We start from the raw sequence: 55,485 nt of genomic DNA on the forward strand, positions 1-55,485 counted from the left end.
GTAGCGCCACCGGGCGGATTCTCAAAGCCAGTTACGACGCTTAAAGTAGAGATACGGCGCCAGCCCGGCGAGGATCATGAAGATAATCGCCCCCGGGTAACCAAAGCTCCACTTCAGCTCCGGCATAAACTCAAAGTTCATCCCGTAGCTGGACGCCACCAGCGTCGGCGGCAGGAACACCACGGACACCACCGAGAAGATCTTAATGATGCGGTTCTGCTCGATGTTGATAAAGCCCATCGCCGCCTGCATCAGGAAGTTGACCTTCTGGAACAGGGATTCGTTGTGCGGCAGCAGGGATTCGATATCGCGCAGGATCTCACGCGCCTGCTCCAGCTGACCGCCCGGCAGACGCGCCTTGCGCACCAGGAAGTTCAGCGCGCGCTGGGTATCCATCAGACACAAGCGCACCTTCCAGCCGATATCTTCCAGCTCCGCCAGCGTCGAAAGCGCTTCGTCGTACTCATCGCCCTGATGGCCTTCCATGATCACGCGGCTCAGCTTTTCCAGATCGCTGTAGATGTTTTCAATTTCATCCGCCAGCTGTTCAATTTTGGTCTCGAACAGATCGAGCAGCAGCTCATAGGCGTTGCCGTCCACCATCGCCTGGCTGCGGGCGCGCATGCGGTAGAGGCGGAATGCCGGTAGCTCACGCTCGCGCAGGGTAAACAGGCGGCCGTCGCGAATGGTAAATGCCACGGTGGAGTTGCCCGCGTGGTCTTCGGCATCTTCGAAGAAGAAGAAGGAGTGAATGTGCAGGCCGTCTTCGTCTTCAAAAAAACGGGCGGATGCTTCGATGTCTTCCAGTTCCGGGCGCGTTGCCAGGCTTTGCCCCAGCTCAGATTGTACGCGAAGGCGCTCATCGTCGTCCGGCTCGACCAGATCCACCCATACGGCATCAATGAGGGGCTGTGACTCTTCGGCTTCAAGCCGAGTCAGTCGGTTATTTTCGAGTTGAAATGCGCTCAACATGACCGGGACTCCCAATGCAAAAAATATCGGACAGTTCGGTGGGCACACAGAAACAAATTGGGTTTCAGACCATTAAACAGCCTGACTCAGCGCGACGGGAATAATGCAGTCGCTGACAACCACTAAGGCCATCAGCAAGAGGAGATAGCCTTAGGAGTTGTTCCTGGATGACAGGGAATTGAGCCAGTATCTACTGGGTGTGTCCAAGGCGAATGTCCTCTTAGCGTAATCGTGCGCGCATGTTACGCCAGCTATAACTGTGGCGTCAACACGCAACGAAACGCTGAAGGGCATTAATTGACCTTCAACGTATAAGGCTAGCAGATTATTACAAAATAATGATATTTTTCTGAAAGTTAGACTGTTTCCAGCTTCGCGTAGGCGGCCACCAGCCATTTGATCCCCTGCCCCTGGAACGCCACCTGCAGGCGGCTGTGCTCGCCGCTGCCTTCCAGATTCACAATGGTGCCTTCGCCAAACTTCGAATGGCGCACGCGCTGGCCCAGCTTGTAGCCGGTGTCGGTTTCCGCCATCGGCGAGCCCATGCGCTGATGGCTGACCGGACGGCTGATGCTCGCCCGCAGACGTACCTCTTCGACACACTCTTCCGGCAGTTCACCGATAAAGCGCGACGGACGGTGGTAGACCTCTTTACCATAGAGACGTCGGGTTTCAGCGTAGGTCAGCGTCAGCTTCTGCATCGCTCGCGTCACGCCCACGTAGGCTAGACGACGCTCCTCTTCCAGACGTCCGCCTTCATCCAGCGACATCTGGCTCGGGAACATCCCCTCTTCCATCCCGACGATAAACACCTGCGGGAACTCCAGACCTTTGGCGGAGTGCAGGGTCATAAGCTGAACCGCATCCTGCCAGGTGTCCGCCTGCCCTTCACCCGCTTCCAGCGCGGCGTGGGAGAGGAATGCCTGCAGCGGCATCAGGTCCTCGTCTTCTTCGTTGTAGCTGAACTGGCGCGTTGCCGTGACCAGTTCCTCTAAGTTCTCAATACGGGTCTGGCCCTTCTCGCCTTTTTCCTGCTCGTACATGGTGCGCAGGCCGGAGTCTTTAATCACCCGGTCGGTCTGCACGTGCAGCGGCATGTCGGCGGTTTCCTGCGCCAGGGCGTCAATCAGTTCAAGGAAGCGCTGCAGGGCGCTGGCCGCGCGTCCGGCAAGCGCTTTTTCCTGCAGCAGCTCGCGGCACGCCTGCCACAGCGTCAGCTGACGGTCGCGCGAGGCCTGACGCACCACGTCCAGCGTGCGGTCGCCAATCCCGCGGGTCGGCGTGTTAACCACGCGTTCAAACGCCGCGTCGTCGTTACGGTTGGCAATCAGACGCAGATACGAGAGCGCATCTTTGATTTCCTGACGTTCGAAGAAGCGCATACCGCCGTAAATGCGGTACGGCATCCCCACCTGCAGCAGCGCCTCTTCCAGCACGCGCGACTGGGCGTTGCTGCGATAGAGAATGGCGCACTGCTCCAGCGCGCCGCCGTTGTCCTGCCAGGTTTTGATGCGGTTGACCACGAAGCGCGCTTCGTCGAGCTCGTTGAAGGCGCAGTAAATCGAAATCGGTTCGCCGTCGACGCCGTCGGTCCACAGCTTTTTACCCAGACGCCCGTTGTTGTTCTCAATCAGGGCGTTAGCCGCGCTCAGGATATTGCTGGTAGAGCGGTAGTTCTGCTCCAGACGGATGGTTTGCGCGCCGGGGAAATCGTTGAGGAAGCGCTGAATGTTCTCCACCTGCGCCCCGCGCCAGCCGTAGATCGACTGATCGTCATCGCCCACGATCATCACCTTGCCGGTATCGCCGGCCAGCAGGCGGATCCATGCGTACTGGATGTTGTTGGTATCCTGGAATTCGTCCACCAGAATGTTGGTGAAGCGTTCGCGGTAGTGCTGCAGGATGTGCGGCTTGTTGAGCCACAGCTCGTGAGCGCGCAGCAGCAGCTCGGCGAAATCCACCAGGCCGGCGCGATCGCACGCTTCCTGATAGGCCTTGTAGACGTTCTGCCAGGTCTGCTCGATCGGGTTGCCGAAGCTCTGAATGTGGTGCGGGCGCAGCCCCTCGTCTTTCTGACCGTTGATGTACCACATCGCCTGACGCGGCGGCCACTGCTTCTCGTCGAGGTTCATCGCCTTGATCAGGCGCTTCAGCAAACGGAGCTGATCTTCGCTGTCGAGGATCTGGAAATCCTGCGGCAGGTTGGCGTCCATGTGGTGCGCACGCAGCAGGCGGTGCGCCAGACCGTGGAAGGTGCCGACCCACATCCCGCCCTGGCTGGTGCCCATCAGCTGGGCGATGCGGTGGCGCATCTCCGCCGCCGCCTTGTTGGTGAACGTGACCGCCATGATGGAGTACGGCGAGCAGTTTTCCACGCTCTGCAGCCAGGCGATACGGTGAACCAGCACGCGCGTCTTACCACTGCCCGCTCCAGCCAGCACCAGCAGGTTGGTGCGCGAGGCGGCAACCGCGTCACGCTGTTTGTCATTAAGGCTGTCGAGCAGGTAAGAAACGTCCATTGGCACCGTCACATAGTATTCAGGAACAGAGCAAAACGCCCGGTGGCGCTTCGCTTACCGGGCCTACAACAGCAAAACCCTGGTAATTTATACAATATTACTGGTGATTATATCAGCGTCGTGAGGGATGCCAACCGCGAAATTTCCACGTGCGGCAGAAGACGGCTATCGGAGGCGATCATCAGGTCAGCATTTTCCGGCTTGATCCAGCAGGCCTGCATGCCGCAGCGGATGGCGCCCGCCACGTCTGTGGTCAGGTCATCCCCCACGTGCAGGATCTTACCCAGCGGCAGGTTAAGCTTATCCGCCGCCAGATGGTACATGTCGCTGAACGGCTTCGCGCGCCCGTGAGGACCCGCACGCAGCACGAATTCAAAGTAATCGCTGAGGCCGAACAGCTCCGGCTGGGCATTGCCGTTGGTGATGGCCACCAGCGGCCACTTTTCGGCAAGCGTCGCCAGCGTGTCGTGGGTTTCCTGCGGCACGTCGATACGGCTGCGCCATTTGGCGAAGTTTTCCATGGCCGCTTCCGCCCCAATCGCGGCATCCTGCGCACTCAGGCCTACATTCAGCATCGCCTGCTCAACCGCGCGACGACGCCATTCGGTCACGTCGTGGTAAATGTCCGGCTCGGTCTCCCGCAGGGACTGACGCAGCTTCTGGAAGTCCTTGTTCTGCATCGTCTTCAGCGCGGGATGATAGTTCTGCACAAACGCCAGCGACTCCTGCTCGGTACGCAGGATCACCTCGCGGTTGTCATAAAGAGTGTCATCAAGGTCAAACGTCAGGGCTGAGATCTGACCGAGTGGGCGGTAAAAACGCATTATTTCCCCCGTTTGGCGCGTGGATGCGCCGCGTCATACACCGAGGCGAGGTGTTGGAAGTCTAAGTGGGTATAAATTTGAGTGGTCGACAGATTTGCGTGGCCAAGCAGTTCCTGCACGCCGCGCAGATCGCCGCTCGACTCAAGCATGTGTGTTGCAAAGGAGTGGCGCAGCTTGTGCGGATGCACGTGGCTGTTTAGCCCCTGCTTAATGCCCCACTCCGCAAAGCGCTTCTGCACGTTACGCGCCGAGATCCGCTTGCCGAGTTTCGACAGGAACAGCGCATCTTCGTCGGTGCCAAACAGCCCGCGCAGGTCAAGCCAGTGCTCAATCCAGGAGACCGCATTGCGGCCAATCGGCAGGCGGCGCTCTTTGCTGCCCTTCCCCATTACCCACACTTCGCCAGATTCCAGGTCGAGATGCTTCAGGTCGAGGTTGACGAGTTCAGACAGACGCAGCCCGGCACCGTACATCACCTCCAGCATCGCGCGGTCGCGGACGGCCAGCGGATCGTTCAGATCGATATCCAGCAGGCGGTTTACGTCGTCAACGTCGATATTTTTAGGCAGATGGCGCGGCGCTTTCGGCGTGGCGATCCCTTTTGCCGGGTTGGCTTTTATGCCGCCCTGGCTGACCAGCCAGTCGAAGAAGCTGCGCAGCGCAGAGAGCCTGAGCGCCAGGCTTGCCGGGCTGAGGTTTTTTTTGCGGCTACGCACGACGAACGCGCGTACCGTCGCAGCATCACATTGTTGCCAGCTTTTCAGGCCGATCTCGTCGGCAATCTGCATGATGGCATCAAGCTGACGCTGATAGTTAAGCAGCGTAATGGGGCTAAGCTGGCGTTCCACGCCGAGATAGCGCAGAAAGCGTGAGACGTCAGTGGCGAGCAGTCCGTCCGTCATACGCGCTCAATCCAGCGCTCCAGCAGCTCAGGCAGCATCAGGGCGATCTCCTGCAGCAGGTGCGTGGCTTGCCCCTGCTCATAGTGATGCGCGTCGCGGCTGGTAAATAAGATGACGCCCAGATCGCCATCGCGCCCCATCAGCGACATCGCCACCGAGCCAATCGCTTTGGCCTCCGGTAACACCACCAGCAGCTCAGGTCCGTTAAGCGGCCCCAGATAGTGGTGCTCATGGCCCAGACGCTGAATGCGCAGCGGTTCAAACGCCTGACGGCTCAGTGCCAGATGGGTAAATCCCGACGGTGCGCCGATGCGCCAGCGGTCAGGGAAAAGACGAATCGTTGCACCCGCCAGCCCCAGCTCGCGGGCCCAGCGGTGGAAGCGGCTGAGGAACTCGTCAAGACTGTGCGCCGACGCCAGACGCGCCTGCAGATGCAGCAGACGATAGAACAGGCTTTCATTGGTGCTGGCCTGCTCCATCAGCAGCGTCATGTTCTCTTCAAGCTGGCTGATGTGGTTGCGCGCGCGCGCCATGTGCCATTCCACCAGCGACACGGTTCCGCGAACCGGATGCGGCACGCGCATCTCTTCGACGACGCGTGCATTGCGAATAAAAAACTCAGGATTGCGCAGCAGATAATCAACAACAGCTCTGTCGTCCAGTTCCGTCACTGTTTCCTGCAGTTCTTCCCCTGGTTGTTTCATAGATGGATAAACCCGTCATAGACATGTGCCGCCGGGCCCGTCATATACAGTGGATGACCCGGTCCTTTCCAGGCGATATCAAGCCGACCGCCCGGTAATTCCACGCGAACCTCTTCAGCCAGTAACCCCTGGGAGATGCCCACGGCCACTGCCGCACAGGCTCCGCTTCCGCAGGCCTGCGTCTCGCCCGCACCGCGCTCGTAAACCCGCAGACGAATGTGCTCGCGCTTCACCACCTGCATAAAACCGATGTTCGCGCGCTCCGGGAAACGTTCGTGGCTTTCCAGCACCGGGCCGAGCGTTTCGACCGCCGCGGTTTCCACATCATCAACCTGAATCACGCAGTGTGGGTTACCCATAGAGACGACGCCGCACAATACTGTCTGCTCGGCCGCCCGCATAATATAGGTCTTTTCCGCTTTGTTTGCGCGAAACGGCACGACGGAGGGCTCGAAGTTAGGCTCGCCCATGTTCACGCGCACCAGCTCATCATCGGTGACGCTGAGCACCATGCGACCATTGGCTGTACTGACGCGAATATCACGCTTGTTAGTCAGCCCTTTCAGGCGGGCAAAGCGGGCGAAACAGCGCGCGCCGTTGCCGCACTGGTTCACTTCGCTGCCGTCCGCGTTAAAAATACGGTAGTGGAAATCGAGGTCGGGATCGTACGGCGGCTCAACCACCAGCAGCTGATCGAACCCCACGCCCAGATGCCGATCCGCCAGACGACGGATCAGTTCCGGTGAGAAAAACACATTCTGCGTTACCGCGTCGACGACCATAAAATCGTTGCCAAGGCCATGCATTTTAGAGAACTGCATCATTTGCTCCATTGCGCGGGTACAGAACGTTGTCGTCAGAGATTAACCTGAGTCGGGCCGCCGTTGTCGCCACGGTCGTTAGTATCTGGCGTGGAAGACTCAATGCCGCTGTTAACCGGTTTCGTCGGCGGCGGTGCGGTTTTATCCGCAGGCGGAAAGTACAGGGGTCCCTTCAGTCCGCAGCCAGTCAGGCTAAACAGCGTGATGAGAACGGCAAGCGTTCGGAAAGCGTTTTTCATTATAAAGTTGCCCGTAAGTTCAAATCTGTTTCTATCATCGCAGGAGAAGACACAAAAGCAAGAGTTTGCCGCTTTCCTGCAACGGGAATTATTTAGGGTTATACTGCCGGCATCACGAAAAACAGGAACAAAACCATGAACGACAGTGAATTCCATCGCCTTGCCGACAACCTGTGGATGACCATCGAAGAGCGTCTTGACGACTGGGACGGCGACAGCGATATCGATTGTGAAATCAACGGCGGTATTCTGACCCTGAGCTTCGAAAATGGCAGCAAAATTATTATTAACCGTCAGGAGCCGCTTCACCAGGTGTGGCTGGCGGCCAAACAGGGCGGCTATCACTTCGATCTGAAGGGTGATGAGTGGGTGTGCGACCGTAGCGGCGTACCGTTCTGGGATCTGCTGGAACAGGCCGCGACCGCGCAGGCGGGTGAGGAAGTGCGTTTCAGGTAGTTTTGTTGCCCGGTGGCGGCTGCGCCTTACCGGGCCTACAACGGCTCGAACCGTAGGCCGGGTAAGCATTAGCCACCCGGCGAAAAGGCTCAGGAGAGATACTGCTGCAACAGCGGCGCGGTGTCCTGATTGGCAGGCGCGGCAGGCGTGACGGCCTGAGTGCGGAACGGGATCACCTGCGCACGGCCATCGACGTTCACAATCTGGTAGAACTGCGGCAGGTTAAAGTTGATAAAGCTTGAGCCGTAGGTAAAGCGGTCATGCGAAGAGGAGTAGAAGCGGCTGACGTCGCGCACCAGCTCCTCTTTACTGCCTTCACAATGGTGATACACCTCGGCGCGGTTGGTCTCATCCAGAATGTAGATGTTGAACCCGGCATCGTCGCCCGACTCTTCAAAGAAGAACTGAATAATCCCTTCACTGGCAAAGCCGTCCACCACCTGCGGGAGCTTAACGTGGTTGGTTTCCACCTGCACCGACAGGCCATGCAGCTTGTTATGCGAAATCGCGCCGTAGAATTCAATGGCGTTTTCCAGCTTCTGTACCGACACGTTGAGACGTTCAAAGAACAGGCCCCAGGTCTGGCCGGAGACGCGCAACGCTTTAAAGCGCCCGGTTTCCTGACGGGTACTGGAGAGACGCAGCTCGATACACTCGGAGACCAGCTGCTGCACGCGGGTACGAATCAACCCGCGCAGGTGCTGGCTGTAGCAGAACACTTCCACGCTGTCCGGCGGCGCGGCATCCTGGTGCATCTTGCCAAGAATGGTTTTCAGCGCTTCGATCATCGCCTGCTCGCCGTTGAAGTGCAGGGTACGCACTTCGTTCCACGAGTTGCGGTACAGCAGGTCCACGCTGCCCACCAGGCAGTTTTGCTGCTCGCCAAAGCTAAAGACGTCCAGCTTGCGGAAGTCAAAATGGACCACCTGATTGCGGAAGGCCGCCGTCGGGTCGTATTCCAGGTTGACGATGATCGCCAGATGGCGAATCTCACACGGGCTGTAGAGCGCTTTTGGCGTCGGCGCAGGCAGACGCAGCGGGAAGTGGTGCGACACATCCGCGACCATCTCCTGCAGCTTAGCGAGATCGACCACCTCGTTGCCTTTGATAAACAGGCGCGTGCGCGAGGTCAGCAGGCCGTTAAACCAGGCCCAGGCCACCAGCTTGTTCAGATAGCGGTTATATTCCAGCGGCTGATGGCTGATGATGGAATCCATGCTTGGCGCACGGTTGTACAGATACCACCCGGTGCGGTTCGCGCGGCCCGGCGGCACGTAGATAAAGGTCAGGTTCGGTTCTGACAGGTCAGGCGAAATCTGCGGGTTAACCAGCGTGACTTTACCCGGCAGCGCTTCAAACGCGGCGTACAGCTTACGGGTCAATACCCCGATGTCCTGCGGGCTGGCGGAAACGCTGAGGTTGTTGCGGCGCGCAAAGCGGATCAGATTACGGTAGCTTTGCATCATCGCATCGAGCAGTTCGTTGTGCGCTTCACGCACCTGATCGATTTTCCAGTTGGCCCGGTTGTCGAGCATGGACAGACGCGCGTCGTCCCATCCCCACTCTTTCACTAACTGGCTGACCACTTCACGACGCCAGCCCACGCAGGCGCGTTCGCGGCTCAACTTCTCACAGACTTTGAGATAGAAACATCGACGTACCAGGTCCAGACGCGTGGTGTCATCAATGGCTTTCAGGTATTCGGTTACGCGCTCGAGCATCATGCAGTAAGCGTCCAGCCCGAAGGAGACGATCTCCCCGTCGTGCAGGCGCTGCTTGATGTCTTTTGCCAGCAGGCGCGGCGTCGGGTATTCCCAGGAGTAGGCTTCAAGCAGCAGCGTTTTCAGCACCGCTTTGTACGGTGAGTCGATACTCTTATAGAGCTGCCAGAGGCTTGCGCCGAAATACTCTTCCGCAGACAGTGAGCTGAGACCGCCGAGGTCCAGCCATTCGTTTGGCGTCAGTACGCCCTGCGCATAAAGCGACATGACGTAATCGTCGTAATGCTCTTCTTCTTCGCACGGGACCATATTCCACAGAATACGTTTCCCGGCCAGACGAACGGCAGTACGGTAGAATTCATCCAGCAATAAGATGTGCTGGGTCGAGCCGCAGTCCTCACCACCCAGACTGCCGCTTTCGTTATGGCGGAAACGGTTTTCATCAATCAGGAAGAAGCTCACTTCCACGCCGAGCGAGGCCGCCCAGCTCTCCAGCAGGCTGCATTTACGCTGCAGCAGCTGACGCTCTTCGTTATCGAGCCAGGACTGATGACAGACCCAGATGTCCAGGTCAGAAGAACAGCTTTGCCCTACCGATGAGGTGCTCCCCATAGAGTAAACGCCGGTAATCGGCAGTTCACCTTTCGGGGACTCCTGTGGCGGCATGCCCCGGTAGAGTTCCAGCTCGTTCAAATAATGCTGTTGGGTTTCATCAGGCGTGAAAAGGCAAATGCCCTGGGGAACGTTACCATCAAGGTAGCCAGGCATCAGAGGGTGGTGATAGTGCAATAATGTCGGCAGCAGACTGTATACCTGCTGGAAAGCAGGGCCCATAGCAGCAAGCGCGCGATCCACACGCAGTTGATTTATGGCATCCAGTCTCTGTTTCAGAGTCTCAATATAGAGGTACAAGACGTATCGCCTGATGTTTCCGGGTGTCGCAGCTATTCAAAACACGAGTAACAGCGGACCCGCAGTATTTCAAAAAGATAACCGTTACCCTTTTTCGCCCTTATCATTTTTGGTGGTACCGACGAAAAAATGGTCTAAAACGTGATCAATTTAACACCTTGCCGATTGACCGTAAAGAAAGATGCGCTACATACAAGTGTAGCACCGTTCTGTACGTGTAAATTCCTGAATACGGCTCTGGCTGACGAATACGCCGCCTTGTCCCTCTCACTCTTCATCAACCGTAAAACTGCCATCCCAGAGTCAACAATGTTAGGATGGTTAGCGATTGATAATGACGGTAACAAGCATGTTAGACAATGTTTTGAGAATTGCCACACGCCAAAGCCCTCTCGCGCTCTGGCAGGCACATTATGTGAAGCAGCGCCTGGAAGCCTGCCACAGTGGATTGCGCGTCGAGCTGGTGCCGATGGTCACGCGCGGTGACGTGATCCTCGATACGCCTCTGGCGAAAGTGGGCGGCAAAGGCCTGTTTGTCAAAGAACTGGAACTGGCATTGCTTGAGAACCGCGCCGATATCGCCGTACATTCGATGAAAGATGTGCCCGTCGAGTTCCCGGAAGGGCTGGGGCTAGTGACCATCTGCGAGCGTGAAGACCCGCGCGATGCGTTTGTCTCTAACCGCTATGACTCGCTCGACGCGCTGCCAGCGGGTAGCGTGGTTGGTACGTCGAGTTTACGCCGTCAGTGTCAGCTGGCGGAGCGTCGTCCTGACCTGATCATCCGCTCGCTGCGCGGTAACGTCGGCACGCGTCTGGGCAAGCTGGATAACGGCGATTACGATGCCATTATCCTCGCCGTTGCCGGCCTGAAGCGTCTGGGGCTGGAAGAACGTATTCGCGTAGCGCTGCCGCCAGAGCTCTCACTGCCCGCTGTTGGCCAGGGTGCCGTCGGCATCGAGTGCCGTCTGGACGATGTGCGTACCCGCGAGCTGCTTGCCCCACTGAATCATGACGAAACCGCTACGCGCGTAAAAGCGGAGCGGGCGATGAATACCCGCCTCGAAGGCGGGTGCCAGGTGCCAATTGGCAGCTATGCTGAATTGACGAATGGCGAACTGTGGCTGCGCGCGCTGGTAGGCGCCCCGGACGGTTCGCAGATGGTGCGCGGCGAACGTCGCGGTAACGCGCAAGATGCCGAGCAGCTTGGCGTGTCGCTGGCGGAAGAGTTACTGGATAACGGCGCCCGCGAGATCCTGGCTGACGTATATAATGGAGAGCCCCCTGCATGAGTATTCTCGTCACCCGCCCTTCTCCCGCAGGAGAGCAGTTAGTGAGCCGTCTGCGCGCACTGGGGCAGGTGGCCTGGAGTTTTCCGCTCATTGAATTCTCCCCCGGTCGCGAGCTCTCTGCGCTCGCCGACCAGATGAATACCCTTCAGGACGGTGACCTGCTGTTTGCGCTGTCGCAGCATGCCGTGGAATTTGCCCACGCACAGCTGCAGCAGCAGGACATGGCCTGGCCAACCGCCCCCGGCTATTTCGCGATTGGCCGCACAACGGCACTGGCGCTGCATACCGTAAGCGGCGCGGACGTTCGTTACCCGTTAGATCGGGAAATCACTGAAGTCTTGCTACAATTACCTGAATTACAAACTGTTGCCGGAAAGCGTGCGCTCATTTTGCGCGGCAATGGGGGGCGCGAGCTGCTGGGCGAAACGCTGCGTGAACGTGGTGCGAACGTGACGTTCGTTGAGTGCTATCAGCGCTGTGCAAAACACTACGATGGCGCGGAAGAGGCGATGCGCTGGCACGCGCGAGGCATCAATACGCTGGTGGTCACCAGCGGTGAAATGTTACAACAGCTTTGGGCGCTGATACCGCTTTGGTATCGCGAAAACTGGTTACTCCGCTGTCGGCTTCTGGTCGTCAGTGAGCGTCTGGCGAACCAGGCCCGGGAACTGGGCTGGCAGGATATTCGGATCGCTGATAACGCCGACAACGATGCGCTGCTGCGCGCATTACAATAACTCTCAAATGGGAAGCCATAATGACGGAACACGACAAATCCTCCGCCGTGGTTGAAGAGACCAGGGAGACTGTGGAGACGACGCCACAGCCAGAGACGACTGAGAAAACCGCTGAGAAGAAAAACGGCAGCAACAAAACAAGCCTCACGCTGAGCGCGATTGCCATCGCCATTGCGCTGGCAGCGGGGGCTGGCCTGTACGGGCTGGTGAAGCAACAGAGCGCTAACCAGACGTCCACCAGCGATGCGCTGGTGAATCAGCTCACTGCCCTGCAAAAAGAGCAGGAGACGCAGAAAACCGAGCTGGAAGCCGTGATTAAGCAGCAGGCCGCCGCGCTTGCCGAAGCGAACAGCAAACAGGAAGAGCTGACCAAACAGCTGGGTGAAGTTCAGCAGAAAGTCGCCACGATTTCCGGCACCGATGCCAAAACCTGGCTGCTCTCGCAGGCTGACTTCCTGGTGAAGCTCGCCGGACGTAAGCTCTGGAGCGATCAGGACGTCACCACGGCCGCCGCGCTGCTGAAAAGCGCCGATGCAAGCCTGGCAGACATGAACGACCCGAGCCTCATTACCGCCCGTCGCGCGATTACCGAAGACATCGCCAGCCTCTCTGCCGTTTCGCAGGTGGATTACGACGGCATTATCCTCAAAGTGAACCAGCTTTCGAATCAGATTGATAACCTGCAGCTGGCGGATAACAACGACGACGACTCCCCGATGGATTCCGACGGTACGGAGCTTTCCAGCTCGCTGAGCGAATGGCGCATAAACCTGCAGAAAAGCTGGCAGAACTTTATGGACAGCTTTATCACTATCCGCCGTCGCGACGAAACTGCCGTACCGCTGCTCGCGCCGAACCAGGACATCTATCTGCGCGAGAACATTCGTTCCCGTCTGCTGGTGGCGGCCCAGGCCGTGCCGCGTCATCAGGAAGAGACCTATAAACAGGCGCTGGATAACGTCTCAACGTGGGTACGCGCTTACTACAACACCGATGATGCGACGACCACCGCCTTACTCGAAGACATTGATAAGCTGAGTCAGCAGAACATCACCATGAACGTGCCGGACAAGCTGACCAGCCAGCCGATTCTGGAGAAACTGATGCAGACGCGCGTGCGTAACCTGCTGGCGCAGCCGGGCGTGCCGGCTGAGCAGACGAGCGGAGCGGCACCTGCTCCGGCTCCTGCGCCTGAAAGCGCACCGCAGGGAGAGTAACGATGCTAAAAGTCCTCTTACTCTTTATCCTGCTGATCGCCGGGATCGTCCTGGGGCCTATGCTTGCGGGTCATCAGGGTTATGTCCTGATCCAGACCGATAACTACAACATTGAAACCAGCGTAACGGGTCTGACGATCATTCTGATCCTTGGCGTGGTGGTGCTGTTTGCGATCGAGTGGATCCTGCGCCGTATTTTCCGTACCGGTGCCCATACCCGCGGCTGGTTCGTTGGCCGTAAGCGCCGTCGCGCCCGTAAACAGACCGAGCAGGCGCTGCTTAAGCTCGCAGAGGGTGACTATCAGCAGGTTGAAAAGCTGATGTCGAAAAACGCCGACCATGCCGAACAGCCGGTGGTGAACTATCTGCTGGCGGCCGAAGCGGCGCAGCAGCGCGGTGATGAAGCCCGCGCTAATCAGCATCTGGAGCGAGCGGCTGAGCTGGCTCACGGCGACCCGATTCCGGTGGAAATCACGCGCGTTCGTCTGCAGCTGGCACGCAATGAGAATCACGCGGCTCGCCACGGCATCGACCGTCTGCTGGAAGTCGCGCCGCGTCATCCGGAAGTGCTGCGCCTTGCCGAGCAGGCCTATATTCGTACCGGCGCCTGGGGCTCACTGCTGGACATCATTCCGTCGATGGCGAAGGCCGAGGTGGGCGACGATGAACATCGTGATGAGCTTCAGCGTCTGGCGTGGATTGGCCTGATGGATCAGGCGCGCGCAGACCTGGGCAGCGACGGTCTGAAAACGTGGTGGAAGAATCAGAGCCGTAAAACGCGTCAGCAGGTTCCTCTGCAGGTGGCGATGGCGGAACACCTCATCGAGTGTGACGATCACGACACGGCTCAGGAGATCCTCCTCGACGGTCTGAAGCGTCAGTACGACGATCGTCTGGTGATGGTGATCCCGCGCCTGAAAACCAACAATCCTGAGCAAATCGAAAAAGTGCTGCGTCAGCAGATTAAAACCGTCGGCGATCGACCGCTGCTGTGGAGCACGCTCGGCCAGTCGTTGATGAAGCACGGCGAATGGCAGGAGGCGAGCCTCGCCTTCCGTGCAGCGCTGAAGCAGCGTCCGGACGCCTTCGACTACGCCTGGCTTGCCGATACGCTGGACAAGCAGCATAAGCCGGAAGAGGCCGCCGCCATGCGCCGTGACGGGCTGTTGCTGACCCTGCAAAACAACGGTACCCAGCAATAATCAAAAAGGAGGCCAAACGGCCTCCTTTTTTTATCGCCTTTCTGCTGCTACATTCTTTACACCTGCATCCGCAAACGAGCCCGCCAATGTAACGATCTCTTTTCATTAACTTTTTCTCACACACGCGCACATTCTGCAGCGTGGATTAAATCGTTTTTGAAAGGAAATCGTCATGAACTCGCTTCTGTATGCGCTGATTGAAGCGCTGCGCTGCCACCGCTGGCTGCGCCTCCTTGCTTGTGCTTTTATCTTTTCTTCGCTGGGGAATGGCTTAACCCAGGTCGTGGTCTTCGGCTTGCTGTTAGCATGGTCAGCCCCGCCCGCACTGCTCACCCTCGCTTTTCTTTTCGCTACGGTGCCGGGGTTTATCGGAAGTACGATCGGCGAAAAGCTGTGCTCCCGATGTTCTCCGATCGCCCTGCTGATACTGACCGAGGCACTGGGATTGCTCGCCCTGCTCTTTCCCCTCCTTGGTGTGGGTTATCACAGCGTTACCGCGTTACTCGCCGTGCAATCCACCGAAGCGCTGCTCAGCGGGATGAGCTGGCCCGCGCTGACGTTGCTCTTCAAGCGCGGTCTCAGCGAAGCGGAGCTGCCTGCTGCGACCTGTCTGGAAAATGTGATTTTTGCTTCTCAGGTTTTGCTGGGGACCGGCCTGGGCGTGGTGCTGTTTCAGAAGATATCCGTATTTACCCTGCTGGCCATTGATGCCGCCAGCTTTCTCGGGTCACTGCTCATGCTATGGCTGGCTGGACGCCGGTTTTCAGCGCCATCACTCCCGTCCCTCGAGGAAGAGGAAGCCCCTGCGGCATTACGCTGGCGGACGTTGAACGTTCGGCAGAAACGCAGTCTGCTCATCCTGCCAGCGCTGGCGGCCGTCGGCTCGCCGGCCATGGCACTGCTTCCGGCACTGGCACAGCAACTCCATCCTCAGGATGCGGCGGGCCTTGCTTTGCCGCTGCTTTTCGCCAGGAGCCTGGGACAGCTTTGCGGCCCCATGTTGCTAAAAAAAGAGAGCCTGACGCGCTTTGCCGCTCGCACGCCACGCATCATCGTTTGTCTCGGCATCTTTCTGGCCGCTTATGGAATGCTGCCGTTGTTGTCCGGGTGGATGGCATGTGCGCTGGGGATGATCTTTATCGCGCATCTGGCTTCGAATGTTCTGTTCGCGGCCGGGACGTTTGGCGTTCTCAGTTGTTTTCATATTACGCAAACCGCTTCGGCCAGTGGTAAAGCCTGGCGCTGGCAAACGCTCAGCGCCTCTCTCTTCACCGGCATCGCAGCGGCAGTGGCTGCCGGGTTTGGCTCAGTAGCCGCACTCTATGCTGTCTCGTCAGGGGCCCTTGTGATGGTTGCCCTGATCGTGCGCCGGTATCGGGAATAAGGCATAAAAAAACGCCTGCTATAAAAGCAGGCGTTAAAACAGGTCTGTAAGACAACATATTTGGTGCTTCACTCAACGTTATGTCCATGGTGTCTGATGAGGCCTAAGCGACATCTGTCAGTGGACGATAAGCACCGTAAATGGCTCTGCGTCATTCCGGAGTTTATGAGGCACGAAGGCGAACATAAGAGATGGAATGAGCATCTACACGCATATTATTGCACGTAACGTGCCAACATGACACGCAGAACTTTTACATGACGCAACATTTTAAGATAAAAGGAAATTATGCTGTTAAGCGTCGTCTTAATCGCTACAACATATCGGTCAACGCAGAAATATGTCGCCAGGAGGAGACAGCAAAACCTATGGATAGTAAATATGTTTATTTTCAATGAATTATATGTCGCTGAATCGCGACAATGAAACCGGGCGCTGTCGGGGAATCACTACAGGGGTGAAAAGTAGCAGAAAACAAAAAAGTGCCGGTGTCAATTCTTTCGCGCAAATCAAGAAGGACTTGAAACCGTATATGGGACAGTAGGTTAGCTCCTTTCGGGGCCGCTTAGAAGAAGAGCGGCGTTGTCGGCTAGGAGCGACATAGGAGCGTTGGGAGAGAAAGCCGCATCGCACTGTGTAGTGCTGGATTGCCGAGGAACGGCGGGCCTGTCGCATCATCATAGCCCAACAGGCTCGGCGGCATCCAGAATGAAGAACGCGCAGCCTGGGCTGCGCGTTCGATGGATGCCGTTGAATAGCATGCGGTGCAATCATGGCGGCTTCGGTGGTGTGCTGCGGGTCGCCGTGCCCTTCCTGAATCCTCGATCCCCCGCCATGAACGCTTCCAGCATATGCGGGATCAGCGTCGCCGCATCAACGGCCTCGCCATACGCCTGCGCGTGTAGCGCGGCGTAGCGGTCGAGGTCGACTTTCAAGCTGGTCGGGCAAACGAAAGTCAGCTTGGTGCTCTCGGTCTTCGGCAGCGGGCCGAGCCGCAGCTTCTTGGTCGTGCTCATCGTGAAGTCCCCCGGTTGAAGAACAGCGGCTGGTACGGCCGCAGCACCAGATCCCGGTTGACGATGATGCGAACCGGCAGGCCCGGCCGTTGCGTTAAGGTCGGCTGGATGTTGAGGTTGCGCCGGGTCATCTCCTGGCCGACCTGATTGATGCTGTCCTGCGCGCTGTCGCGCCCAGCGATGATGACGCGATCACCATCCTGCCGGTTCTCCGGCGCGGCCAGCTCGGCACCGACGCCCAGCAGCGTGGTGAGTGCCGCACCGGCAAAGATGCGGCCCCAGTGGTAGTCCACATCGTCCTCCAGCCCGGCATAGCCGGCTGGGTCGGTGCCGGCCAGGTTGTCGAGCGTGAGCGAAGACGTGTCCGGCAGGATGATCCGGTTCCAGACGACTTGAACGCGGCTCTGCCCGTAGCTGACCTGGCTGTTGTATTTGCCCAGGATGCGCGAACCCTGCGGAATCAGCAGGAAGCGCCCGGTGGCTGTGTCATAGACCGGCTCCGTCACCGTGGCGATCACGTCGCCGGGCAAGTCCGACTTGATGCCCGTCACCAAGGCACCTGCGACCACTGTTCCGGCCATAACCTGATACGGCGAAATTGGCAGAGTCAGATTGCCGGAATTACGGGTTTCAGTGGGGCCAGCTTTCATGAAAGCCTCTTTCTGGTCTTGCCGGTTTTGCACCGCTGTCGGGTCAGCAGGTTGGGCCGCCGTGGAGGCCGGCCCGGCCGCCAGCGGGTCAAACGCCGCATTGGCGGCGAAGCCCGGCGCAGCGGCCACCTGTGTCTGCGCTACCGGCGCCGCATTCTGCCCACCCGAGCGGAAGAACACGGACGAGGCCGCGGCCGCCTCGGCTTCTTTTCGCAGGGCATCGTTCGGGTCGTGACCGGGGGCCGCGTAGGCAGCCGTCGCCGGTTGCTGCGACTTCACGATAGCCGGGCCAAGATCGCCCGGCAGCGGTGGCCCTAGTTCGGGAACGGCAGGCAGCAACGCCGGCGGCAGCTTGGAATAGTCCGTCGGCAGCGCATCCAGTCCTTCCGACTTTGACACGCGATCGACGTTGTAAAGCTCGGTCTGCTCGCCTGTGCTGCGTCGATGAGGTTGCAGCGACCACATCAGCGCGCCGAGCACGGCGACCGCTAGGACGCCGGCAAGGATGGCCAGCGAGCGCCGGTTCAGGCGTGTGACTGGACGCGGCTGGGCGCGCAGCGCCACTGCCTCCGGCGCCACCTTGTCCGCCTGCGGCGCGGCAAGGTCGGGAGTGTCATCCTGGCTCATGGTCAGTTCCTCCGTGCAACACCATCGGTGCGCTCGATCCGCACCACGTCGCCGCCATCGCCGCCCAGCCGCAGTTCGGCCGCGCCGAACAGGCGATCCACGACGTAGTACGGCGAGCGAAAACGGTAGTTCACCAGTTGCCCGTCGCCCTGCGCGCCGATGACAAACAGCGGCGGCAGCTCGCCCTGGGCGATGCCCGGCGGGAACTGGATATAGACCTTCTCTCCATCATCGAAGGCGCGCAGAGGCTTCCACGGCGGGTTGCTGCCCGATACCGCGTAGCGGAAGCGGATCTTGTCCAGCGACAGGCCCGTATCGACAGGCGTTGTTGCCTGCGCTGCCTGCGCCTGGCGCTGCAACGCGAGCATTCGGTCTTTCGGATAGTCCCAGGACACCGACGCCATCCATGCCCTCTCGGTCGAGGTCAGCTCCAGCAGGTAGGTGCGCCGACTGGTGGTGATGACGAGATTGGTTTTCAGACCGGAGCGGATAGGCTTGACCAGCACATTGACGCGCAGATCGGCCCCGCCGCCGCTGGACGTGTCGCCCACGATCCAGCGCACGGTATCGCCGGCGGCGACCGTTACCAGTTCCTCGCCCGGTTGAAGCGAAACCACCGTCACGCGCCCCGGCGACGCATAGACCTGATAAAGCGCGCCATCGGTGAACGGCCACACCTGAATCGCGTTGACGTAGCCCTCACGGGTAGGCGCGATACGCGCTTCTGCATTGGCACGGGAAACGCGCACCTTTTCGTCGGCCGGCTCCGGCGCAACGGGGGCCTCATCGAGTTCCGGCAGGGGCTTCAACTGCGCCGGCAGCGCCAGCGGTTCAGGGACGGCGACGACTTCGACGGGCTTGGGCGGTTCGGGCAACGGCTGGGCCAGCACCGTCTCGTCGAGCGAGATGGATGGCGGCGGCTTCCCCTGCGAGGCGCAGCCCGCGAGGGCCAGCAGCGTCAAAGGAACAACGTAAAGGCGGAAACGAAGTTTCATGGTTTGGCTCCTTCGGAAGAATCCAGTTCGCGGCTCCATGACAGGCCGTTGACGTAGATACCCAATGGGTTCTTGAGCAGGCGCTGTTCAGTACGCGGGGTTTGCAGGACGGTCGAAAGCACGGCGTTCCAGCGTTCGGTGCCGGCGGGCGCACCGTTGACATAGCGCTGCTCTGTCCAGCGCACGTTGAAAGACGTGTCGCTCGCGCGAACCACGCTGGTGATTTGCACCGTTACCGATTCCTTGCCGATGCGGGCGAATGGGTCATTGGTGCGGGCGTAGTCGTTGAGCACCGCCGCGCCCTTGTCGGTGGTGTAGTCGTAGGCATCGAGCCAGTTCTGCCGCACCACGATGGGGTCGATGGACAGCGAGCGAACCAGCGTCACGAAGCGCGCCAGGTGGTGCGCGATCTGCGCGTCGCCGGGCCGGTACGGCGTGGCGGCCTCTCCCACGGCGCGCACCTGCCCGGCTTGATCGACCTCGATGACATAGGGCGTCACGATGGACTGCGCCGAGCGCCACACCAGGCCGCCGGCCATCAACAGCGCGAGCACTAGGCAGCCGAAGGCCATCAGGCGCCAATTCTTCGCCTGCACGCGGGCGGAGCCGATACGGTCGTCCCACACCTGGGCGGCGGCTTGATACGGGGTGGCAGGCTGCGGCGTATCGGCGTAGCGCACCTGCGGTCGTTTGAATCGCATGGGTGTTCTCCTTGAAGGTTAGGTATCGGAATCCCGCAGGCTCGGGCCTTGCCCGGAGCCGCCGCCGTCGCCGCCGCGCAGCGTGTGGGCGGCAGTGGTCGCGGCATGGGTAGCCTGCTGGCGGCGGTGCATCCGCTTGGCCCAGGCCGGTTGCTGTTGCTTCTGCGAGCCTGCGGTGCCGTCTGCGGTCTGGCCGGGGCCAGCACCGTCGCTGCCGGCTTCTGTGCCGTTCCAGCCAGCGCGGAAGGAGTCGGCCACCTTCTGCCCAACAGCGGAAGCACCAGAGGTGACGCTGCGGCCTGCGGCTTGTGCGCCAGTCTTGGCGACATTGCCGAGGCCAGCCGCCGCGCCCTTGGCACCGCCGCCGGCCGCAGCGGAACCGGCCTGGAACGCCGATCGGGCACTGCCGGCCGCCGAAGTCGCGGCACGCGCACCGGCACCGGCCAGCTTTGCGGCCGCCGGGGCCATTCGTGCCCCGGCCATGACGGCGCCGCCCACGCCCGTTACGGCGGCGCCGATGGCAACGCCGGTGCCGACAGCCCCGACCGCAGCACCAGCCATCGCGCCCGCACCAAGCTGTGGCGCACCGGACACCAGGCCGGTGGCGATACCGGGGCCGAAAATGCCCAGCGCCAGCAGCGCGAGCGAGGCCAGCATCACGACCAGCGCGTGGTCGATGGATGGTTCGTCGGGATGCACCTGGAACTCGGCGAACAGGCCTGAACCGATGCCGACGATGACGGCCAGCACCAAGACCTTGATGCCTGACGACACCACGTTGCCTAGCACCTTTTCCGCGAGGAACGAGGTCTTGTTCCAGAGTGCAAACGGGATCAAGACGAAGCCGGCGAGCGTAGTCAGTTTGAACTCGATCAGCGTGATGAAAAGCTGTACGGCCAGCACGAAGAAGCAGAGGATCACCACCAGCCAGGCGATGAACAGAACCACGATAGGGTCGATGTTCACGAACACCTCGGGGAACCCAGCCATGTCCCCGATCTGTTCCAGAATCGGCGCGGCTGCGTCGATGCCGGTCTTCGCCAGCCGGCCCGGCTGAAGGAAGTTCTCCATCGTGATGGCCGAGCCGGTAGCGGTAATTCCCAAGCCGGCGAACGAGCGGAACACGATGCTCGCCAGCCAGTTGAAGTTGCCGATGATGTAGGCGAACGCGCCGACACAGAGCACCTTGCGCAGCAGCTTGGCGATCACGTCGTCGCCCTGGCCGGTGGCGTGGCTCATGGCCCAATACAGGCCAGCGATCGTCATGTCGATGACGATGAGCGTGGCGGTGAGAAATGCCACTTCGCCCTGCAATAAGCCGAAGCCCGAGTCGATGTAGCGCGAGAACGTATCGAGGAAACGGTCGATGATGGTCACGTCGTTCATGGCGAATCCTCGGGCGGAGTGAGCGGAACGGCGCCCTCTGGCAATTCATCTGCGGGCGTATCGAAGCTCGGCGGAATCGGCGGGAGTTCAGCCAGCGAGTTGTATTCATCCGGCCCGGTATGGCCGGCGAAGAAGCGCCGCCGGAAGGCTTCAGCGGCGGCGCGGCAGGCATCCTCGCCCACGGCCTGCCGGTCGGCCGCGCATTGCCCGCGCAACGCCTTGAGCCGCACCGGATCTGCGGCCAGGGCGTCGGCCAGGTTCTCGGCCGGCTGCTGGCCGCACGCGGTCAGCAGCACGGCCATCAGGACGGAAGCGCATCGCATGGCCGCCTCCGGTCAGTTGTTATAGAAGTTGACGGACTGCGGCGTGTACGGCGTGCCGGTGCCCAGAAAGCGCCGCCGCACTTCGCGGGCGCGCTCCATAGCCGCCGCTTGCCGCGCCAGTTCCAGTGAAGCGGCCCGGTCTTGCGTGATCTGGAGCTGCTGCGCCTGGATCGACTGCTTGGCCTGCAAAGCCAGGAGCTGGTTCGTCGCCTGCATCGCTTGCAGCGCGCCGGTGGCCGACTGGCTCTGGCTCACGAGATCGGCCAGCGCGCTTTCGTCTTGGGCGAGGTTCTGCGACACCTGCGCCTGCATCCGCATCGCGGTGTGCAAGCCGTTCAAGGTGTTCTGCCAGCGTTCGCGGGCGTCCTGTGCCATGCGGTCGCCGCTGATGGTGGCGGCGTACTGTTCCGGGTACAGGCGGGCGAACGTGGCATCCATGCTCTGCACGTCGTAGGCCAAGCCGCGCGCCTCGGCGATCAGGCGCTCGGTGGTGGCGAGCGTCGAGCGCAGGCGGTTGACGATGTTGAAGTCGAGATTTGCCAGGTTCCTGGCCTGGTTCATCAACATCTGCGCCTCGTTCTGAAGCTGGTTGATCTGGTTGTTGATCTGTTCCAGCGTGCGCACGGCGGTCAGCGTGTTCTGCACGAAGTTGGACGGGTCGAACACCGTCAGCGCGGATGCGGGCTGCACGGCCAGCAGCGATACCGACAGCACGGCAGCGAGTGAGACAGAGAGCAAACGGGGCTTGGTCTTCATGGTGAAACCTCCAGCGGTTGAGAAGCGAGAAAGGAAGCTGCCGCCGGAGCGGACGGCAGCAGGTCGGCGGCCCAGCCGAGGCCGCGATGGCGCAGCCACGCGCCGGCGAAGCCGGGAGCGCCGGCCTGCGTCAGCACGCGGTCAATATCGCGTTGGTCTTGAGGGGTGGATGCGCCCGCGAATGCGAGCGCGACAGGCCCCAGGTCGAGGTCGAACAGGCGATTGCCGAGGCGCGACTGGTAGTAGTAATCGCGCTTGGGCTGTGCGGTCGCCACGATCTCAATCTGGCGGCTGTTCAAGCCGAAGCCTTCGTAGATCGTGCGAATCTGCGGCTCGGTGGCCTGCGGGTTAGGTAAGAAGATCCTGCTCGCGCAGCTTTCGATGATGGCTGGCGCGATGGTCGAGTCCTTGATGTCGGCCAGCGACTGCGTGGCAAAGATGACGCTGACGTTCTTTTTTCTGAGCGTCTTGAGCCATTGCCGGATGCGGGCCGCGAAGGACGGCTCATCGAGGAACAGCCACGCTTCATCGAGGATCAGCAGCGTGGGCGCGCCGTCAAAACGTTCGTCGAAGCGGGCGAACAGGTAGCGCAGCACTGCTTGCACGGCGGCGGGGCTGTGCATCAGTTCTTCCATCTCAAAGCCCTGCACGTCGGCCATGCCCAGCCGGTCGTGGTCAGCGTCCAGCAGCTTGCCGTGGGCGCCGCCCAACACATAGGGCGCGAGCGCTTGGCGCAGCGCGTTGGACTGCAATAACACCGACAAGCCGGTCATGGTGCGCTGCTCCACTGGCGCACCGGCAAGGCTTCGCAGCGCCGACCAAATGGCAGCCTTCTCGTCCGGGCCGACCGTCACGCCTTCGTGCAGCAGCCGGCCCTCCACCCATTCGGCGGCCCAGGTGCGGTAGCCCTCGTGGGCTATTCGCGCGAGTGGCTGGAAGGCGATGCCGCCATCGGCACCGAGGTCGTAGTGCTCACCGCCAAGGCCGAGGATGGTGGCGCGCATCGAGCGCCCCATGTCGAAGGCGAAGATCCGCGAGCCGAAGTAGCGCCGGAACTGCATGGCCAATATGGCGAGCAGCACCGACTTGCCCATGCCGGTCGGCCCGGCGACAAGGGTGTGCCCCACGTCGCCGATGTGCGTCACCAGCCGGAACGGCGTCGCGCCATCGGTGCGGGTGACGATCAGCGGCGGGCCATCGAGGTGTTCGTTCTTCTCCGGCCCAGCCCATACCGCTGACATCGGCATCATGTGCGCCAGGTTCAGCGTCGAAACGATGGGCTGACGCACGTTCGCGTATGCGTTGCCGGGGACGGACGACAGCCAGGCATCGACTGCGTTGAGGGTTTCGGGGATGGTCACGAAACCCCGGCCCTGGATGACGCGCTCCACCATGCGCAGCTTCTCGTCGGCCACGGCCGGGTCGGCGTCGAGCACCGTCACCGTGGCGGTGAGGTAGCCGAAGGCGACTTGATCGCTGCCCAGCTCCTGCAAGGCGGCATCGGCGTCGGCGGCCTTGTTGCTGGCATCGGTATCGACCAGCGGGCTTTCCTGCTGAAAGATCGTTTCGCGCAGCAGCGCGATGACGTTCTTGCGCTTGGCGAACCATTGGCGCCGCAAGCGCCCCAATTCCCGTTCCGCCTCGGCTTTGTCCAGGCACAGGAAGCGCGTACTCCAGCGATACGCAAAGCCCAGGCGGTTGAGGTCGTCCAAGATCCCCGGCCAGGTCGAGGTCGGGAAGCCTCGTACCGACACCACGCGCAGGTGCTGATCGCCCAGCATGGGCGCCAGGCCGCCGACCAGCGCGGCATCGGCCAGCAGTGCGTCGATATGGAACGGCACGTCGGGCACGCCGACGCGATAGCGCCGCGTGGAGACTGTGGCATGCAGGTAGGTCAGCGTCTGGCTATCGTCCAGCCAGGCAATCTCCGGCATCACACCATCGAGCAGGTCGAACACGCGATCGGTCTCTGCCACGAAGGAATCAAGCCGACCACGCCAGTCCACACCCTCAGTGGGCCGGTTCTCGTACAGCATCCCAGCCGCACGGGCGCGAGACTCTTGCGGCGGTAGGTGTTGCAACGTGAAGTGATAGACGCTCTCGAAATGGCCATCCGACTCCTCGAACGCCGCGCGTCGCTCCTCATCCACCAGCCAGGACAGTGGTTCGGGAAAGGAGGATTGCGGATAGCTCGATGCCCGCATCCGCTCGGCCTCGATATAGAAGGCCCAGCCAGACCCGGTACGGCGAAGCGCGTTGTTCTGCCGCGCCGACGTGGCAATCAGCTCGCCCTGTGTCGCACTGTCCAAGTCGGGGCCGCGAAACTGGAACGTGCGTTGAAACGAACCATCTTTGTTCAGCACAACGCCCGGCGCGACCAGCCCGGCCCAGGGCAGCCAGTCGGCAAGCAAGGCCGGGCGCTGACGATATTCGGCAAGGTTCAGCATGGCGTCCTCCCCTCACACGTCCAGAAGCGGGCGGTGTTTGATATGCCGCGCGAAGACCTGCATGAACTGCGGATCGACGCGCGCACCCCATACGGCCAGCGAGTGGCCGACGATCCAGAGCACCACGCCGGGAATCCACAGTTGCAGGCCCAGCCCGACGGCGGCGGCTAGCGTGCCGTTGGCAATCGCCACGGTGCGCGGCGCACCGCCCAGCAGGATCGGCTCGGTCAGCGAGCGATGCAGCGGCACTTCAAAGCCCGGAAGATCGGTGGCCTTACTCATACGACGGCCCCTCCGGAGAAGCTGAAGAACGACAGGAAGAACGAGGACGCGGCGAACGCGATGGACAGGCCGAACACGATCTGGATCAGCTTGCGAAAGCCGCCGCTGGTATCACCGAACGCCAGCGCAAGCCCCGTCGAGATGATGATGATCACCGCCACGATCCGGGCGACTGGCCCTTGGATGGATTCGAGGATGGAGGTCAGCGGCCCTTCCCACGGCATCGAGGAACCGGCGGCCTGCGCCGTGCCCGCCAGCAACAGCATCAGCGCGGCCAGCAGCAGCCCTTGCCCTGCGGGACGGGCCAGGTGGCGCAGCCGCGCCATGCTGGACAGGCGAGAAATAGGATTTACGGAAAGACGGAAAGCATCAACGTGCGTCATGGCAGTTCTCCAGGTTGGTCAGGGGTCGAGGAAGGCGCAGCGGCAGCGGCTGCAAGAGGAACCGGCGGCAGCTCGGGAAACGGCGTTTCCAGCGCATCTGTCAGGCGATAGCCCGCACCGTCGAAGCCGACGACACGGGAGATGGTTTCGACGTGACGTTTGCGGCCACGGCCTGCGATGTGAATCACCACGTTGACCGCCTCGGCGATCAGGGCGCGGGGCGGATTCACTGCCACTTCGAGGATCAGTTGCTCCAGACGCAGCAGTGCGCCCAAGGCGGAGCCGGCATGGATGGTGGCAATGCCGCCGGGGTGGCCGGTGCCCCAGACCTTCACCAAGTCCAGGGCTTCGCCGCCACGCACTTCGCCGACGATCACGCGGTCAGGCCGCAGGCGCATCGTGGCCCGCACCAGCTCGGTCATTGTGACGACGCCGGCGCGGGTGCGCAGCGGCACATGGTCGCGGGCCGCGCATTGCAGCTCGATGGTGTCTTCGAGCACCAGCACGCGGTCGCCTGTGGCGGCGATCTCGGCCAGCAGCGCGTTCGCCAGCGTGGTCTTGCCGGTGCTGGTGCCGCCGGCGATCAGGATGTTCTGCCGCTCGCGCACGGCGCGGCGCAGGAACTCGGCCTGCCCGGCGGTCAGGATGCCGTCGGCCACGTAGCGATCCAGGCCGATGATGCTCACGGCCCGCTTGCGTAGCGCGAAGGCTGGCCCCGGGGCGGCCGGAGGCAGGATGCCCTCGAAACGCTCGCCGGTTTCCGGCAACTCGGCGGTCAAGAGCGGCTGGCCGCGATGCACCTCCGCGCCGACATGCGCGGCGACCAGGCGGATGATGCGTTCACCATCGGCCTCGGGCATCTCCACGCCCAGCGGCGAGCGACCCGACGACAGCCGATCCACCCACAGGGTGCGATCGGGGTTGAGCATGATTTCCACAACATCCGGATCTTCGAGCGCAGCGGCGATCAGCGGCCCCATCGCCGTGCGCAGCATCTGGATGCGGCGATCCTGGGACGCCGCGGCGGATGAGCGAGATTCAGGCGGAATCTGCGGAACGGCACTCATGACGCACGCTCTGCAGCTCGCTCATCGGCGGACGCCATCGCTGCTGCGTCATCCATCCGCATCGGATCGGGGTGCAGTTCCTCCACCACGTCGCGCACCAGACTGCGGCCACGCAGCAGGTGGCGACCCAACTGCTCGACGAACTGCTCGAAGCGCGCTTTGCCCTGGGCGCGGGCCGCGTCCTTGTGGGCTTCTGGCACCGGCGTGCTGATGGTCAAGAAATAGCGGATGAACAGCGCCAGCGTTTCGATCTGGATGTTCTGGTCGCGCTCCATGCGTTCGGTCTGCCGCGACAGTCGATCCAGCCGCTTGGCAATGGCGGCCTCACGCTGGTCGCCCGCATCGGGTGACAGCCAGGACGCCAAGGCCGCTGCGACGATGGAGGACTTGGACACGCCTTTCTTGGCGGCAAGTTCATCCAGGCGCTTGGCGTGCTCGGGCTGGATGAAAAGATTGAGGCGGTATTGGCTCATAGGTCGATTCCGTCGTTGGGGTCGAGAGAAGCCAGCCGGGCCGTGCGCTGCATGGCCGGGTCGAGCTGGCCGGGAAGCGGGAGCGCCAGGTCGTCGTCATCGAGCAGCTCCAGGTCGTTCGCACACGCGTCCAACTCGGGCTCGTAGGCGACGGTTTCGGAGAGTTCGAGCTGGCGGCGCGGGCCGCCGTCATCGGTGCCGCCCGGACCATCGGCGGATACCGAGGTCGGCGCCGTAGGTACGGCCGGGATCGCCAAGCCGCTCCAGTCGTCGGGGCGGGCTGGCGGCGCGTCGGCGTACCTCCCGACTGCGAGCACGGGCGGTGGCAGGACGCGATCCTTGAAATTGGCGTCGACGTAGTAACGCAGCTTCTTCGCGCGGATCGGGGCAACGCTGGACACCATGACTACGGCGTCCTCAGGTGGAAGCTGCATCACCTCGCCGGGCGTCAGCAGCGGACGTGCAGTTTCCTGACGCGACACCATCAGGTGCCCCAGCCACGGAGCGAGGCGGTGGCCCGCGTAGTTGCGCTGCGCGCGAAGCTCGGTGGCGGTGCCGAGGGTTTCGGAAATCCTTTTCGCCGTCCTTTCGTCGTTGGTGGCGAAAGTCACCCGGACATGGCAGTTGTCGAGGATGGAATGGTTCTGCCCATACGCCTTGTCGATCTGGTTCAGGCTTTGAGCGATGAGAAAGCTGCGGATGCCGTAGCCGGCCATGAAGGCAAGCGCGGACTCGAAAAAATCGAGGCGACCCAGCGCCGGAAACTCGTCCAGCATCAGCAGCAGCTTGTGCCGGCGCGCGATGCCATCGCTGCCGTCGAGCGATTCGGTCAGCCGCCGCCCGATCTGGTTCAAGATGAGCCGGATCAGCGGCTTGGTGCGGCTTATGTCGGAGGGCGGCACCACCAGATAGAGCGATACCGGGTGCTCGGCGGAAATCAGGTCGGCGATGCGCCAATCGCAGCGCGATGTGACTTCGGCCACGGTCGGGTCGCGGTACAGGCCGAGAAACGACATGGCGGTGGAGAGCACGCCCGATCGCTCGTTGTCCGACTTGTTGAGCACTTCGCGGGCAGCGGATGCGACAACCGGGTGAGGCGCATCGCCCAGGTGCTTCGTCGTCATCATCCGGTGCAGCGTCAGCTCGAACGGACACGCCGGGTCGCTGAGGAAGTTGGCGACGCCGCGCAGCGTCTTGTCCTCGCCTGCGTACAGAACATGCAAGATTGCACCGACCAGTAGCGCGTGGCTGGTCTTCTCCCAATGATTGCGCTTCTCTAACGCACCTTCAGGGTCAACCAGAATGTCGGCGATGTTCTGCACGTCGCGCACTTCATGTGCGCCGCGCCGGACTTCAAGCAGCGGGTTGTAGGCGGCCGACTGCCTATCGGTGGGGTTGAAAAGCAGGCAGTGCGAAAAGCGCGAACGCCAGCCCGCCGTGATCTTCCAGTTCTCTCCCTTAATGTCGTGAATGACGGCGGACGCCGGCCACGAAAGCAACGTAGGCACCACCAAGCCCACGCCCTTGCCCGAGCGCGTGGGTGCGAAGCTCAGGACATGTTCCGGCCCCTCATGTCGGAGGTATTGGTCGTCGTGTTGGCCGAGGAAGACGCCCGCCGGGAGGGTCAGTCCAGCTTTGCGGATGTCGACGGCATCGGCCCAGCGTGCCGAACCATAAGTCGTAACCAGCCGCGACTGCCGAGAACGCCATACCGACATGGCGATGGCGACGAGTAAAGCGAACAAACCGCTACCACCCGCAATCGCACCGCCTGTGTCGAAGACGTGCGGCGCGTAGGCATCAAAGAAGAACCACCATTCGAACAAGCGCCACGGGTGATAAACCGGTACACCTAGAAGATCGAACCAGGGCGATCCGAGGCGTACTTGATAGCCAAGGGTCGCTGCTGTCCATTGTGTGGCGCCCCAGACGCCGGCGATCACGATGCCGATTACCACAGCGATCTGGCCGAACAGAACGTTCGTCCCTTGCATGACCTGTCCTCCGATTTCTCCTGCGCTGGTGTCTCATTGAAAGCGTTGCACAGGGGGTGTCGCAGGCGTCAGGATCGGTTCTGGGCTAGTGCCGGTCAAAGACCGTTCGCAGCACAATGGTCGAGGGAAAAGAAAGAATGAGCGCGGTGGCGAGTCAAAGAAAAGCGCCGCAAGCGAAAGCGCACTGCGGCGCATACAGAGTTCCAAGCAAGTTACCCAAAAAAAGCCGTCAATGGGCCTTGCTTCCACTCATAGGCAATATTTAGATATCATGAAAAACGATGATATTTAAGATTGGAATAAAAATGAAAAATATCAAGAGTATGGATCTCAACTTGCTCAAGGCGCTGGACGCATTGTTAGACGAACGCAATGTGACACGGGCGGCGGCCCGTCTGGGACTAACCCAGCCGGCCTTGAGTGGCATGCTGACGCGGTTGCGCGAGAGCTTCGGTGACCCGCTTTTCGCGCGCTCGCAGCGGGGTATCGTTCCAACGCAGCGGGCGCTGGATCTAGGGATGCCTGTCAAGCAGGTGCTCGCCGAAATCGACGCGCTGCTCCAGCCACCTTCCTTCAATCCGGCCACCGCACAACTGACCTTCTCCATCGCCGCGACGGACTATGCGCTGCGTGCCGTTGCTGTCCCATTTCTATCGGCACTTAAACGGCACGCACCGCGTGTACGAGTCTCATTAGTGCCAGTCGAGAGCGGGCAGCTACAGAACCAGCTTGAGCGCGGTCAGATCGATTTAGCCCTCCTGACGCCAGAGATCACTCCGCCAAATCTGCATGCCCGAGAGCTGTTCAAGGAACACTATGTGTGTGTCCTGCGGGAAGACCATCCTGCGGCTATGGGGCGCAAGCTGACCGTTAAACAGTTCTGTGCTCTCGACCATGCGCTTGTTTCCTACGATGGTGGAGGTTTCCGCGGCGTCACCGACGATGCGCTAGAACAGTTGGGCAAACGACGCAGCGTCACACTGTCGGTCAAGAGCTTTCTGATCTTGCCAGACATCCTGCGTGCCAGTGACATGGTTGCGATCTTGCCGAGCCGCTTGGTCGCCGGTATGGACAAGCTGGCTATCTCCCTGCCGCCGGTGAAGATACCGGGGTTCACCAAGACGGCTGCTTGGCACGAACGCACCCATCACGATCCAGCACATCGCTGGATACGAGCACTGCTGTTCACTTCCTGTGCTAACAACAAGTAGGCAAGATCGCTCCTATCGTCATGCTCAGCACAACTCTACCTCGCACTACAAATAAGCAATCAGTCGGCTCAATTGGAGACGCGCCCTTTCGTAGCGCCGCTGCGAGATAGCCTAGTCGGTGGATGGCAGAACCTAGGCCTTGATATCATATTTTATGATATCAAAAATAGAAACTTAGGATTTCACTTATTGCAGATGGAGGCTCATGATTTGCTCCATGACCACTTGAATGACGCAGCCACCCCTGTTGCGTCATCGACATTTTGTGAAGGAGCTTCGATATGAGCAAGCAACAGAACGCCATCCTCTGGCCCGAAGGCTACACGCCGGGCTTTACTGAGAATTTCGCCTCCAATGAGATCATCGCCGCCGGCTTGAGCGCGGCCGACGTATGGCCTCTACTCGTCACACCATCGCTGTGGCCAAGCTACTACGCCAACTCGGCTAACGTGTGCTTTCATGACGGCAAAGGCCCGGTACTGGCCGACGGCGATCGGTTTTACTTCGAGACCTTCGGCTTCCCGGTAGAGGGGCAGTGCAACGAATACGTGCCACCTGCGGATGGGCAACCCGGCCGCGTGGCCTGGCACGGCTGGTCCGGCGAGGAAGGCACAGATACGCGCCTGGATGTGCATCACGCCTGGCTGGTTGAGAACCTGGACGGCAGGCGCGTGCGCATCCTCACGCAGGAAACTCAGAAGGGCAAACCGGCCGAGGAGCTGCACAACGCCAAACCCAACCCGATGATCAACGGCCATCAGGACTGGCTCGACAGCTTGGTCGAGGCAGCGCGCAAAGCCAAGCAGGCGTAGTGGTCTCCGGCCGCTTGATCCCAAGCGTCTGAACGGAGAAAACCATGATGAGAACTCCCCTCAGGATTCTGCTGGTCCTGACTTCGCAGGCAACGATGGGCGACGAACTGCTCAACCGCGAATGGTTCCGCAGTCGGACCGAAGCGAAGGTGCTGATCGAACGTTGGCGACAGTTCTACAACGAGCAGCGGCCGCATAGCGCGCATGCTTACAAACCGCCGGCGACGATCCGGCGCAACTGGATCCAATCCGATAGCATCCCCTCCGAACTCACTGCCTGACTGGCTACAAAGTTCGTACTCAGGTCACCTTGGCGCAGGCACTGAAGGTGGAGCCACCCGGAATGGGTGCTCCCACCGCCTTACGCGCACTGGCTCGAACTCTCCCGAGGCGCCGGCAAGCTCGTCACATAGCGACTAGAGAGAGGAGGTGACCGTACGAGTTCCCAGCGCCCGATCCACTCTGGGAGCTGGGTCGCCTAGCGACTACGCTACCAATGGAGCTAGCGATCAACTCGATAACTTGAGCGTGATAACGCCCAGGATGATCAACGCCACGCCAAGGTATCGCATCAGGGAGGTTGGGTCGCCATAGAAATGAATTCCGACTAAGAAAGTTCCCGCCGCTCCGATACCCGTCCACACCGCATAAGCAGTCCCAATCGGTATCTGACGCTGAGCAAGCCATAGGAAGGCGCCGCTAATTGTCATGAAAGAGACGGCTACTGCGACCCCACTCCAACGCGATGTTGGCTCTTGCGCCATTTTCAGCCCGACCGGCCATCCGATTTCAAACAATCCAGCCAAAACAAGATAGATCCAACCCATTGCGATTCTCCTTCAAATTTTTCATATCCGGCATACATACTCCGGCATGACCACCAGCTTAGAACTTCGGCGGCTCTTTAGGCGTGGTGTGGGGCACATCGCCATCTTCGTAAAAGCGCTTTCGCGTAGCCTCGGCAACCCGGTTACATAGTTGGTCGCCCAGCATTGGTCGATCCAACTTGCATTGCTTGCGCAACTCTTTCAGACGCTCAGGATTGAGCGCTAATTCATCGACTGTCGGAAGGTTGGCTTTATCTGGTTTCCCAGATGGGCTGCAGGCTGCCAATGTCGAGGAAAGCAATATGAGAGCAATCTTCTTCATGGTTAATTTTCTTTGGGAGATTGTGTGATGGTTTACCGCCGACCTTTGGCATCTGGAGATTTGATCGAATGAACGCGTTCCATGAAGCGAGTCAGCATTTCTGACGGCTCGCTGGCCGGCCGTAGTAGATAGGTCGTGAGCATTGGCGAACGTCCAGTCAGCGGCCGTGCGACCACCCCCTGTTCCCTGCTGGCTGTGATATGCGCGCCTCCTGTGAGGCCTAGTGCAAGTCCCGCCGAAACCAGGACCATCATTAGATCGCTGGAAGTCACGCGTTCGGCAATCAGTGGCTCTATGTCCACGCGACGTAGCACCCGTTCAACTTGCCGAGCATGGCCCTCACACGCCACCGCGTCGCAGAGCACCAGCGGATACCGCAACAGCTCTTCTAGGGGAATCTGTTTGTGGGATAGCAAGGGGTGCCGTGCGGGCACAGCTACCATCAGAGGGTCACTCCACACCGGCACGGCGATGATGCCTTCGCCGACTTCATCCGATTGAGCGAAGCCGAGATCGTACAGTTCGCCACACAATCCCTTGATTTGCTGTGCCAAAGGCACCTCGAAGAAGCGAACTTCCACTTCCGGCTCTTCCTGCCGGCAGAGCGCCAACAACGCAGGCAGGCGCGATGGCGTGATTCCATCAGACAATGCAATACGGAGCTGGCAATGAAAGCCATTGGCTGCGGCGTTCACACTGTCGCGCGCCTGCTGCAAAGCTGCGAAGACACGCGGCACGCTCTCAAAGAAGAGCCTGCCCGCACGAGTCAAGCGGGTGCTCCGAGTGGTTCTCGCAAATAGCGCTACGCCCAACTCTTCCTCAAGTTCCTTGATGGCGCGCGACAGCGGCGATGTCTCTATGTGGAGGCGCTCTGCGGCTCGGGCAAAGTGCAGCTCCTCTGCCACCGCCAGAAAGTAGCGCAGGTGTCGAATTTCCATGTTCGCATTCCTCATCACTCAGGCCTCACCACCTTCGCCTTGCGTCACGCTATTTAGCTAGCCTTCGCAAGCTGCTCCAGCATGTTTCTGCGATCAAACAGGAGAGCCGGATAATGCTTTTGCCAGGACGCCCCATTGCATGGCTGTCTCGGCCCGCGTGCGGATCAGCGAAGCCTGCGCTGACAGCACCCCGGCCTCAGCCTCGGCCACCACCGTGGCGTCCACTTGTCCCGCCTCGAACAGACGTCGGCTGCGATCGAGCTGACGCTCCGCGACTGCGACACCCTCGGCCTGATGCTCCAGTGCTGCGTGCTGCGTATGCCAACCGAGATATGCGTTCTCTACGTCCTGCAAAGCACTCAACAAAGTGCGCTCGAACTCCGCACGGGCAGCTCGGCTGCGCGCCTCTCCGGTCTCGATGCCGGCACGGATCGCGCCACCATCGAAGATCGGCAACGACACCCCGGCCCCAAGTGAAAAAATGTTTCCAGTGATGCGGGTTCCCACACTCTCTACGCGCTGCCGTCCGCCGCTCAGGTCCAACACCAGCCTGGGGAAGCGTTCGCCTTCGGCTGCGTTCCAGCGCGCGGTTTCGGCGGCGAACTTCGCTTCGGCGGCGCGCACGTCGGGCCGCTCACTCAGCAGGTCCGCAGGTATGCGTGTCGGTGTCCAGTCCGGGACGGCGAGCGACGCAAGAGTTGGGGAAGCTGCAGGCGCTCCGGGCGTTTGTCCCACTAGTACATCGAGTGCATGCGTCGCCTCGCCGCGCGCACGCCGCAGTTGCTCTTGCTCCACGCGCAGTGCGACGACGCCGGCGCGGGTACGCTCGATGTCGAAGCCGGTAGCTTGTCCGGCCTCGAACTTCCGTTGCATCAGCAAGACGAGTCGTTCTGCGGATGCCAGCCGCGCCGCGGCTAGCGCTTCGAGCTCACTGGCTTGGCGCTGCTGCACAGCCGCCGACACTGTTTCAAACGCGACCTGCCACCGCGTGGCAACCCACGCTTGTTCGGCTGCCACCGCATCCAGGCGCGCACCTTCTGCTGCCTGCGAAAGCCGTCCCGACAGGTCTGCCTCCCACGATGCGGACAACGTGGCGCGGCCATCATTGCCGATTGCAACGTTCTCTGAATAGTCGCGTCCTCGAGTTGCCTGCGTGCCCGCGGACAACGAGGGGAGCAGGGAGGCCCGTGCTCGCCGCGTGGCGGCCGATGCCTCGTCCACGCGCGCTCGCGCAATCGTCAGTTCGGTATTGCGCTCCAGCGCCGCCCGGACCAAGGCATTGAGGTGCGGATCGCCGTAGGCCGTCCACCAATCGACGGGAAGAGTACGGCGGGACGATTTGTCCAAGATGCCTTCACCTCCCTCTTCATTTGAGAAATGGGCCGGTACATCCAGGCGAGGTGGATCGGCAGAGTGCGGGGCATGGCTGCAGGCCGCAAGAAGCAGTAGCGGAGAAATCATGGCAATGAGGCGATAGCGTTCAAGAATTTGAGACATGGCAGCTCCTTGCGCTCCGAAAAAGTCTTGACGGACTGTTGTATGGCTTCTACTATACCGTCTGGACTGTATATGACTCAAGCTTTTTTGGAGCACGACCATGCCGCCCCGCGCGAAAACAAAGTTGCCCCCCCCGTCCACTGCCCATAGCAGCGCCGATGCGCAGCCCGGCCTCCAGCAAGGAGCCCAGCGAACTCGCGACCGCATCCTGCAGGCCGCCCGCGAACTGGTGCTGGAGGAAGGTGCCAGTCGCTTGACACTGGACGCCGTCGTTGTGCGGGCCGGGTTGAGCAAAGGGGCGTTTCTCTATCACTTCAAGACCAAACGCGATTTGTTCGTGACACTGATCGACGAGATGATCCGGGCGTTCGACGCGGTACAAGCCAATCACGAGCGCAGGTTTGCCGGAGATCCGGACCCCTGGCTGTCGAGCCAGGTGGAAGCGATGCCCGACGACGAGATGCAGAAGATGGGCGCAGCGCTGCTCGCGGCAGCTGCGGAAGATCCAACACTTCTCGACCCACTGCGCGAGTGTTACCGCGTGCAGTACGAACGCGTGCGTCGATCCCCGCGTGGCACCGAGACCGCGGCACTCATCATGCTGGCATTGGATGGCGCCCTGTTCGCCGATCTTCTGGGTTTGCCAATACTCGCACCCGCAGAGCGGCGGCATTTCTTTCGGGCGCTCCAGGATCTCGCCTCGGGCCATCTCGAACTTGTCCCGGCAAAAGGACGCACATGAGTCGCGTCCGTAGCGGTGTCATGACCGCGTGCGCACCGCGCTCCTTGGCGGTTGCTTGCACACTATCCATTTCGACTCTGCTCTCAGGGTGCGGAAACTCGCAATCCACCGTATCCGAGCCTCCGCGCGCAGTGAAGCTCGCCGCCGCGCAGTCGGATCTCCCGCATAGCTCTCGCATCGAATTGACTGGCTCGGCGCGAGCAACCGAGCGCAGCATCCTAGGATTTGAAACAGGAGGACGGATCGCCAAGTTGAACGTCGACGTGGGTGAACGGTTCTCCCGCGGCCAAGTCCTGGCAGAACTTGATGCGCAACCTGACCGGCTTCGCGTGACACAAGCGCAAGCATCCCTGGCGGCCGCCGAAGCCGGCCTGATGGATCGACGTGTACAGACAGATCAACAGCGCCGGTTGCTCGAAAGCGAAGTCATCTCCCCTGCTGCGTTCGAGAGCGCGAAGGCGCAGCTAGCGGTCGCAGAGGGTCAAGCGCGCACTGCCAAGGCGGCGCTTGGCCTGGCCGAACGAGCACAACGTGGCACGATGATCGTCGCTCCTTTCGATGGTGTCGTGGCGGAAAAGCTGGCTTTGGCGTTCACCGACATTGCTGCTGGTGCGCCGGTATTTCAGGTCGACGGCGTGCGCAGTGGCACTGAGATCATCGCGAACGCGTCTACTACACAGGCACCTCACATAGATGTCGGCCAACGCGCAGAACTGAGCTGGAGCGGAGCCGAACAACCAATCCGAGCGGTGGTACGTCGTGTCGGTCTGCGCGCCGAAAATGGCTCGCTCCTACCCGTGGTGCTAGTGCCTGAAGATAACGCGCAAGCGCGCGCACTTCGGCCAGGTATTCCCGTACAGGTCGTGCTCGACGCACCTGCGGCAACCTCCAAGACCTCTCGGCCCGAGACTGTATCCATACCTTATGCCTCGCTGGTGCTCGGCACGAAGCCGGGCGAGGCTTCCGTCTTCGTCTACACCCCTGAAGATAAGAAGGTGCACCGTCGCGCGGTGCGCTTCACGCCGGTACAGGAAGGAGACAGCGCGCGCGTCCTCGCTGGACTCAAGCCCGGCGAGACGGTGGTTGCCGCCGGAGGAGGATGGCTCACCGATGGACAGCCAGTGACACCACTGGAAGCCACCACTCAATTGACCAAGCGCTAACGCGATCCACCAGGTTACTTCATCATGAAGATCACCGAGATGGCGCTGCGCGCCAGTCGACTTACCTACTTTGTAGCGCTCATCATTTTCGTCGCCGGCATCGCGACCTTCCTGAATTTTCCTTCTCAGGAGGAGCCGACTGTCACGGTCCGCGATGCGATGGTCACGGCGTTGAACCCGGGGCTGCCCGCCGAACGCGTTGAGCAACTCATTGCCCGGCCGATCGAGGAGCGCTTGCGCGAACTGGCAGAGGTCAAGCGCGTGACGAGCACCGTGCGCGCAGGCAGCGCCATGATCCAGGTCACGATCTGGGACCGCTACACCGACTTGGCACCGATCTGGCAGCGCGTCCGGGCCAAGGTCGCCGATTCGAAGGATGCCTTACCACAGAGCACGATGGGGCCTTTCGTCGACGAAGACTTCGGCCGCGTCGCGGTTGCCTCGATTGCGGTCACTGCACCAGGTTACTCCATGAGCGAGATGCGCGTCGCGCTCAAGCAGATGCGCGACCGCCTGTACACCGTGCCTGGTATTGAGCGCATCACTTTCTACGGCCTGCAGGAAGAGCGCGTCTATCTCGAATTCGATCGGCCTAGGCTCGCGCGATTGGAGCTGACACCACAGGGGGTGATCGACCAACTCGTCAAACAGAACGTCGTCGCTTCGGGTGGACAAATTGTTGTCGGCGGCATCAATGCAACCTTGGCGGTCAGTGGCGAAGTGCGTGACGCTCCCTCCCTGCGAGCAATGCCGATCGCGCTGCCACGACCGCAAAGTAGTACGGCGCCCGTGCCGACGATCGCATTGGGTGAACTGGCGCAGGTGAGTGTGCGGCCAGCCGATCCGCCGGAATCTGCTGCCATCTACAAAGGCCAGCCCGCTGTCGTCATGGCGGTTTCGATGGCCTCCGGTCAGAACGTGGAGCAGTTCGGAAAAGCGCTCAAAGCACGGGTTGCAGACCAGGAGAAGCTGCTGCCGGCGGGTTTCGATCTGTCATACGTCACTTTCCAGGCCGATGTCGTCAAGCACGAGATGGGCAAAATGAACCACGTCATGATGGAGACGATCATCGTCGTCCTCGGTGTCGTCGTGCTATTTCTCGGTTGGCGCACCGGGATCATCGTGGGCATGATCGTGCCGTTGACGATCCTCAGTGCACTCATCGTCATGCGCGCGATGAACATCGAGCTTCAGAACGTCTCGATGGGCGCCATCATCATTGCGCTCGGCTTGTTGGTGGACAACGGCATTGTGATTGCCGAAGACATCGAACGCCGCCTGGCCGGTGGCGAAGATCGTAAGCATGCCTGCCTCGAGGCGGGCCGCACGCTCGCCATTCCGCTGCTCACGTCCTCGCTCGTGATCGTGATCGTGTTCTCGCCGTTCTTTTTTGGCCAGAACGCCACGAGCGAGTATCTGCACAATCTCGTGGTCGTGCTGGCACTGACGTTGTTCGCTTCGTGGCTGCTGTGCCTGACTGTCACGCCCCTATTGTGCTACCACTTCGCCAAACCCCATCACAAGCAGGAGCAGGGCGACGCCTATGACACCCGCTTCTACCGTGGCTACCGGCGCGTACTGGAGTGGGTGCTCCACCATAAGGCGGTCTATGTAGCGTCGATGATCGCGGCGCTTGCCATTGCGCTGTATGGCTTCACCACCCTGCCGTACGATTTCATGCCCAAGTCCGACCGGCTTCAGTTCCAGATTCCGGTGCAGCTCGCCCCCGGTACCGACTCGCGCGAAACGCTCGCCCGCGTGAAGCAGATCAGTGGTTGGCTGGGCGACACGAACATCAATCCAGAAGTCTCCGATCACATCGGCTACGTCGCCGATGGTGGCCCGCGCTTCATCCTTAGCCTGAATCCACCACTGCCGGCATCGAACATCGCGTACTTCGTTGTCACATTGAAGCCGAAGAGCGACATCGACGCCGTCCTCGCCCGCACCCGCAGCTACTTTGCGCAAGCACATGGCGACGTGCGCGCCGAGCCCAAGCGTTTCTCGCTCGGTGCGACCGAGTCAGGGACTGCCATTTATCGCGTCAGCGGTCCGGATGAGGAGGTATTGTTGGGGGCCGCGTCCAAAATCGAAGCAGCGCTGCGCAAGCTGCCCGGCACCATCAACGTCAAGAACGATTGGGATACGCGCGTTGGCCGCATCGACGTACGGGTCGACCAGGACCGCGCGCGTCGGGCGGGCGTGACGACTGAAGACATCGCTGGCGGGCTGGATGTCCGCTACAGCGGCAGATCGATCTCGGTTATTCGCGACGGTGACACCTCCGTCCCGATCGTCCTGCGCAGTATCGTAAGCGAGCGTCGCAGCACGGCAGACGTAGGCGCGACGCTCATCTATCCCACCAACGGCGGTCCAGCGGTGACGCTGGCTCAGGTCGCAGACGTATCGCTCGCGAGCGAGCCCTCGGTCATCCAACGGCGCAATCTCATCCGCACGATCACCGTGCAAGGACAGAACACCTCTTACACCGCCCAGGAGATCATCAACCGCCTGGCGCCTAGCGTCGCTGCCCTGGACCTGCCCGCGGGCTACTCGGTTGAACTTGGCGGCGAGATCGAGGAAGCCGCCGAATCGAACGCCGCGCTGTCGACCTACATGCCCCTCGCATTTCTGGCGATGCTGATGCTGTTCGTATGGCAGTTCAATTCTTTCCGCAAGCTCGGTGTGATCCTCGCGACGATCCCTTTCACGCTTATCGGCGTGGTATTGGCTCTGAAGCTGACCGGCACACCTTTCAGCTTCATGGCGACCTTCGGCGTACTGGCCCTGTTCGGGATCATTGTCAACAACGCCGTGCTCTTGCTGGAACGCATCGACCAGGGGCTAGCGGAAGGCCTGCCACGCCATGAAGCCTTGGTTGGGGCCGCGATACAACGGCTTCGTCCAATCGTGATGACCAAGGTCACCTGCATTTCGGGACTGGTGCCACTCATGCTCTTCTCCGGACCATTATGGAAAGGGATGGCGATCGCGATGATCGGTGGGCTGGCACTCGGAACGCTGGTGACGTTGGGCTTGATTCCGCTGCTTTACGAAGTCCTGTTTGGAATCAAGCGAATTGGGCCGTGGAACCTGAGTGTCGCCACCGCGCATGGAGATCGCTCATGAGTCTCTTGCGAGCCGCCGCGTGCTGCGCATTCTCAGAATTCGTATGCACCCACGCTTCATGCGTATGTCTCGCTAGGCTTATGCGATTCAGCACCCATCCGCTGATCTGGAAATCCTGGTCGATTGTCATTGCCGCAGGGGTTCTAGGAGCGGGCTATCCACTGGGCCTGCGGGCCATCACGGCGGGCGGTCCGATGCGCTGGGTCGGCCTCTGTGTGGCAGTGACGTGCATGGCGGCCAGCGGCGCACTTTTGTGGTTCGCGCTCAAGCGGATTCCGATCAGCGCGGCCTCTGCAGCCTGGGCAGGAATCGGGCTACTTGGAAACTTGGGCGTCGGCGCCCTCCTACTAGGCGATGTCGCATCGGTAACGCGCTGGTCTGGCACCGCCCTCATCGCAGCAGGCATTGCCTGTCTTAGTTTCGTTTGATCAAGGAGACCCATTATGAAGAGCAAAACTGCATTGATCCGCGGCGGCATCTTTTTTTGCGTAGCAGGCGCGCTCTCTGGATGCGCGACCAACAGCATGACGCGCTCCGGATTTCTCGGCGACTACGAGAAGTTATCGCCGACACGATACGAGAACGTACTGATGTACCGCGCAGCGGGATTCGAGCCCAAGCGTTATGCCGCTGTCGTGGTGGAAGAAGCGCAGATCAAGACCGCCTCGGGTCGCATCGATGGGCTCGATGACGCGCAGCAGCGCGAAGTGCTAGACCATGTGACGAGCGAACTGAAACGCCAGGAAGGCAAAAGTCCCGCCCCCCCAGGTGGCGCGGGACAGGTTCGGGTGCGTGTAGCGGTCACCGAACTGCAGACACCGAATCGGGCAGTCAATGCAATGACGACCCTGCTGGTTGGACCCGTGACGACGGGTGGTGCCAGCCTAGAGTTCGAAGCAGTCGATTTAAGGACGGGACGCCGGGTTGCTGCCGCCAGTTGCTTCGAGCGCGGCAACGTCATTAAAGAGTTCGCCGGTTCGTACACATTGCTGGGTCATGCCAAAGCGGCGATCACGAACTGCATCGAGCGCATCGACAGCGCTTGGCGGGACACGCAGCCATGAGCAACGCTTCACAGGCTTGGCTCCGGCAGGATGCCATGGTCGGCGGTGATCACAAATGGCTGGCGGGTGGCGACTGGACGATAGAGCACTACGCCAGTCTGGCAAAATCCGTGTCCGCCGCCCGCATCAGTCATGCCGAGGGGTACGCCACTCCCTTACTCGACTGGACGCAAGTCCAGAGACTGGACACCGCCGGCGCGGCTCTGCTGGTGGAAATTCTCGGGCCAGACTCGATACTCGACCGGCCGGAGGCAGCTCCAAATCTGTCCTCGGATCGCCTCGCCCTAATGAGAGCGCTGGCCGCCGCTGCTACCGATCAGCAGAAGACGGAGAAAGCAGCGGTGAGCGGGAATCCTCTGCTCCGCGGTCTGGGACGCATAGGCCTGACCTTGGAACAGGGCTGTCGTGCGTGTCTTGGTCTGGCCGGGTTCGTGGGCCAGATCATCGAAACATGGAGCCGTACCGTTCGTCACCCGCGTCGCTGGCGCGCGACCTCGGTGATCGCTCAAATCCAGCGATCAGCGGTGGACGCCATTCCCATCGTGGCGCTACTGAGCTTCATGGTAGGAATGGTGGTGGCGTTCCTGGGAGCAACGGTGCTGGCCAACTTCGGTGCGAGCATCTTCTCGGTGCATCTGGTCGCCTTCTCGTTCATGCGCGAGTTCGGAGTGCTGCTCCCGGCCATATTGATTGCAGGCCGTACCGCAAGCGCGTACACCGCCCAAATCGGTTCGATGAAGGCAAATGAAGAGATCGATGCGCTTCGCTCCAACGCGCTCGACCCCATCGAGTTACTGGTGCTGCCACGCGTGCTGGCGCTTCTTGTGTCCTTGCCACTGCTCACCTTAGTAGGCATCTTGGCTGGCATTGCGGGCGGCGCCACCGTATGCGCACTGAGCTTGGAAATTCCTCCCGCACAGTTCCTTGCCATCGTGCAGGAAAAAATCGAGGTGCGCCATTTTCTTGTCGGAATGAGCAAGTCCCCGCTCTTCGCGGTGATGATCGCCGCTATCGGCTGCCATGAAGGGTTCAAGGTCGCCGGTAGCGCTGAGTCGGTAGGCGACCACACGACGTCTAGTGTCGTGCAATCAATCTTCATGGTGATCCTGATAGACGCCATCGCTGCACTGTTCTTCATGGAGATGGGCTGGTGAGCGCGGTGAAGCAAGACACCGACAACGGTGTGCGACACGCTATTGAAGTGCGCGGCCTGGACAACAGGTTTGGAACCCAGCAGGTCCATCAGGACCTAGACCTGGACGTGCGGCGCGGGGAAATCCTTGGCGTGGTGGGAGGGTCAGGCACCGGGAAATCCGTGCTCTTGCGTAGCGTCGTCGGGCTGCAGAAGCCGCATTCGGGCGTGGTCCGTATCGGGGGGCGCGACCTACTGCGAGCCCAATGGCTTGCGCGCGCGCGTATGGAGCGAAGGTTCGGCATTCTGTTCCAGAAGGGCGCGTTGTATTCATCGCTGACCGTCTTGGAGAACGTCGCTCTTCCTTTGATCGAGCATGTCGGTCTGGCGCGGCCTCTTGCCGAGCGTTTGGCAAGAAGCAAGCTGGGCTTGGTGGGGTTGCCTGCCGGAGCGGGAGACAAGTATCCGGCCTCGTTGTCCGGAGGCATGGTGAAACGAGCAGCACTGGCGAGAGCCTTGGCGCTTGATGCGAACATCCTGTTTCTTGACGAACCCACCGCAGGACTGGATCCAATCGGGGCTGCATCTTTCGACCAATTGATTCTGACCCTGCGCAATGCACTGGGCCTCACGGTGTTTCTGGTAACCCACGACCTCGATACGCTGTACACCATATGCGACCGTGTCGCGGTCCTGGCGAACCAGAAGGTACTCATCAACGACGGCATCGAGGCAGTCGAGCGCTTCAAGCACCCGTGGATACAGGAATACTTTCACGGCCCCCGTGGCCGTGCGGCCGCACAGGCCACTGGTGCTTCCAGCCAAGAGACGCAGCCATGAAACCCCTCCGCATCTGCATCATTCTTCCGTCGCGCACGCATTGGGCTGGGCGCACGCAATATTTAAACTCTGAGAACGAGGTGGTCTGATCATGGAACCACGTGCCCATCATGTATTCATTGGTCTGTTCGTCGTGCTGCTCGGTGCGATTGGTATTGGCTTCGCGCTTTGGCTCAGCGACACACGTTCCGACCACGATTACCAGTATTACCGGATTATGTTCGATGAGCCAGTGACCGGGCTTACGCCCGGCAGCCAGGTTCAGTACAGCGGAATCACGATTGGCGAAGTCGTTGCACTTTCTCTTTCACCGCGAGACCCAAGGCGGGCGATAGCGCGCGTACGCATCAATGCCACCATCCCGGTCCGGCAGGATACCCGCGCTGAATTGGTCATCACGGGAATTACCGGCAACGCGGTGATCGAGTTGAGCGACGGTGGGCCAAACGTGCCATTGCTGGATCGGAGAGAGGACGAGGAACCGTTGATCCTCGCACCACGTTCGGCGATGGCATCCCTGGTCTCCGGTGAGGGGAACAGCATGACGACACTCAACGGCATCTTGCTGCGCACGCAGGAGTTACTGTCGAAGGAGAATTTGGCTCTTGTGCACCGCAGTCTGGTGAATCTTGAACAGACCACGGGCGCGGTCGCTGACCAGAGGGCCGAGATCGCGACGTTAATCAGCAATCTGACCGAAGCAAGCAGAGAATCGACAGCTGCCGTGCGCCAAGCAAATAGCACTCTTCGCGATGCCAACCTGCTACTAAATAACGATGGTAAGCAAATCATGGTGAACACGCGTGATGCAACGGCATCCCTCGAACGCGCCGCTTTCAGGGTTGAGACGCTACTGCAAAACAATCAGGAATCGCTGAACCAGGGCTTGGCCGCCACAGGTCCTGCCATGCACGAACTCCAGCAGGCGCTGGCCAATCTAAACACCGTGCTGCGCCGACTGGATCGCAATCCGGCGCAATACCTGCTCGGTGGAGAGAACATTGAGGAAACCAAGCCGTGAACACTTCCGCCAGGATGATTCCCGTCGCTGCCGTGACTATGACGCTAGTACTCGGCTTGTCCGCGTGCAGTGTGCTTCCCAAAGCAGCTCCAATGGTCACCTACAAATTGCCCGACTATCACATCGCCCAGGCGGAGAGTACGCCGCGCGCCGTTCCGGGACCCGGGGCGCTGCGCGTCTACGCCCCTGAGAGTAGTCGCGTCCTGGATTCGGAGCGGCTGTTCATTGCGCAGCCCGATGGTCGCTTGTCGGCTTGGCAAGGAGTGCGTTGGGCCGACCCCGCACCGGTGCTGCTGCGTGACCGAATCGTCGAAGCCTTCATGCGCGATGGGCGGTCGACTTCCGTGATTACCGATAGCACCCCAATGAGCGCCGATATGGAGTTGCGCAGTACGCTGCGGGCGTTCCAGCTCGAATACCGCGGCACTGAAGCGATCGCCGCGGTTCGGCTCGATGTGCAACTGGTCGATCCGGCCAAACGGACTGCTATTGCCAGTAGACGCTTCGAAGCAATCCAAGCCACAGGCAGCAAGCGAGAGGCCGATGTGGTGAGCGCGTTCGGTGTCGCCACGGATATATTGGCCGGGCAGATCGTTGAATGGGCAGTTCAGGTCGGGGCAGCGCGTTTGCGAGTTGCACCGGAATTGGCAAGCAACCATGCACCCACAGCGTCGTCGATAAGCACAGACTAGTCGTCTTAACGGAGCACAGAAGCTAGGGCCAAAACGCTGCTCGACACCTTAACTCGGTACGACAGCCTACGGCCCCGATCCAATCCCAGGACCTCTTTGCCGTCCAACCTCCCATGACACACCGCCGCCGCGTACAGTCGCGGCGATCTGCTGCCCCAGTCGTGGCTCGATTATCGGCCGCCAAGGCACCAGACTGAATCCCATGCCGTCATCGAGCAGCGCATAGCGACCGCTGGCGAGCATGACCGAGCGCCGGTAGATGCCGGCTACGCGCTGCCCGTCTGTGACGTGCCGATGCTCCAATCCGCTATCGGCGGCAATGTGCTGGGCGGCCTGCGCCAGCTCCCGATTGCGCAGCGTTTCCAGCAGATTCCGGGAGAGAATCAGCCGCTGCCCGCGCCGCTGGGCCAGCCCCTGTTCTTCGAGGAAGTCGGCGCGCTGCTGCAAGGCTTGCCTAGCATCGCCGCCAAAGCCCAGGTCGCCCAGTCCCTTGCCGCCGCCGATCAACTGCTGATCCAGCCAGGTCGCGCCGATGACGCGGGCCTGCCGTTCAATCGGCAGATGCGATTTCAGTTCGACCGCCACGCCGCCCAGCCGCTGCGCGTCGTACTGGCGGCCACGCTCGGCCAAGTCGTCCGGCACCTTCCATAACCCCTCGGCCACGCGCTCCACGATGCCGGCCCGCCGTAGGGCTTCCAGCCGGCGGATATGGGCCGCCACAGCCTCTTGCGGGTCGCGGCCGGGCTTGGCTCGGCCTTGCTCGATCGCCAGGTGGTGATCGGTGCGGTACAGGCCATTGCTCGCCAGCGTGGCGATGTTCTTGTCGGCCGCCCGCACCTCGGCGGAACCGCGTACCTCCACCACCGCGCCGATGGGATAGTTCGCCAGCTCGTCGCGGGCGTCCAACGCGACGTAGTGGGCTTTGCCGTCCAACCCGTCGATGACCAGATAGCCGCGGTCGTGCAGCTCGTCGGCCAGACCCTTAGCAGCCACGCGACCGACGATAGTGCGGCCGTCGTCGCCCGGCTCGAACACCGCCAGCTCGCGAGGCTTGCCGCTCATGGCCCGCTGCATCGTTCGGATGATGTCGCCACGCTCGCCCAGGGCACGCAAGGTCTTCTCCGCGTCCGCATGGACGGCCCAGGTGCCGGGCTGCACCTCGTCGGCCAGGCCCAGGCGCTGCAAGTGTTGCAGGCGGCCGATCAGCAGCAGGCGCTGGCGTTGCAGCCGGGGTTCGTTGAAGCGTTCGATCTGCACCCGGCCATCCTCGCCGGCCTCGCGCTGCAACGTGCGGTCGAGGCTCGTCCACCGCTCTTGCTCCACCTCGCGCTGCAAGGTCTGCTGGATCTCCAGTTCGGTGCGCGGCCCCAGCCATTCCGTCGCCAGCTCGGCGGCGCGATGGCGGAAGCCGTGGGCGATGTAGTCGCCCGCGATGATGAGGTCTTTGCCGGTATCGTCGCGTCCGCGCACGATCAGGTGCGTGTGCGGGTTGTCGGTGTTCCAGTGATCGACCGCCACCCAATCCAGCCGCGTCCCCAGGTCGGCCTCCATCCGGTTCATCAGGTGCCGGGTGTAGGTGCGCAGGTCGTCCAGCTCCGCACTGTCTTCAGGTGAGACGATGAAGCGGAAATGATGTCGGTCGTCCTGGCAGCGTTCCTTGAAGGCATCGAGGTCGGCTTCGTCGGTCTGCGGCCCGTAGGCACGGCCCGGCTCGCCGTTCCGGCCGGCACCGTCGCGCTCGATGTAGCGCAGGTGCTTGGCGAGCGACTGCGGACTGGCGTTGCGCTGGTTGACCAGCAGCGTCTTGATGGTCACGCGCCGTGACATAGGGGTCAGCTTTGCGCCTGCGAAGCGCGCCGCCGTATGGCCGCGTCCAAGCCGTGAGCCGGGCCGCTGGCCGGCGTGCTGGCCGCTCCCGCCAGCGGTAGGACGGCGCACCGCCGACTTGCCGCCGCTGGCCTTGCCAGCCTGCTTGAGCACCTTGGAAACGAAGCTCTGGCCCTGGCCTTTGCCTCGGTTCTTCGGCGCGCCAGGGCGCACCCAGAAATCATGGTCGCCGCGGTCGGTCATGGCTGTGCTCCCTGCAAGCTCCGGCGTGTCCGAGCGTGCGAAGCACGCGGACATGCCTGCATCGGCGCGTGCCTCGCGCCCCACGCGGCACGGCGGCGAAGCCGCGCCGTGCCGCGCCACCCCCACGTGCAGACTGGCTTTGCGGGCGGCAGAGTGCCGAACCCTTTTGTCTTGCCTTCCGCCTTTGCCCCTCGCTGTCGCTCCGGGCGTCGGCGGCCCGGCGGCGCTGCGCTGCTCGCAGCCAGCCCGCCGGCGAACGCGCCAATGGCCGCAGGCCGGGCGCGTTCGAGGCAAGACGCCTGCACGCTGGACGGCTGCGCCGGATGTTGCGCGAGGCGCGGCGCGAATGCGCCCGCGCTGCACGCGCGACGACACGGCGGCAGCCACTGGAACGACATGCCCGATGGCACGATGAGAGGCACGGCAACGTGCAGCGAATCGACGGCCATCATGGGCGTGTCTCCAGCCAGACCGGATGCGCGACGCCGATCACGGCTGATGCGCTGACCGGGCCGAAATAGCGGCTGTCGAACGACGCCGGATTGGTCACGCTCAACAGGAACAGCTCGCCCGGTTCGAGGCGGCGGCAAAGCTGCAAGGATGGCAGCGGCCGGCCCAGCCGGTCGGCAGGCAGCGCGGCGGCCGCAGGCACGCCGTCGATGCGTACCTGCCCGGCGACGATGCAAACGTGTTGCGGCGCGACCGCGCCCACACGTTTGAGCAGCGGAACGCGCGTCGGCAGGTAGCCGCGCTGCGCAGCCAGCATGGCGGCCCTGTCGGGCAGCGGCACCAGCACGATGCTGTCCACGGACAGCGGACGTGGCAGCGAGGCGGTGCGCGGGTCGAACGGTTCGATGCGATACCAGCCGACCGCCACGCTGTCGGACGGGTTGTAGGTCAGACGCGGCAGCGGCGACACGAAAGCCGCCCAGGCCAGCGCAGCGAGGCCGACGGCGGCGAAGCCCGCCAGCACGATGCGAACGCGCAGGCGCGAGCGAGGATGCGGCGCGGCTTCGGGCGTGCGCGCGGTGGTGGATTGAGTCGTCATGGCAGCGCCCTTCCGGCCAGCCAGGCGGCGTGCCGCTCGGCGGTGTATTCGGGCAGCGCCAGGCGGGCCGCCAGACGGTTGCCCAGCGTGCGCCAGTACGCGGGCGACACGTCGATGGCGGCGATGCCTTGCCCTTCGATGCCGTCGATGCGTTCCAGCACGGCACGCACCGCGTTTTCGCCTTCGGCGTGCAGCAGCAGGCGTGCGCCCGGCCGCACGCCGGGGATGCGCTGCATGTCGTCCAGCGGCGTGGCGGCTTGCATCACCATGAGCTGCCAGCGGATCGTGCCGTAGTCGTTTGCCTCCCAGCGCACGCGGCAGAACATTGCACGCGGCAGGAACACCGCGCAGCGCCGCCAGCGGTCGAGTCGCAGCGTGCGCGCCGGTTCGCCGAAACGCAGGTAGAGCTTGAAGCGCGGTTCGATGTAGGCGAGCGATACGCGAGTCAGCGGCACGCTGCCAGCCTGGCCGGCAAGCGTCGAAAGCGAAGGCGGCGCAGCAGCAGCCGGTGCAGCCGTTGCCGCGCCAGCGACAGGCGAAGCGGATGCAGTCATGGCGTGTTCTCCCTGCGGTGTTCTGGAAACTCGCGCTCCAGCAGTCCGCGCAGCAGATCGGCCACGGTCACGCCTTGGCCGAAGGCGGCGATCTTGATGCGAGCGCGCATCGCGGGCGTCACGTCGAGGGTCAGGCGGGCCGTGTAGAGGTCGCCCTTGTTGAGCGCATCGGCATCGCCCTGGCGAATCCACGCCTCGGCGTGCGGATTCGCGGGCGGACGCGCGCCGATGCCGACGCGCTTGCTGCGCGGGCTGCTCATGTGGGCCACCGCAGCAGTTCATCGGTGAGCACGGCGATCTCGCGTGCGGCGGCGCTTTCGGGCGCCGTCTCGCGGGCGAGCCGGCCAGCGGCCACGCTGTCGGCGAAGACGATGCGCTGGCGCACTTCGCTGCGCAGCGCCGGCAGCGGCTGTTCGGCCAGCGATTGCCGCGCTTCCCGGCCGATGATGGTGGTGCTGACGCGCCGATTGATGACGAAGGCCGCGCGCAGCGCAGGCCGGAACACCTGTGCCTCGCGGATCAGCGCCACCATCTCGGCGCTGGCCCACAGGTCATACGGGCTGGGCTGCACGGGAATCAGCACGCGCTCGGCCGCCAGCAGCGCGGAACGCGCCAGGGCGGCGATGCGTGGCGGGCCGTCGATGATGACGTGATCGGCGCGACGGGCCAGCTCCGGCGCTTCCTGATGCAGCGTTTCGCGGGCAAGGCCCACGGCGCTGAATAGCCGTGGCAAGCCTTGCTGGCTTCTGCGCTGCGTCCAGTCCAGCGAGGAACCCTGCGGGTCGGCATCCAGCAGGATGACGTGCAGGCCGCGCATCGCCAGCTCGCCCGCGATGTGGGTGGCGAGCGTGGTCTTGCCGACGCCGCCTTTCTGGTTGAGAAACGCGAAGATCATGGCGCGGCCCTCCCTGCTGGAAAGCCGGCCTGGCCGTGCCGTTTCGCGGTTGTCCACCGAAACGGCGCGCTTCTACTAAAAGTTAGAGATTTATAGTTAGGTAAGTTAGAGGGGACGCAAACCCTCGCCGTTACTGGCTTTGCGGCGTTTTCGTACTCCTGATAGCACGAGGGTCGTACTCCCGATAGCACGATACCCGGTACTCCTGATAGCACGAGGCCGTCCACACCTTTTCCCGCAGTTATCCCCGTGCCGTGGACGGCACGGGCCGGAAGGTCAGCAGTTCCAGCCTTTCGCCCGGCATCGGCTCGATGCCCAGGACGTAGCCGGGCAGCGACTGCCGCGCGACCAGCACGCGCAGGTCGTAGGCGAAATCCGAGAAGCGCGCCGTGCTGCCGGACTTGCGGTGCAGGTGCCGGAAGTCGAATTGCCAGCCGTGTTCCTGCCGCCCGCCGTGCTTGCGCACCAGGCGGTACAGCCAGCGTTCGATGCCGCCCTTCAAGCGGAAATAGGCCGGGTCGATGGTCAGCACCAGGGCGGCGTCGAGCACGCCGGCATAGAACCAGTCCGGCAGGATCAGCTCGATGCCCAGCGGCGTGCCGCTGGCGTCGGCCAGCTCGCGCCATTCGTTCACCCACGAAAAGCGGTGCAGACGCCGCCCGGTGGTTTCGCGGATGGAAGTCGCCACGCTGGTCGATTGCAGCCGGTCGAGCGCGGCTTTCAGGCGCTGGTAGTCGTTGAGGGACGTGCCGCGCCCGATGAAGCGCAGGATTTCGTAGGGCGTGGCGTGTATCAAGCGCGACGGGCGAATGCCTGCGTCGCGCGCCTCCACGATCTGCGAGGCCGCCCAAATCAACACATCGGCATCCCATATCGTGGCGATGCCGTGCTCGGCCGTGCCTTCCACGCGGATGGTGATGTTCCCGCTGCGGAAGTCGGTCGGCGCGACGCGCCGCGACTTCGCCAGCGAGAAGAACGGAAAGGCCATCAAGTCCTGGCTGTCGCGCGGCGCCATGTCGTCGCCCGGCAGCGCGCGGAACAGGTCGAGCTGTTCCCGCTGCTGTGATCGCTGCCCCGGCGGCAGCGATGGGCTGGACATGACGATGGCCACCGGCGAGCCGACGATCAGCGGCCATCACGGTAGTCGCCCGCGTGACGCTCGGCATATTCCGGGTCGGACGTGGCCTCGTAGCTGCGCTGGTCGGCCCAGGCATCGAGGTCGGACACCGCGTACATGACGCGGCGGCCGAACTTGCGGAACTTCGGGCCGCCGCCGATCACGCGCTGTTTCTCCAGCGTGCGCGGCGACAGCCGCAGGTACTCGGCGGCTTCGTCGTTGGTCAGATAGCGTTGGGGCTGCACGGGCGCAGCGACAGCAGCGGCGGCAGGCCGCAAGGGAGCGGGTCGCATGGGATGTACCTCCATCAAGCCCGGCCACACCACGCGGCCGGATGGAGGCACTTTCAAGAAAGCAAGGCTTCCTGCTCAGGGACGTTTTGCAGGGGATGCAGAACGTCCCTCCCTGAGCGGCGGAAGCTGTGCAAGGCGGCGATAGCCGCCGCGCATCAGCGTATCGCCTCGGCGTACCAGCCGGCGAACGCGGGCGCGCAAGGCGCTGTCGGCGTACCAGTCGTCGGCCACGGCATCGACGCCGAACAGCCCTTCGGCCACGTCGCGCAGGGACGCACCCGCGAGGGTGCCGTCGAGCGCCTGGAGCGTGTTCAACTCCAGCAGGGCAGCGGCTGCCGGCCGCGACCGTGCCGTTCCCGCTGGCGCTGCATCGCCAGCAGCGGCCAGCTTGTCCAGTTCGGCCGCCAGCGCCTGATAGCGTCCGCAGGATGCGGCGCAGGCGCGGATGGCATAGGCGTAGGCCATGCCATCGGCCAGGCCGGGAGCGATCACCAGCCGCAGGCAGCATCCCGGCCAGCGTGTCAGCAGCACCAGGCGCTTGCCGTCGTGGATCAGGTGCTTCTGGCCGGGAAGGCGCCAGAACGCGAAGGCCACCGCGTCGGGCGGCGGGTCGGCGTCCGGGTAGAGCTGCACCACCGCATCGTGATCGGGGAACCAGGCCGGATGCGCGTCGCGCGCATCCAGGGCGGGATCTTCCAGCAGGCGCAATCCCCAGCGCGCGGCGGCCTCTGGCCGGCGGCGCCGGCGCAGCCAGTCGCGGCGGTAGTCAGGGTGGCGACGCAGGTATTCCCACGCCAGCGCGGGGCCGTCGAGGTGCAGCGTGTAGAGATACGCGGCGGTCGGATACCAGTGTTCGGCGCTCGGGTCAGCCATGACGCGGCCTCCTGTCATTCAGCAGGAACGTCGCCACGGATTCCGGCGTGCAGGAGCTATCGGGCCGCCATCAAGTCGTCATCGAAATCGGGATAAGCTGTAACTGCTGGCGTCAAGACTGATTCGCTCCAGGGCATTGCGGAAATCGTCTGAATGCGACGGCTGCGCCGCCACGAAAATGGCGCGCAGCATGGAGCACCGTGCAGCAGCCCGCACCAAAGATCATGACTGTTTGCATCAGAAGCGCACCGCTTCGGTGCAAGAGTATGGATTCAGACCAATCAGGTCTTGGGTAAGACTGAAATAGTCAGAATGCACTGTCGTTGGCTGGGGGTTGGTCAGTCGGTGATCGAGCCGTTTTCTTCGGCCAGCCGCAGGTACTCCGATAGCCGCCGCACGGGCTGGAAGTAGCGATCACGCATCACCGGCTGCTTGCGCGGCCCGACGATGGACGCCAGATCGGACAGCTTCACATAGCCCAGGCCGGGCATGCCTATTCCCAGGTCGATCAGCCCCCATGCCGTGTCGCCATCGGCCGGATCGAGTGCGGCCAGCAGCCAGGTGGCGTGCGCGTCAGGGGTGAACAGTCGCAGCACTGGCATCGGGTCGATGCTCCGGCCGTCGGCGCGGCACGCGCCAACGGCGAGCAGTTGCGCTCGCTGTTCAGCGGTGACAAGCGGCTGGGTCATGGCCCGAATCCCCACGCATCCGAGGATGCACGGATACGATTTTCCACCGAAGCGCGGAACCGCCGAAGCGGATGCGTGCTTTGGCGGGAAATCACGAAGGCGCAAGCCATCGAATCCGTACATGCACGGAAACGCAGAAGCGGAATTACGCAGGCCAAGAAAGACACGGATGCGGTTCCCCGATTCTGTCGGAATCCGCCCATGCGGATTTCCGTAAAAGCACGAAAGCGGTTCGGCCAACAGGAATGAACACTTTAGATTGTAGCCCTATTGGGTGCAATGGGCTGTCATCTTGGTTTTTACGGGGAAACCAAGTTGGTGACAGCGAAACACTCATTGGCGACGGCAATACGGACGATCAGGAAAGCGCGTGGCTTGAGCCAGGAAGCGTTCTCCGACGTGTCCAGCCGCACCTACATGAGTTCGCTGGAGCGCGACTTGAAAAGCCCGACCATGCACAAGCTGACCGAGCTATGCGAGGTCATGGACGTGCATCCGTTGACGTTGCTGACGCTGGCCTATGCCGGCGACAGCACGCGCAAGGCCGATCAGCTTCTGGCGCAGGTGCGCCAGGAGCTTGAGGCGGTGTTGAAGGAACGCGACACGCCGTAGGCGCGTGCGTGACGTGCTGCGCCAGCAGCACGGCGCCCCGCCGCAATGGGCGGGGCGCGGTGGGCGGGCGTCAGGCCGCCTTGGGCTTGCTGCGCGACCAGATCAGGTCGTGCGTGCCTTCCTCGTTCTCGATCAGGCGGGCATAGACCGTCGCCGGGAACGAAGGATCGTCGAGGGATACGGACACGTAGGGCCGCCCGGCTTCGCTGGTCTTCTTCCACGCCGCGCCGATGTCGTGGCCGGCCGCCTGAAGGCGGAAGTCGGGGGCGTTCTCGGTGTCGCCCTTATCGTTGGGAATGAGCTTGACCTTGACGTTCAGGGTCAGGGTGCGGAGCTGGCCGGTGAAGCCGTCTTTCTCTGCGGTGAAGGTGCCGATGTTAGCCATGATGTTTCTCCTTTCGGGTTGAACAAGGTCGCGCCAGTGCGTCCTTGTTGTGATCCGGCCGGCGGGGGATGGGCTGGCCGCACCGCGCAGCGGTCGCAACACCGTGGAGAGCCTGGAAGCGAAAAGAATTTGTCCCGCGAGGAATGCGCGCAGCGCAGGGGAAATTGTTTTCGCTGCAAGGTTGCGGCCATGAAGCCCAAGGCGCAGCCGCTCCCTCGCCAGGATTCACGACAAGCCAAGGACGCACGGGCCGCCCGCTCCCGAATGGAGAGATGGCCGACTCGGCATCCCCGCGTGACGGCTTCACCGGCCTGCGCCCTGACGCGGGCAAGGCCAATACCCCAACGACGAGCGAGAACGCTCCTTGCCGCAGATTGCGACGACGTGGTTGAGGCGTGGCGTGGATGCTCCATAGCGAAGCCGGGTGGCGTGTCGGTAAACCGTCCTTCGTGAGGTACAGGCGCGAACCGCCAGCGTCGAGGACGGCACGCTTTGGCACAACCTGCCGCAGCAAGCCGGGGCGTAGCCCCACAAGCCCCGCCCATTGCGGCGGGGCGCCATCGAAACCTTGCCCGCGCCAGCGGGCGCCGATCGCCGTACCGCGTGCAACGCACTTGCACGTCCGCCACGTCGCCGCCTGGTCGAAGGCGGCGACGTGGCGATTTTGCTTTTGGCCGCTCGTTATTCCTTGGTTTCGATGATCCACCACACGGTACGCGGCAAGGCGCGGCCCGTGATGGGGTGAATGTCGGTGAGGTCGGCGCGGGCCGACCAGCCCGAGGGTGGGCGGTAGCCGCGCACGTCGCCTTCGCCGTGCCAGCGGCGGGCGCGTACTGCGCCGGGCGCATAGGTCGCCGCCATGCGCGGGCGGTTGGTGGTGGTGCGGGTCATGGGGGCTTCTCCTTCAAGCGAAGCGCCCCGGTCGAGTGCCGGGGCGCTTGCCTTCGGCGCGGGTCAAGCAGCCAGCGCCTCGGCGGGTTCATCCGCCATTGCCTCGGCATCCTCCGGGGCGTCCTGCGCCTGCGTTCCCTGCGGCGCAGCTTCCGGGCCTTCGGCCTTGAAGATGGCAGGCATCCAGCCCGTACCATCGGCCAGCCGTTCCGCCTCGCTGGCAATGTCGGCCTTCTTCAACTTTGCCAGCCGGGCAGCGTGCGACGGTGCGAACGCGCCCACGGCTTCCAGAATCGCGGCCTTCGGCACATGCTGGAAATACCCGTCTGCGGTGGGCTGCCACCATGCGGCCATGTCCAGCCCCACAGCCTGCGCCAGTTCCGCGCCCGGCTGGTGTGCCGTGGCGCGAGGCGTCACCACGTCCACGGTCGCCGCCACGCATACCGCCAGCACCCGCACCAGTTCGCCTTGCTCCATCGCCAGCAGCGCGGCGAACAGTTCGGCGCTGTCCTGCGGCAGCGCTTCGCCCGCGACCTGCTGCAACTCGCGCAGGGCGACGGCGGCGGGCGATTCGGGCCAGTCGGGGGCCATGCCTTCCAGCCGGTCTTGCACTTTCAGGCTCACGCCCAGCGGCAAGTCGTGGCCGTAGTGGTTGTTCTGCAAGACGCTCTGCACCATGCCATGCACCAGCGCGGCCAGCGCGACTTGCGGATGCCGGGCGACTTCGATTTGCAGCGCGGCGGTGCGGTGCGCGCTCAAGCGCTGCGCCAGCCGGTCGGACAGGCTCGCGGCCTTGGGCTGCTCGGCGTCCTCGCCTTCGTCGTCGTTCCCGGCTTCGCCCTCCGCGCTGCCGAACCCCTGCCGCAAGCGTTCCAGCGTGCGCAGCGCCTTGGCTTCGGCCTCACGCAGCAGCCCGCGATGAATCACGGCTTCGCCGCTGCGGTCGAGGGTGACGATGGCACCGGCCACGGCGCGCACGTCCGGGGCGTAGCCCTGCAAGGCTTCCTCCACGGCTTGCAGTTCCCCGGCGACCTGTTCGCGGCGCGGTTCCAGCGCTTCGGTCTTGTCCTCGTCCTCGGCGTCGTAGGCGTCTTCCAGTTCGGCGTCGATCTTGTCGAGGCGGGTTTGCAGCGATGCGATGCGGCGGGCTTCGCGGGCGTTCGGTTCGCGGCGCTGGCGCGGCGCGTTCTGGAACGCCTGCCGCTCGGCATAGCTCATGTGCGGCACGGCTTCCACCCACGCCCAACCCTCGGCGCGCACGTCCCCGGCCAGTGCATCCAGCTTGCCACGCACCAGCGATTCCAGCAGCGCGGCGTCGGTCAGGTAGGTTCCGGCATCGCCTTCCGCGAACAGGTCGCGGCGGATACCGCCGCCCGCCGCCGTGTAGGCGTCCAGCCCGGCGAAGCGCACCAGCGGATGCGTGGCGTCGATTTCGCGTTCGGTCAGGCGTTCGCGCAGCGCGGATGCGCCACGCTGCCATTCGGGCGCACCGTAGAACGCGCTTTCCTGCGCGGCGTGGTCGTCGGTGATGGTCAGGGCCATCAACTGTTCCAGGGTGACGGCTCCGGCCCGGTAGTCGGCCAGCAGGCGCGGTGAGACGTTGGCCAGCTTCAAGCGGCGCTGCACCACCAGCGGGGACACGCCGAAGTCGGCAGCAATGTCTTCGA

At 62.3% G+C, this 55,485-nt stretch carries 56 protein-coding genes and 1 pseudogene (1 of these 57 only partly in view); 19 read left to right on the top strand and 38 right to left on the bottom strand.

Features of this window, described 5'->3' with window-relative positions:
* Positions 1-21: 21 nt before the first annotated feature.
* The 8 genes from corA to lptM form a co-directional block, all read right to left on the bottom strand.
* Positions 22-972: a magnesium/cobalt transporter CorA gene (corA, locus tag ACVCAM_RS14080; protein ID WP_008501540.1), complete on the bottom strand. Its 951-nt coding sequence runs from the start codon at positions 970-972 to the stop codon at positions 22-24.
* A gap of 150 nt (positions 973-1,122) precedes the next feature.
* Positions 1,123-1,179, bottom strand: a complete 57-nt coding sequence (ysgD, locus tag ACVCAM_RS14085) for a YsgD/CorL family protein (RefSeq protein ID WP_212743980.1) — start codon at positions 1,177-1,179, stop codon at positions 1,123-1,125.
* 149 nt (positions 1,180-1,328) lie between these two features.
* The gene (uvrD, locus tag ACVCAM_RS14090; protein WP_025912241.1) at positions 1,329-3,491 is read right to left on the bottom strand and encodes a DNA helicase II; all 2,163 of its coding nucleotides are present in this window, start codon (positions 3,489-3,491) and stop codon (positions 1,329-1,331) included.
* 107 nt (positions 3,492-3,598) lie between these two features.
* Complete coding sequence (gene yigB, locus ACVCAM_RS14095) at positions 3,599-4,315, bottom strand: 5-amino-6-(5-phospho-D-ribitylamino)uracil phosphatase YigB (RefSeq protein ID WP_023293565.1); 717 nt, start codon at positions 4,313-4,315, stop codon at positions 3,599-3,601.
* A complete protein-coding gene (gene xerC / locus ACVCAM_RS14100; RefSeq protein WP_008501543.1) occupies positions 4,315-5,217 on the bottom strand; it encodes a tyrosine recombinase XerC in 903 nt (300 codons plus the stop codon). The genes yigB and xerC overlap by 1 nt, the downstream gene beginning before the upstream one ends.
* Positions 5,214-5,921 (bottom strand): DUF484 domain-containing protein, encoded by a 708-nt coding sequence (locus ACVCAM_RS14105; protein ID WP_008501544.1) that lies wholly within the window; start codon positions 5,919-5,921, stop codon positions 5,214-5,216. The genes xerC and ACVCAM_RS14105 overlap by 4 nt, the downstream gene beginning before the upstream one ends.
* Positions 5,918-6,742, bottom strand: coding sequence for a diaminopimelate epimerase (gene dapF / locus ACVCAM_RS14110; RefSeq protein WP_248226290.1), 825 nt, complete (start codon positions 6,740-6,742; stop codon positions 5,918-5,920). Before dapF ends, ACVCAM_RS14105 begins: the two co-directional genes overlap by 4 nt.
* Positions 6,743-6,777: 35 nt before the next feature.
* Entirely contained in the window at positions 6,778-6,981 is a 204-nt protein-coding gene (gene lptM, locus ACVCAM_RS14115) for an LPS translocon maturation chaperone LptM (protein ID WP_021242847.1), read from the bottom strand.
* 135 nt (positions 6,982-7,116) lie between these two features.
* Here lptM and cyaY point away from each other — a divergent pair, with 135 nt between their 5' ends.
* Complete coding sequence (cyaY, locus tag ACVCAM_RS14120) at positions 7,117-7,437, top strand: iron donor protein CyaY (RefSeq protein WP_008501546.1); 321 nt, start codon at positions 7,117-7,119, stop codon at positions 7,435-7,437.
* A gap of 89 nt (positions 7,438-7,526) precedes the next feature.
* Here cyaY and cyaA read toward each other — a convergent pair whose 3' ends face one another.
* Complete coding sequence (cyaA, locus tag ACVCAM_RS14125; protein ID WP_248226284.1) at positions 7,527-10,070, bottom strand: class I adenylate cyclase; 2,544 nt, start codon at positions 10,068-10,070, stop codon at positions 7,527-7,529.
* Between the two features lie 349 nt (positions 10,071-10,419).
* On the opposite strand from cyaA, the gene hemC reads away from it, so the two are divergent.
* The 5 genes from hemC (at position 10,420) to ACVCAM_RS14150 (ending at position 15,901) form a co-directional block, all read left to right on the top strand.
* Positions 10,420-11,361 carry a hydroxymethylbilane synthase gene (hemC, locus tag ACVCAM_RS14130; protein ID WP_032635435.1) on the top strand — a complete coding sequence of 314 codons (942 nt, stop codon included), beginning with the start codon at positions 10,420-10,422 and terminating at the stop codon, positions 11,359-11,361.
* Positions 11,358-12,098, top strand: a complete 741-nt coding sequence (gene hemD / locus ACVCAM_RS14135; protein WP_023326284.1) for a uroporphyrinogen-III synthase — start codon at positions 11,358-11,360, stop codon at positions 12,096-12,098. Before hemC ends, hemD begins: the two co-directional genes overlap by 4 nt.
* A 20-nt stretch (positions 12,099-12,118) precedes the next feature.
* On the top strand, positions 12,119-13,315 hold the full coding sequence (gene hemX, locus ACVCAM_RS14140; protein WP_407223746.1) for a uroporphyrinogen-III C-methyltransferase: 1,197 nt from the start codon (positions 12,119-12,121) through the stop codon (positions 13,313-13,315).
* A 2-nt stretch (positions 13,316-13,317) separates the two neighbouring features.
* Positions 13,318-14,517: a protoheme IX biogenesis protein HemY gene (gene hemY, locus ACVCAM_RS14145; protein WP_008501551.1), complete on the top strand. Its 1,200-nt coding sequence runs from the start codon at positions 13,318-13,320 to the stop codon at positions 14,515-14,517.
* A 172-nt stretch (positions 14,518-14,689) separates the two neighbouring features.
* Positions 14,690-15,901: an MFS transporter gene (locus ACVCAM_RS14150; RefSeq protein WP_407223747.1), complete on the top strand. Its 1,212-nt coding sequence runs from the start codon at positions 14,690-14,692 to the stop codon at positions 15,899-15,901.
* Positions 15,902-16,671: 770 nt separating this feature from the next.
* On the opposite strand, the gene ACVCAM_RS14155 is transcribed toward ACVCAM_RS14150, so the two are convergent.
* Genes ACVCAM_RS14155 through ACVCAM_RS14215 form a run of 13 tightly spaced genes read right to left on the bottom strand, consistent with a single transcriptional unit; the run spans position 16,672 to position 29,001 of the window.
* The gene (locus tag ACVCAM_RS14155; RefSeq protein WP_000108283.1) at positions 16,672-16,917 is read right to left on the bottom strand and encodes a DUF2274 domain-containing protein; all 246 of its coding nucleotides are present in this window, start codon (positions 16,915-16,917) and stop codon (positions 16,672-16,674) included.
* Positions 16,914-18,194, bottom strand: coding sequence for a TrbI/VirB10 family protein (locus ACVCAM_RS14160; protein ID WP_003092274.1), 1,281 nt, complete (start codon positions 18,192-18,194; stop codon positions 16,914-16,916). Before ACVCAM_RS14160 ends, ACVCAM_RS14155 begins: the two co-directional genes overlap by 4 nt.
* Positions 18,195-18,196: 2 nt before the next feature.
* Complete coding sequence (gene trbG, locus ACVCAM_RS14165) at positions 18,197-19,189, bottom strand: P-type conjugative transfer protein TrbG (protein WP_000776560.1); 993 nt, start codon at positions 19,187-19,189, stop codon at positions 18,197-18,199.
* Positions 19,186-19,890 carry a conjugal transfer protein TrbF gene (gene trbF / locus ACVCAM_RS14170; protein WP_001211312.1) on the bottom strand — a complete coding sequence of 235 codons (705 nt, stop codon included), beginning with the start codon at positions 19,888-19,890 and terminating at the stop codon, positions 19,186-19,188. Before trbF ends, trbG begins: the two co-directional genes overlap by 4 nt.
* An 18-nt stretch (positions 19,891-19,908) precedes the next feature.
* Positions 19,909-21,276: a P-type conjugative transfer protein TrbL gene (trbL, locus tag ACVCAM_RS14175; protein WP_023093366.1), complete on the bottom strand. Its 1,368-nt coding sequence runs from the start codon at positions 21,274-21,276 to the stop codon at positions 19,909-19,911.
* Positions 21,273-21,599, bottom strand: coding sequence for a hypothetical protein (locus ACVCAM_RS14180; protein WP_014603538.1), 327 nt, complete (start codon positions 21,597-21,599; stop codon positions 21,273-21,275). The genes trbL and ACVCAM_RS14180 overlap by 4 nt, the downstream gene beginning before the upstream one ends.
* 12 nt (positions 21,600-21,611) lie before the next feature.
* Entirely contained in the window at positions 21,612-22,355 is a 744-nt protein-coding gene (gene trbJ, locus ACVCAM_RS14185; protein WP_003092277.1) for a P-type conjugative transfer protein TrbJ, read from the bottom strand.
* Positions 22,352-24,802 carry a conjugal transfer protein TrbE gene (gene trbE / locus ACVCAM_RS14190; protein ID WP_000933135.1) on the bottom strand — a complete coding sequence of 817 codons (2,451 nt, stop codon included), beginning with the start codon at positions 24,800-24,802 and terminating at the stop codon, positions 22,352-22,354. The genes trbJ and trbE overlap by 4 nt, the downstream gene beginning before the upstream one ends.
* Positions 24,803-24,814: 12 nt before the next feature.
* Positions 24,815-25,084: a VirB3 family type IV secretion system protein gene (locus ACVCAM_RS14195; RefSeq protein WP_003092280.1), complete on the bottom strand. Its 270-nt coding sequence runs from the start codon at positions 25,082-25,084 to the stop codon at positions 24,815-24,817.
* Entirely contained in the window at positions 25,081-25,467 is a 387-nt protein-coding gene (locus ACVCAM_RS14200) for a TrbC/VirB2 family protein (protein ID WP_000150010.1), read from the bottom strand. Before ACVCAM_RS14200 ends, ACVCAM_RS14195 begins: the two co-directional genes overlap by 4 nt.
* Positions 25,464-26,534 (bottom strand): P-type conjugative transfer ATPase TrbB, encoded by a 1,071-nt coding sequence (trbB, locus tag ACVCAM_RS14205; RefSeq protein ID WP_023093367.1) that lies wholly within the window; start codon positions 26,532-26,534, stop codon positions 25,464-25,466. The genes ACVCAM_RS14200 and trbB overlap by 4 nt, the downstream gene beginning before the upstream one ends.
* A complete protein-coding gene (locus ACVCAM_RS14210; RefSeq protein ID WP_000085131.1) occupies positions 26,531-27,007 on the bottom strand; it encodes a ribbon-helix-helix protein, CopG family in 477 nt (158 codons plus the stop codon). The genes trbB and ACVCAM_RS14210 overlap by 4 nt, the downstream gene beginning before the upstream one ends.
* A complete protein-coding gene (locus tag ACVCAM_RS14215) occupies positions 27,004-29,001 on the bottom strand; it encodes a conjugal transfer protein TraG (RefSeq protein WP_001163195.1) in 1,998 nt (665 codons plus the stop codon). The genes ACVCAM_RS14210 and ACVCAM_RS14215 overlap by 4 nt, the downstream gene beginning before the upstream one ends.
* Positions 29,002-29,306: 305 nt before the next feature.
* On the opposite strand from ACVCAM_RS14215, the gene ACVCAM_RS14220 reads away from it, so the two are divergent.
* The 3 genes and pseudogenes from ACVCAM_RS14220 to ACVCAM_RS14230 all read left to right on the top strand — a co-directional run.
* Positions 29,307-30,212 carry a LysR family transcriptional regulator gene (locus tag ACVCAM_RS14220; RefSeq protein WP_023093368.1) on the top strand — a complete coding sequence of 302 codons (906 nt, stop codon included), beginning with the start codon at positions 29,307-29,309 and terminating at the stop codon, positions 30,210-30,212.
* A gap of 281 nt (positions 30,213-30,493) precedes the next feature.
* Positions 30,494-31,024, top strand: coding sequence for a hypothetical protein (locus ACVCAM_RS14225; RefSeq protein ID WP_000043569.1), 531 nt, complete (start codon positions 30,494-30,496; stop codon positions 31,022-31,024).
* Positions 31,025-31,125: 101 nt separating this feature from the next.
* Positions 31,126-31,305: pseudogene (locus ACVCAM_RS14230) on the top strand (integrase core domain-containing protein); the annotation flags it as partial.
* A 228-nt stretch (positions 31,306-31,533) separates the two neighbouring features.
* On the opposite strand, the gene ACVCAM_RS14235 reads toward ACVCAM_RS14230, so the two are convergent.
* The 4 genes from ACVCAM_RS14235 to ACVCAM_RS14250 form a co-directional block, all read right to left on the bottom strand.
* Complete coding sequence (locus ACVCAM_RS14235; protein ID WP_000539741.1) at positions 31,534-31,851, bottom strand: DMT family transporter; 318 nt, start codon at positions 31,849-31,851, stop codon at positions 31,534-31,536.
* A 58-nt stretch (positions 31,852-31,909) separates the two neighbouring features.
* Positions 31,910-32,173: an EexN family lipoprotein gene (locus tag ACVCAM_RS14240; RefSeq protein WP_000717310.1), complete on the bottom strand. Its 264-nt coding sequence runs from the start codon at positions 32,171-32,173 to the stop codon at positions 31,910-31,912.
* Positions 32,174-32,205: 32 nt separating this feature from the next.
* Positions 32,206-33,111 carry a LysR family transcriptional regulator gene (locus ACVCAM_RS14245; RefSeq protein ID WP_000405670.1) on the bottom strand — a complete coding sequence of 302 codons (906 nt, stop codon included), beginning with the start codon at positions 33,109-33,111 and terminating at the stop codon, positions 32,206-32,208.
* Between the two features lie 93 nt (positions 33,112-33,204).
* Positions 33,205-34,608: an efflux transporter outer membrane subunit gene (locus ACVCAM_RS14250; protein WP_000078291.1), complete on the bottom strand. Its 1,404-nt coding sequence runs from the start codon at positions 34,606-34,608 to the stop codon at positions 33,205-33,207.
* A 100-nt stretch (positions 34,609-34,708) separates the two neighbouring features.
* Here ACVCAM_RS14250 and ACVCAM_RS14255 point away from each other — a divergent pair, with 100 nt between their 5' ends.
* The 9 genes from ACVCAM_RS14255 to ACVCAM_RS14295 all read left to right on the top strand — a co-directional run bounded on the left by ACVCAM_RS14255 (position 34,709) and on the right by ACVCAM_RS14295 (position 44,391).
* Positions 34,709-35,350, top strand: a complete 642-nt coding sequence (locus tag ACVCAM_RS14255; protein WP_024944154.1) for a TetR/AcrR family transcriptional regulator — start codon at positions 34,709-34,711, stop codon at positions 35,348-35,350.
* A 20-nt stretch (positions 35,351-35,370) separates the two neighbouring features.
* Entirely contained in the window at positions 35,371-36,513 is a 1,143-nt protein-coding gene (locus ACVCAM_RS14260) for an efflux RND transporter periplasmic adaptor subunit (RefSeq protein WP_223294861.1), read from the top strand.
* A gap of 24 nt (positions 36,514-36,537) precedes the next feature.
* Entirely contained in the window at positions 36,538-39,642 is a 3,105-nt protein-coding gene (locus ACVCAM_RS14265; protein WP_003092293.1) for an efflux RND transporter permease subunit, read from the top strand.
* A gap of 80 nt (positions 39,643-39,722) precedes the next feature.
* Positions 39,723-40,070 (top strand): DMT family transporter, encoded by a 348-nt coding sequence (locus ACVCAM_RS14270; RefSeq protein WP_038421338.1) that lies wholly within the window; start codon positions 39,723-39,725, stop codon positions 40,068-40,070.
* Between the two features lie 15 nt (positions 40,071-40,085).
* Positions 40,086-40,706, top strand: a complete 621-nt coding sequence (locus ACVCAM_RS14275; RefSeq protein ID WP_000837791.1) for a DUF3313 family protein — start codon at positions 40,086-40,088, stop codon at positions 40,704-40,706.
* Positions 40,703-41,860 carry an MlaE family ABC transporter permease gene (locus ACVCAM_RS14280; protein WP_000063629.1) on the top strand — a complete coding sequence of 386 codons (1,158 nt, stop codon included), beginning with the start codon at positions 40,703-40,705 and terminating at the stop codon, positions 41,858-41,860. Before ACVCAM_RS14275 ends, ACVCAM_RS14280 begins: the two co-directional genes overlap by 4 nt.
* A gap of 5 nt (positions 41,861-41,865) precedes the next feature.
* Positions 41,866-42,678, top strand: a complete 813-nt coding sequence (locus ACVCAM_RS14285; protein WP_024944155.1) for an ABC transporter ATP-binding protein — start codon at positions 41,866-41,868, stop codon at positions 42,676-42,678.
* Between the two features lie 91 nt (positions 42,679-42,769).
* Positions 42,770-43,699, top strand: a complete 930-nt coding sequence (locus tag ACVCAM_RS14290) for an MlaD family protein (RefSeq protein ID WP_000433686.1) — start codon at positions 42,770-42,772, stop codon at positions 43,697-43,699.
* A 92-nt stretch (positions 43,700-43,791) separates the two neighbouring features.
* On the top strand, positions 43,792-44,391 hold the full coding sequence (locus tag ACVCAM_RS14295) for an ABC-type transport auxiliary lipoprotein family protein (protein ID WP_003124411.1): 600 nt from the start codon (positions 43,792-43,794) through the stop codon (positions 44,389-44,391).
* 66 nt (positions 44,392-44,457) lie between these two features.
* Here ACVCAM_RS14295 and ACVCAM_RS14300 read toward each other — a convergent pair whose 3' ends face one another.
* The 9 genes from ACVCAM_RS14300 to ACVCAM_RS14340 form a co-directional block, all read right to left on the bottom strand.
* Entirely contained in the window at positions 44,458-46,461 is a 2,004-nt protein-coding gene (locus ACVCAM_RS14300; protein WP_000132148.1) for a relaxase/mobilization nuclease domain-containing protein, read from the bottom strand.
* Between the two features lie 448 nt (positions 46,462-46,909).
* Positions 46,910-47,509 carry a S26 family signal peptidase gene (locus ACVCAM_RS14305; protein ID WP_058172889.1) on the bottom strand — a complete coding sequence of 200 codons (600 nt, stop codon included), beginning with the start codon at positions 47,507-47,509 and terminating at the stop codon, positions 46,910-46,912.
* Positions 47,506-48,063, bottom strand: coding sequence for a DUF2840 domain-containing protein (locus tag ACVCAM_RS14310; protein ID WP_058172888.1), 558 nt, complete (start codon positions 48,061-48,063; stop codon positions 47,506-47,508). The genes ACVCAM_RS14305 and ACVCAM_RS14310 overlap by 4 nt, the downstream gene beginning before the upstream one ends.
* Entirely contained in the window at positions 48,060-48,323 is a 264-nt protein-coding gene (locus ACVCAM_RS14315) for a hypothetical protein (protein WP_058172887.1), read from the bottom strand. The genes ACVCAM_RS14310 and ACVCAM_RS14315 overlap by 4 nt, the downstream gene beginning before the upstream one ends.
* Positions 48,320-48,958 carry a ParA family partition ATPase gene (gene parA, locus ACVCAM_RS14320; RefSeq protein ID WP_054471175.1) on the bottom strand — a complete coding sequence of 213 codons (639 nt, stop codon included), beginning with the start codon at positions 48,956-48,958 and terminating at the stop codon, positions 48,320-48,322. The genes ACVCAM_RS14315 and parA overlap by 4 nt, the downstream gene beginning before the upstream one ends.
* A gap of 241 nt (positions 48,959-49,199) precedes the next feature.
* On the bottom strand, positions 49,200-50,057 hold the full coding sequence (locus ACVCAM_RS14325) for a replication initiator protein A (protein WP_447093615.1): 858 nt from the start codon (positions 50,055-50,057) through the stop codon (positions 49,200-49,202).
* Positions 50,058-50,083: 26 nt separating this feature from the next.
* Complete coding sequence (locus tag ACVCAM_RS14330) at positions 50,084-50,368, bottom strand: helix-turn-helix transcriptional regulator (protein WP_011657225.1); 285 nt, start codon at positions 50,366-50,368, stop codon at positions 50,084-50,086.
* 75 nt (positions 50,369-50,443) lie between these two features.
* Complete coding sequence (locus tag ACVCAM_RS14335) at positions 50,444-51,241, bottom strand: DUF2285 domain-containing protein (protein WP_058172885.1); 798 nt, start codon at positions 51,239-51,241, stop codon at positions 50,444-50,446.
* Positions 51,242-51,579: 338 nt separating this feature from the next.
* Positions 51,580-51,930 carry a DUF2958 domain-containing protein gene (locus tag ACVCAM_RS14340; protein ID WP_049583889.1) on the bottom strand — a complete coding sequence of 117 codons (351 nt, stop codon included), beginning with the start codon at positions 51,928-51,930 and terminating at the stop codon, positions 51,580-51,582.
* Positions 51,931-52,209: 279 nt separating this feature from the next.
* Between ACVCAM_RS14340 and ACVCAM_RS14345 the strand changes: the two genes are divergently transcribed.
* Entirely contained in the window at positions 52,210-52,542 is a 333-nt protein-coding gene (locus tag ACVCAM_RS14345; RefSeq protein ID WP_227634364.1) for a helix-turn-helix domain-containing protein, read from the top strand.
* 70 nt (positions 52,543-52,612) lie between these two features.
* Here ACVCAM_RS14345 and ACVCAM_RS14350 read toward each other — a convergent pair whose 3' ends face one another.
* The 3 genes from ACVCAM_RS14350 to ACVCAM_RS14360 all read right to left on the bottom strand — a co-directional run.
* Positions 52,613-52,927, bottom strand: a complete 315-nt coding sequence (locus ACVCAM_RS14350) for a DUF736 domain-containing protein (RefSeq protein WP_058172884.1) — start codon at positions 52,925-52,927, stop codon at positions 52,613-52,615.
* Positions 52,928-53,608: 681 nt separating this feature from the next.
* Positions 53,609-53,818 (bottom strand): hypothetical protein, encoded by a 210-nt coding sequence (locus ACVCAM_RS14355; protein ID WP_058172883.1) that lies wholly within the window; start codon positions 53,816-53,818, stop codon positions 53,609-53,611.
* Between the two features lie 63 nt (positions 53,819-53,881).
* Positions 53,882-55,485: the 3' portion of a ParB/RepB/Spo0J family partition protein gene (locus ACVCAM_RS14360; RefSeq protein WP_058172882.1), read on the bottom strand. The gene runs 445 nt beyond the window's last position; the window shows 1,604 of its 2,049 coding nt (coding positions 446-2,049); its start codon lies beyond the right edge, outside the window; it ends in the stop codon at positions 53,882-53,884.

The organism is Enterobacter sp. CFEC122, from assembly GCF_052983755.1.

What these genes read in the sequence shown, in the direction of transcription:
- ACVCAM_RS14215 (WP_001163195.1), bottom strand. Translation starts at nt 29,001, where the DNA reads ATGCAAGGGACGAACGTTCTGTTCGGCCAGATCGCTGTGGTAATCGGC.
- ACVCAM_RS14295 (WP_003124411.1), top strand. Translation starts at nt 43,792, where the DNA reads ATGGTCACCTACAAATTGCCCGACTATCACATCGCCCAGGCGGAGAGT.
- hemC (WP_032635435.1), top strand. Translation starts at nt 10,420, where the DNA reads ATGTTAGACAATGTTTTGAGAATTGCCACACGCCAAAGCCCTCTCGCG.
- parA (WP_054471175.1), bottom strand. Translation starts at nt 48,958, where the DNA reads ATGATCTTCGCGTTTCTCAACCAGAAAGGCGGCGTCGGCAAGACCACG.
- corA (WP_008501540.1), bottom strand. Translation starts at nt 972, where the DNA reads ATGTTGAGCGCATTTCAACTCGAAAATAACCGACTGACTCGGCTTGAA.
- trbE (WP_000933135.1), bottom strand. Translation starts at nt 24,802, where the DNA reads ATGCTGAACCTTGCCGAATATCGTCAGCGCCCGGCCTTGCTTGCCGAC.
- ACVCAM_RS14255 (WP_024944154.1), top strand. Translation starts at nt 34,709, where the DNA reads ATGCCGCCCCGCGCGAAAACAAAGTTGCCCCCCCCGTCCACTGCCCAT.
- ACVCAM_RS14275 (WP_000837791.1), top strand. Translation starts at nt 40,086, where the DNA reads ATGAAGAGCAAAACTGCATTGATCCGCGGCGGCATCTTTTTTTGCGTA.
- ACVCAM_RS14180 (WP_014603538.1), bottom strand. Translation starts at nt 21,599, where the DNA reads ATGCGATGCGCTTCCGTCCTGATGGCCGTGCTGCTGACCGCGTGCGGC.
- ACVCAM_RS14105 (WP_008501544.1), bottom strand. Translation starts at nt 5,921, where the DNA reads ATGAAACAACCAGGGGAAGAACTGCAGGAAACAGTGACGGAACTGGAC.
- hemX (WP_407223746.1), top strand. Translation starts at nt 12,119, where the DNA reads ATGACGGAACACGACAAATCCTCCGCCGTGGTTGAAGAGACCAGGGAG.
- ACVCAM_RS14350 (WP_058172884.1), bottom strand. Translation starts at nt 52,927, where the DNA reads ATGGCTAACATCGGCACCTTCACCGCAGAGAAAGACGGCTTCACCGGC.
- ACVCAM_RS14280 (WP_000063629.1), top strand. Translation starts at nt 40,703, where the DNA reads ATGAGCAACGCTTCACAGGCTTGGCTCCGGCAGGATGCCATGGTCGGC.
- ACVCAM_RS14245 (WP_000405670.1), bottom strand. Translation starts at nt 33,111, where the DNA reads ATGGAAATTCGACACCTGCGCTACTTTCTGGCGGTGGCAGAGGAGCTG.
- trbF (WP_001211312.1), bottom strand. Translation starts at nt 19,890, where the DNA reads ATGCGATTCAAACGACCGCAGGTGCGCTACGCCGATACGCCGCAGCCT.
- ACVCAM_RS14355 (WP_058172883.1), bottom strand. Translation starts at nt 53,818, where the DNA reads ATGACCCGCACCACCACCAACCGCCCGCGCATGGCGGCGACCTATGCG.
- ACVCAM_RS14200 (WP_000150010.1), bottom strand. Translation starts at nt 25,467, where the DNA reads ATGACGCACGTTGATGCTTTCCGTCTTTCCGTAAATCCTATTTCTCGC.
- trbL (WP_023093366.1), bottom strand. Translation starts at nt 21,276, where the DNA reads ATGAACGACGTGACCATCATCGACCGTTTCCTCGATACGTTCTCGCGC.
- cyaY (WP_008501546.1), top strand. Translation starts at nt 7,117, where the DNA reads ATGAACGACAGTGAATTCCATCGCCTTGCCGACAACCTGTGGATGACC.
- ACVCAM_RS14310 (WP_058172888.1), bottom strand. Translation starts at nt 48,063, where the DNA reads ATGACTGCATCCGCTTCGCCTGTCGCTGGCGCGGCAACGGCTGCACCG.
- ACVCAM_RS14235 (WP_000539741.1), bottom strand. Translation starts at nt 31,851, where the DNA reads ATGGGTTGGATCTATCTTGTTTTGGCTGGATTGTTTGAAATCGGATGG.
- ACVCAM_RS14150 (WP_407223747.1), top strand. Translation starts at nt 14,690, where the DNA reads ATGAACTCGCTTCTGTATGCGCTGATTGAAGCGCTGCGCTGCCACCGC.
- ACVCAM_RS14325 (WP_447093615.1), bottom strand. Translation starts at nt 50,057, where the DNA reads ATGTCCAGCCCATCGCTGCCGCCGGGGCAGCGATCACAGCAGCGGGAA.
- ACVCAM_RS14220 (WP_023093368.1), top strand. Translation starts at nt 29,307, where the DNA reads ATGAAAAATATCAAGAGTATGGATCTCAACTTGCTCAAGGCGCTGGAC.
- uvrD (WP_025912241.1), bottom strand. Translation starts at nt 3,491, where the DNA reads ATGGACGTTTCTTACCTGCTCGACAGCCTTAATGACAAACAGCGTGAC.
- ACVCAM_RS14155 (WP_000108283.1), bottom strand. Translation starts at nt 16,917, where the DNA reads ATGAGCACGACCAAGAAGCTGCGGCTCGGCCCGCTGCCGAAGACCGAG.
- hemY (WP_008501551.1), top strand. Translation starts at nt 13,318, where the DNA reads ATGCTAAAAGTCCTCTTACTCTTTATCCTGCTGATCGCCGGGATCGTC.
- ACVCAM_RS14340 (WP_049583889.1), bottom strand. Translation starts at nt 51,930, where the DNA reads ATGACCCAGCCGCTTGTCACCGCTGAACAGCGAGCGCAACTGCTCGCC.
- trbJ (WP_003092277.1), bottom strand. Translation starts at nt 22,355, where the DNA reads ATGAAGACCAAGCCCCGTTTGCTCTCTGTCTCACTCGCTGCCGTGCTG.
- ACVCAM_RS14315 (WP_058172887.1), bottom strand. Translation starts at nt 48,323, where the DNA reads ATGAGCAGCCCGCGCAGCAAGCGCGTCGGCATCGGCGCGCGTCCGCCC.
- ACVCAM_RS14250 (WP_000078291.1), bottom strand. Translation starts at nt 34,608, where the DNA reads ATGTCTCAAATTCTTGAACGCTATCGCCTCATTGCCATGATTTCTCCG.
- ACVCAM_RS14210 (WP_000085131.1), bottom strand. Translation starts at nt 27,007, where the DNA reads ATGAGCCAATACCGCCTCAATCTTTTCATCCAGCCCGAGCACGCCAAG.
- ACVCAM_RS14260 (WP_223294861.1), top strand. Translation starts at nt 35,371, where the DNA reads ATGACCGCGTGCGCACCGCGCTCCTTGGCGGTTGCTTGCACACTATCC.
- ACVCAM_RS14345 (WP_227634364.1), top strand. Translation starts at nt 52,210, where the DNA reads ATGGGCTGTCATCTTGGTTTTTACGGGGAAACCAAGTTGGTGACAGCG.
- ACVCAM_RS14300 (WP_000132148.1), bottom strand. Translation starts at nt 46,461, where the DNA reads ATGACCGACCGCGGCGACCATGATTTCTGGGTGCGCCCTGGCGCGCCG.
- ACVCAM_RS14305 (WP_058172889.1), bottom strand. Translation starts at nt 47,509, where the DNA reads ATGACGACTCAATCCACCACCGCGCGCACGCCCGAAGCCGCGCCGCAT.
- xerC (WP_008501543.1), bottom strand. Translation starts at nt 5,217, where the DNA reads ATGACGGACGGACTGCTCGCCACTGACGTCTCACGCTTTCTGCGCTAT.
- ACVCAM_RS14335 (WP_058172885.1), bottom strand. Translation starts at nt 51,241, where the DNA reads ATGGCTGACCCGAGCGCCGAACACTGGTATCCGACCGCCGCGTATCTC.
- ACVCAM_RS14195 (WP_003092280.1), bottom strand. Translation starts at nt 25,084, where the DNA reads ATGAGTAAGGCCACCGATCTTCCGGGCTTTGAAGTGCCGCTGCATCGC.
- trbB (WP_023093367.1), bottom strand. Translation starts at nt 26,534, where the DNA reads ATGAGTGCCGTTCCGCAGATTCCGCCTGAATCTCGCTCATCCGCCGCG.
- ACVCAM_RS14240 (WP_000717310.1), bottom strand. Translation starts at nt 32,173, where the DNA reads ATGAAGAAGATTGCTCTCATATTGCTTTCCTCGACATTGGCAGCCTGC.
- yigB (WP_023293565.1), bottom strand. Translation starts at nt 4,315, where the DNA reads ATGCGTTTTTACCGCCCACTCGGTCAGATCTCAGCCCTGACGTTTGAC.
- trbG (WP_000776560.1), bottom strand. Translation starts at nt 19,189, where the DNA reads ATGAAACTTCGTTTCCGCCTTTACGTTGTTCCTTTGACGCTGCTGGCC.
- ACVCAM_RS14330 (WP_011657225.1), bottom strand. Translation starts at nt 50,368, where the DNA reads ATGCGACCCGCTCCCTTGCGGCCTGCCGCCGCTGCTGTCGCTGCGCCC.
- hemD (WP_023326284.1), top strand. Translation starts at nt 11,358, where the DNA reads ATGAGTATTCTCGTCACCCGCCCTTCTCCCGCAGGAGAGCAGTTAGTG.
- dapF (WP_248226290.1), bottom strand. Translation starts at nt 6,742, where the DNA reads ATGCAGTTCTCTAAAATGCATGGCCTTGGCAACGATTTTATGGTCGTC.
- ACVCAM_RS14270 (WP_038421338.1), top strand. Translation starts at nt 39,723, where the DNA reads ATGCGATTCAGCACCCATCCGCTGATCTGGAAATCCTGGTCGATTGTC.
- ACVCAM_RS14225 (WP_000043569.1), top strand. Translation starts at nt 30,494, where the DNA reads ATGAGCAAGCAACAGAACGCCATCCTCTGGCCCGAAGGCTACACGCCG.
- ACVCAM_RS14160 (WP_003092274.1), bottom strand. Translation starts at nt 18,194, where the DNA reads ATGAGCCAGGATGACACTCCCGACCTTGCCGCGCCGCAGGCGGACAAG.
- lptM (WP_021242847.1), bottom strand. Translation starts at nt 6,981, where the DNA reads ATGAAAAACGCTTTCCGAACGCTTGCCGTTCTCATCACGCTGTTTAGC.
- ACVCAM_RS14290 (WP_000433686.1), top strand. Translation starts at nt 42,770, where the DNA reads ATGGAACCACGTGCCCATCATGTATTCATTGGTCTGTTCGTCGTGCTG.
- ACVCAM_RS14265 (WP_003092293.1), top strand. Translation starts at nt 36,538, where the DNA reads ATGAAGATCACCGAGATGGCGCTGCGCGCCAGTCGACTTACCTACTTT.